This is a genomic window from Nocardioides sp. (assembly GCF_004803405.1).
Lineage (GTDB): Bacteria > Actinomycetota > Actinomycetes > Propionibacteriales > Nocardioidaceae > Nocardioides > Nocardioides vastitatis.
The window spans coordinates 1-57671 of sequence record NZ_SSXI01000197.1; the positions used below are offsets into that span (position 1 = coordinate 1).

The window sequence follows — 57671 nt, forward strand, 5'->3', positions numbered from 1 at the left end:
CCTCCTCCCCGGCTGCCCCGAACCGGCCGCCGACGCCGCGCAGGTCGCCCGCTGCACCGGCGAAGCCACGCGGATCCGGAGTGGGGCCGGCACGTCCGGCACCGAGCCGCGGACTGCTGCGTCTCGACGTACGTCGCCCTGCTGCGCCCCTGGCCACAGGGGAAGCCGCATCGGTCACCGGATCGATCGGACCGAACCGTCTCGACCGCCCGGTCAGGGTCACCCTGAAGGGTTCGGTCTCTCCGGGAATGATCTACCGCAACGTCCGGACTGACCCCGGCGGCGGGTGCCTGATCAAGAGACTGAGCTTCTCGTGCTCGGCGACGCTCGACCCGGGCATCAGGGCCCAGGTCCGGATCATCCTCGTCCCCGACAGGCTGACCTCTCCGGCGACCGCCGTGCAGCGGCTGCTCCTGACGTCGTCGTCGGGAGCTGCCAACGAGGTGACCTCCACCCTGCAGGTCGATAAGAACGGGCCCACTGACGTGCCCGACGCTGACAGCGAGTCGCTGGCGTCCCAGCTCTTGATCCTGCTTGCCCTACTCATGTTCGCACTGGCGGCGCGCGTGACCGAGCGCCGACTTCACGCACCAGGAGACTGATCGTGTCGAATACCTCCCCCGCCCCGGCTGCCACGGCCGAACGGTCCGACTCGACCGCCGAGGACGTCCACGCCGACCGCCGTCGCAACCCGGCACCCATGATCCTCCTGGTGACCATCGTCCTGCTGGGCGGCTACTACGCGATGCTGATGGCGACGGGCGCTCTCAACGCCTCGACGACCGTGCCGGTCGAGAACCAGGGACGCCCGGCCGCGCCGGACTACGTGACGCTCCAGATGAAGCTCGAGGACGTCAACCTCAGCACCCGCGTCGTCCGGGCGACCGTGCTCCCCGCACCCCATGGGACGCTGGTCGGACGCAGGCCCGGGGAGATGACTCGGAGCCTGCTGATCGAGATCGCCAGTGGCGGCCCCACCACCTCCGTGGTGACCTTCCCGGCCAAGTCGATCATCGACCCCACGTCGGTGGACCTCGCGGTCGATCGTGGGGACACCGCGTTCCCGTTCGACCGGCCCTTCGTGGACTTCAACATCAGCGTTCAGGACGAGCGCACGGGCGAGGCCGTGCCCTTCGCGCTCGACCTCGAGGACTCCGCCCACCCGTGGGTATTGACGGCCACCCGCGGCGAGGCCAGCGCGGACGGCAACCAGGTCGTGTACCCCGTCCAGCTCGATGGCCACCGCGACGGTCTCACCGTCACCCTCGTCCTCTTCTACGTCGTGGTCATCCTGCTGACCACGGGGATCGCCGTGGTCACGATCGGCAGCGCGCTCATCCGCCGGGTCCTGGAGTTCTCGAACGTGATCTGGCTCTCGGCCACGATGCTCTCCTTCCCCACGCTGCGCAGCGTGATGCCGGGCGCGCCGCCACTCGGGACCGCTTTGGACTACATCGTGTTCTTCCCGTGCGTCTGCGCCATCGCGGTGATGCTGCTCTGGACGGGCAGCCACCTGGTGTGGCGAGAGGGCGCCGTCCTGATGGGCCGCGCCGGACGCGGCCAGGAGATCGGTTGAGACAGCTCAGCCCGGCAGCACCACCTTCCCAGGGTTCATCAGCCCGCGTGGGTCCAGGGCCCGCTTGACCGCGCGCATCAACTCGAGCTCGACCGGATCGAGGTACGTCGCGGCGATGGCCCGCTTGGCGGTGCCGATCCCATGCTCCGCACTGATGCTGCCGCCCGCCGCGGCCACCGCGTCGTACACGACCTTCGACAGCCGGCCGCTGTGACCGAGGAACGCCGCGGGGTCCAGTCCGGGCGGGAGGCTGAGGTTGAAGTGGAGGTTGCCGTCGCCGACGTGCCCGTAGGTGACGAGCCGGACTCCCGGAAGCGCGTCGTCCAGCGCGCTGGCCGTGGCGGCGACGAACGCGGGAAGCCGTCGGATCGGGACGGTGACGTCGTGTTTGAGACTGGGGCCATGGAGGTTCTGGGCCTCGGAGATGCCCTCGCGCAGTGACCACAGCGCGGCGCGTTGTGCCGGACTGCCCGCGACCACCGCATCGAGGAGAAGGTCGCGCGCGAAGGCCTCGCTCAGCGCTGCCTCGAGCTCCGCGGTCAGGCCGACCGCGCCGTCCGGTCCGGCGAGCTCGACGAGTCCGTACCAGGGATGAGGCGCGGCGAGCGGGTTGCGTGCCTGCGACGCGGTCGCGAGGACCATCGACAGCGCTTCGTGCGACATCAGCTCCCAAGCCGTGACATTGCTGCCACCGTGCTCGCGGAGCACGCCCAGGACCGCGACCGCGGCGTCCACGTCCGGGAGCGCCACCCACGCGGTGACCCGGCGCGGGGTCGCCGGTACCAGGCGCAGCACCGCCGCGGTGATCACGCCCAGCGTGCCCTCGGCGCCGATGAACAGCTGCTTGAGGTCGTAGCCGGCGTTGTCCTTGCGCAGCGGGCGCAGACCGTCCCAGATCCGGCCGTCGGGCAGCACCACCTCCAGTCCGAGGGCCAGGTCGCGCACCATGCCGTACCGCAGCACCGCGGTGCCGCCCGCGTTGGTCGCGAGATTGCCGCCGATAGTGCAGCTGCCCTCGCTGCCCAGGCTGAGCGGGAAGAGCCGGCCGACAGCCGCGGCCGAGGCCTGGACGTCGCGCAGCACCGCCCCGGCCTCGACTGTGATGGTGTCCTCCACCGGGTCGACGTCTCGGATCCGACGCAGCCGGCCGAGCTGCAGCACGACCTGGTCGCCGGTCTCGTCCGGCGTCGCGCCGCCGCACAGACCCGTGTTGCCACCTTGCGGGACGACGGCGACTCCGGCCAGGTGGCAGCGCCGTACGACCTCTGCGACCTCGGCCGTCGAGGCGGGCCGCACCACTGCGGCCGCTCGACCGCGGTGCGCCCCCCGCCAGTCGGCGGTGTACGCGGGGAGGTCGCCAGGTGCGGTGAGCATGCCCATCGGTCCTACGACAGCGGCCAGGTCCTCGAGCAGTAGCGGGGAGATCGGTGGCATGGGTCCTCCGGGATCGTCAGCCGAGCAGGAGGGCGACCACCAGCGCAACCGGCAGGCTGCACAGGGTGGTCACCAGGATCGTCTCGCGGGCGACGTCCTCGCCCGTGCGGTAGCGGACGGCGTGCAGGAAGATGTTCTGTGCGGTCGGCAGCGCCGCGGTCATCACCACGCCGAGCAGGACCGTGCCCTGAAGGCCCAGCGCCGTGCCGACCAGCCAGGCGACCGTCGGCATGAGCGCGAGCTTCAGCACGGTCGCGGTGAGCATCTCGCGGTTGTGGCCGGTCCGGCCGACGGGCGGGCTGAGCCGCAGCGCCGCTCCGTACGACAGCAGCATCAGCGGGATGGCTGCGTCGGCGAGCAGCCGCAGCGGCGACTGGACGAGGGACGGGAGCGGCCAGCCGGTGACCGCGAGCAGCACGCCGAGCATCGCCGCGATCGTCAGTGGGTTGGTCACCAGTCTGCGCAGCACATTGCGGGCTCCCGCTCCCCTGCCCGTGTGCCGGTCGAGGACCACCAGCGCCAGCGGCTGCACGACGAGCATCTGCACCAGGAGGGTCGGCACCACCACGGTGATGTCGCCGACGACGTACGCCGCGATCGCGATCCCCAGGTTGCCCGCATTGACGTACGACGCCGTCAGCGACCCGATCACCACCGAGCCGGTGTCGAGGCGCCAGCGCCACCTGGCCAGGGCGGCGTACACCGCGAAGCTGATGCCGAGGGAGGCGGCCGAGGCGGCGAGATTCCCCGCTGCGCCGCTGATCCGGACCTCGCTGATCACGACGACCATGAGTGCCGGGGAGGCGACGAAGAACGCGATCTCCGCCAGGGCGCGTTGCGAGCGGACGTCGAGGACGCGGCCGTGCGCCAGCGCGGCGCCCGCGGCGATCACGACGAGGATGGTGAGGAAGCCGTTCAACAGCTCCACGCCTGCCCCCTCCGAGTCGCCCCGCGCATCGCGCCATGCCCGACCGGACGTGGACGGTCAGGGTCTCGGTGGCGAGGATGGCGGCCATGACCAGCCTCCCCGGCGGCCCACGAGTGGTCCGCGCCAGCGCGATGATGCCCGAGCTCGAGCGCGACCTGGTCGACCGCTATGCCGCGCCGTCGCTGGCCGAGCTGGACGGCGTGGTGCCCGGTGTCGAGGTGGCCGTGGTGGGCTTCGGCAACGGCGTCACGGCCGAGGTGATGGACCGGCTCCCCGACCTGAGGGCGATCGTCAACTTCGGCGTCGGTTATGACGCCAACGACGTCGACGAGGCGCGCCGACGCGGCATCCCGATCGCCAACACCCCGGATGTGCTCGACGACTGCGTAGCCGACGTCGCGGTCGGACTCGTCATCGACGTCATGCGAGGCCTGAGCGCTGCCGACCGCTTCGTCCGACGGGGCGAATGGGCCGGCGGCAGTCGCTTCCCGTTGACCCGGCGGGTCACCGGCGCCCGCGTGGGCATTCTCGGCCTGGGCCGGATCGGACTGGCGATAGCCCGTCGGCTCGAAGGGTTCGACACCGTCATCAGCTATCACTCGCGCAACCGGCGCGACGACGTGCAGTACGCCTACGCCACCTCTCCGATCGAGCTCGCCGCGAGCTGCGACGTGCTGATCGTGGTCACCCCCGGTGGGCCCGGCACCCAGGGGCTGGTCGACGCCCCGGTGCTGACAGCACTCGGCCCGGACGGGTTCCTGGTCAACGTCGCCCGGGGCTCTGTCGTCGACGAGGACGCCCTGGTCGCGGCGCTCGAGGACGGTCGGATCGCCGGTGCCGGGCTCGATGTCTACGCCCACGAGCCGCGGGTGCCCGAGGCCCTGACCGGCCGCGATGACGTCGTCCTCCTCCCCCACGTCGCCAGCGGGACGGTCGAGACCCGGAGGGCGATGGCCGATCTCGTGCTCGACAACGTCGAGCGCTTCCTGTCGCACGGCGTGCTCCTGACACCGGTGGACTGAACCATTGCGGCCATCGCGGCCGTCGCGGCGGTTGGTCACGGACGCAGCCGCACGTGCTCACCGGTGATCTCGCTGACGTCTGCGGCCCCCAGCAGACTCATCGCCCGGACCAGCTCGGAGACCAGGATGTGCAGCGCGGCGTCGACGCCCCGCTGGCCGCCGACCATCAACCCGTAGAGGTAGGGACGGCCGATCAGCACGGCTCGCGCCCCGAGCGCGACTGCGGCCAGCACGTCGCCGCCGCTGCGCACGCCGGAGTCGACGTAGACCTCCGCCCGGTCGCCCACGGCGCGGACGACGTCCGGCAGGAGCTCGAGCGGGACCGGTGCGCGGTCGAGCTGGCGGCCGCCGTGGTTGGACAGCACCACCGCGTCCGCGCCGGCGTCGACCGCGGCGACGGCGTCGGCCACGGAGAGCACGCCCTTGACCACCACCGGCCCCTGCCACTCCTCCTTGAGCCAGGCGATGTCCGCCGGTCGAAGTGACTGCTCCCGCACGGTGTTCGAGACGCCCCATCGACCGTACGGCGAACCCTCGGGGAAGGTCGCGAAGCGGAGCGGCTCGGTGGAGAGGATGTTCGCCAGCCAGCCGGGGTGGCGGGCCAGGCCGGCGAACGTGCGGGCGGTGAGCCGCGGCGGGATCGCGAACCCGTTGGCGACGTCCTTGCGCTTGAGTCCCGTCACGGTGGTGTCGATGGTGAGCATCGCGGTTTCGTACCCGCTTGCCCGGGCCTCGCGTAGGTGCTCCAGCGACACCGCACGGTCCTTCATCAAGTAGAGCTGGAACCAGTTGCGTCCGCCGGCCCCCGCCCGCGCGGTGTCGCCGATCGAGGTCGTCGCATAGGTCGAGAGGGTGTAGGGAAGTCCGGCGGCCGCGGCCGCCGCTGCGGCGGCCGCCTCGCCTGTGTGGTGGCTCAGCCGGGTGTAGCCGGTCGGCGCGAGCACGATCGGCGCCGCGGCCGGCCGGCCGAGGATGGTGGTCTCCGTCGAGGGGGCGGCGACCTGTCCGAAAGCGGTGGGACGGAGCTCGACCCCCTCGAACGCCTCGCGGTTGCGGTGCAGGGACAGCTCCGACTCCGACCCGCCGGCGACGTACTCCCACACCGCGGCCGGAACGCGCCGGCGGGCCGACCGCTCGAGGTCGTCGATGCTCAGGCAGCGGGCGAGGCGGCGGGCGGTGGGAGACGCCGGTATCTCCCGCGGGGAGAGGAACGGCGACACATCACGCCAGCGCGGCAGCCGGCGTCGGGGCCTTGGCGCTGGTGCCGACCAGCGTGGCCCCGGGGTCGACGCGGGCGCGGCGACCGCCGCGGTCGTGGCGGTCGCCACGGACCGTTCCGAGGGTGCAGTCCGGGACACGTCTGGCCTTTCCCTCGCTCATCCGATAAGTTCAGCACTCATCATACAAGTGCCTCGACCGATAAGGAACGCCCCATGGCCGCCGATGCGATCCGCACCCTCACGCTGTCCCACGTCGTCCTCCCCCTGGAGAACCCGGTCAGCGACGCGAAGGTCCTCACCGGCCGGCAGAAGCCGCTGACTGAGACCGTCCTGCTCTTCGTCGAGGTGGAGACCGAGCAGGGACACCGCGGCATGGGCTTCTCCTACTCCAAGCGCGCCGGAGGCAAGGCCCAGTACGCGCATCTGAAGGAGGTCGCCGAGGTCGCCCTCGGGCAGGACCCCGCCGACATCGACCGGATCTACCAGTCGCTGATGTGGGCCGGCGCCTCCGTGGGCCGCTCCGGGGTCGCCACCCAGGCGGTCGCCGCCCTCGACGTGGCCCTGTGGGACCTCAAGGCGCGGCGTGCTGGCCTGCCGCTGGCCAAGCTGCTGGGCGCCTACCGCGACTCCTGCCGGGTCTACAACACCTCCGGCGGTTTCCTCCAGGCCTCGGTCGCCGAGATCAAGGAGAAGGCCACCGCGTCGCTCGAGTCGGGCATCGGCGGGATCAAGATCAAGGTCGGGCAGCCCGACTGGCGCACCGACCTGGAGCGCGTGGCTGCCGTGCGCGAGCACCTGGGCGACAACCCGTTGATGGTCGACGCCAACCAGCAGTGGGACCGCGACCGGGCCCGCCGGATGTGCCGTGAGCTCGAGCAGTACGACCTGGTCTGGATCGAGGAGCCGCTCGACGCCTGGGACGCCGTCGGTCACGCCGACCTCTCCCGCACCTTCGACACCCCCATCGCCACCGGCGAGATGCTCACCTCGGTGCCCGAGCACATGGCGCTGGTCGACGCCGGCTACCGCGGCATCGTCCAGCCCGACGCTCCGCGGATCGGCGGCATCACGCCGTTCCTGCGGTTCGCCACCCTGGCCTCGCACGCCGGCCTCGCCCTGGCGCCGCACTATGCGATGGAGATCCACCTCCACCTCGCCGCGGCCTACCCGAGCGAGCCGTGGGTGGAGCACTTCGAGTGGCTCAACCCGCTGTTCGAGGAGCGCATCGACATCCACGACGGTCGGATGTGGGTGCCGGACCGCCCGGGCCTCGGGTTCACGCTCAGCGAGCGGATGCGGGCCCTCACCGTGGAGACCGCCACCTTCGGTCGGTCCTGATCCACCGGGCATGATGCGCCCATGACGACGACCCTGGCGCACCGCGTGGTGGCCGGCCTCAAGGACCGGATCCTCGCCGGCGAGCTGGCGCCCGGCACCCGCCTGCCCTCGGAGAACGAGCTGATCGAGGAGTACGGCGTCTCGCGCACCGTCGTGAGGGAGGCGGTCACCCGCCTGCGGGCGGAGGGCCTCGTGGAGACCTTCCAGGGCCGCGGCTCGTTCGTGCTGGCCGTGCCGGAGCCATCGTCGTTCAGGGTCGAGTCGTCGGCGATCCGCAGCCACCACGACGTCCTCGCGGTGGTCGACTTCCGGCTGGGTATCGAGTGCGAGTCCGCCGCGCTGGCGGCGCGGCACCGCACCGACGCCGACCAGACGGCGATCACCGCGGCGATGACGGCCTTCACCGACGCCGGCCGGGAAGGGGCGGTCGAAGCCGACTTCGCCTTCCACGTCGCGATCGCCCGCGCCACACACAACCGCTTCTACGTCGACCTGCTGGAGTCGCTCGGTCCGATGATGATCATGCTGCAGCGCACGCAGCTCGGCGCGGAGTTCTCGATGACCGACGCCGCGCATGTCGAGCGGGTGCAGCGCGAGCACGACAACGTCGCGGCCGCAGTCCTGGCGGGCGACTCCGACACCGCGCGCGCGGCGATGCGGGTGCACCTGGGCAACACCCGTCGGCGACTGGGCTGAACCGGTCGGACTACCAGCGGCCGGTGTTGGGCGTGAAGGACCGGTCGATCGACTGCATGTAGACGGTGTCCTCGCGACGTCGTACGCCGCAGGTCAGGTACTGCTCGTGCATCAGCGCGAGCGCGTCCCGGTCGAGCTCCACGCCCAGCCCGACTCCCGTCGGGACGGCGACCGAGCCGTCGACGAAGTCGAGCGAGCCTGGACGTACCAGGTCCTGCGTCTTCCACGGGTAGTGGGTGTCGCAGGCGTACGTCAGGTTGGGGGTCGCGGCGGCCAGGTGCACCATCGCGGCGAGCGAGACGCCGAGGTGGGAGTTGCTGTGCATCGACAGCCCCATGCCGAAGGTCTCCGTGATGCCGGCGAGCAGCGCGGTACGCCGCAGGCCGCCCCAGAGGTGGTGGTCGGAGAGCACCACCTGCACCGCGTTCGCGGCGACCGCCGGTGGCAGGTGCTCGAACGCGATGACGCACATGTTCGTCGCGAGCGTCAGTTCGGTGCCTGCCGAGACCCGTGCCATGCCCTCGATTCCGGGGGTCGGGTCCTCGAGGTACTCGACGACGCCGGCCAGTCGCTCGGCGACCTTCAGCGAGGTCTCCGGACTCCAGGCGCCGTTGGGATCGAGCCGCAGCGGCAGATCGGGGAACTCGGCGCGGAGCGCCTCGATCGCCGCACACTCGTCCTCCGGGGGCAGTACGCCGCCCTTGAGCTTGAGCGAGCCGAAGCCCCAGCCGTCGACCATCCGCCGGGCTTGGGCGACCACCTGGTCGGGCGTGAGCGCCTCGCCCCACTCGTCGAACTCCTCGCCGGGGTGACCGGCCCATTTGTAGAAGAGGTAGCCGCTGAACGGCACTCGGTCACGCACCATGCCGCCGAGCAGGTCGACCACAGGACGACCGCTCTCGCGCCCCTGCAGGTCCAGACAGGCCACCTCGAACGGGGAGAACACCGTGTCGACGGCGGAGGTGACGTCGAGCATCCCGCCGAAGCTCGCGCCGGCCCCTCCCGTCTCTCGCCCGAGCACGTCGGTGACGAGCCGGCGCAGACCGTGCAGGTCGTACGGGTCGTGGCCGCCCACGGCTGCCGCCACGGCTGCCAAGCGGGCGAGATGCGTCTCGTCGGCGTACGTCTCGGCGAGCCCGGTGAGGCCGGAGTCGGTGTGGATCTCGACGATCGCCCTCAACGCCCACGGCTGGTGGACGCCCACGACGTTGAGCAGCGGCGGGTCGCGAAAGGCCACGGGCGTGACCTCGACCCGCGAGATGCGGGAGCGGGTCACGGGCCGGGCTTGACGGCCAGGATCGGCACACTGAGCTCGAGCAGCAGCCGTTGGGCGTCGCTGCCCATGACGAGCTTGCCGACCGGCGAGCGCCGGCGCAGCCCGAGCACGACCAGTCGGGCGCCGCTGCGCTCGACCAGCGCCTCGAAGGTGTCGACGACGTCGGGGCCGTGGTCGGTCTGGTCGATCGTGGCGGCCACCCCCGCATCGCGGGCGCGGGCGAGCAGCGCGTCGGTGTCACCGACGAGGCTGGGGTCCACGGTGCTGCCGCGCCGCGGACTGTTGAGGATCACCACCTCGTCGCCGGACCGCCCGGCCTCGGCCAGACCGGCCGTGAGCGCGGCCTCGCCGGCGGGGGTGGGGACGTAGCCGATCAGGATGGTCATCGGGGTGCTCCTGTGCTCAGACGGTGGCGTCGGCGTCGTGGCGGTCGTGGGTGGGGGCGGAGCCGTGGGCAGGGCGCCGCAGCAGCTTCCTGGCCAGGGGCGTGAGGGCGACCAGAATGAAGAGGACCAGGATCGTGCCGGAGATCGGGCGGGTGAAGAACCCGGTCGGGTCGCCGTCGAAGATGATCAGCGACCGGCGCGTGCTCGCCTCGACGATCGACCCGAGGACGAAGGCGAGCACCAGCGGGCCGGGCTCGAAGCCTGTCTTCTTCATGAGGTACCCGATCACCCCGAACACGATCATCACGAAGATGTCGAACGTGGAGTTGTTGATCGTGTAGACGCCCAGGATCGTGATCAGCGCGGTGATCGGGGCCAGGATCGCCGGCCTCACCCGCAGGATCCGGACGAACAGCCCGACCAGGGGGATGCTCAGGATCAACAGGATCAGGTTGCCGATGTACATCGAGTTGATGACGCCCCAGAAGACGTCCGGGCGCTCCTCGACCAGCTGCGGCCCAGGGTTGATCCCGAGGATCAACAGGGCGCCGAAGAGCATCGCCATCGAGGCGTTGGCAGGGATGCCGATGGTCAGCAGTGGGATGAAGGAGGAGGTGGCGGCCGCGTTGTTGGCCGTCTCGGGCGCGGCCACGCCCTCGATCGCCCCACGGCCGAATCGTTCGGGATTCTTGGAGATCCGCTTCTCGGTGGCATACGCGGCGAGCGATGACATCACGGCGCCCCCGCCCGGAAGCACCCCGAGCACGAAGCCGATCACCGATCCTCGGCCGATCGCTCCGGAGGACTGCCTGATGTCGGCACGGGACGGCCACACGTTGCCGACCTCGGCGGGCACATGCGGCTTGCCGTGCCGCTGCTCGAGGTTGTAGAGGATCTCGCCGACGCCGAAGAGGCCCATCGCCACGACGACGAAGTCGATGCCGTCGGTGAGCTGCAGGTTGCCGAAGGTGAACCGCTCGGCGCCGGTGAAGCTGTCGCGGCCCACCGTGGCCAACAGCAGCCCGATGGCCGCGGCGACCAGCGCCTTGAGCATGTGGCCGCTGCCGATCGTCGCGACCAGGAGCACGCCGAGCAGCGCGAGGGCTGCGTACTCCGGCGGTCCGAAGTCCAGGGCGAAGCCGGCGACGACCGGGGCGAGCAGGGTGAGCCCGATGATCGAGACGGTGGCGCCGACGAACGAGCCGATCGCCGCGATGCCCAGCGCTGTGCCGGCCTTGCCCTGCTTGGCCAGGGCGAAGCCGTCGAAGACGGTGACCACCGAGGACGCCTCACCCGGGAGCCGCAGCAGCACCGAGGTGATCGTGCCGCCGTACTGGGCACCGTAGTAGATGCCGGCCAGCATGATGATGGCCGACACCGGGTCGATGGAGTACGTGATCGGCAGCAGGATCGCGATCGTGGCGGCCGGGCCGAGCCCGGGCAGGACCCCGATCAGCATCCCGACCAGGACACCGATCAGGCAGTAGAGAAGGTTCTGCGGCTGGGTGACGAGCGAGAAGCCGTCGAGGAAGGCGTTGACGTCCACGGTTGTCTACTCCCGATCAGAACAGGTGCGGCAGCGGAATGCGCAGGCCGTAGAGGAACAGGAAGTAGAACGCCGCGACGGTGGCGACCGACACCACCGCGGTGCTGCGCCAGGTCTCGCCGCCGAGGAAGCGCAGCCAGATGACGCATAGCAGCAGGGAGGGAATCTCGAAGCCGATGACCGGCATGAGGAGGCCGAGCACCACGAAGGTGAGGATCCCGACGACCGGCAGCACGCTGGCCCGGGTGAACGCCTCGGTGTCGTCAAGGTGCCTGCCTACGACGAGGGCCGCCAGCGCCATGCCGGTGATGACCACCGAGACGACGAAGGGCCACAGGCCCGGCCCCGGGCTGCGAAGCGAGCCCAGGCCGTATCCGAGCGAGAGCACCACGCCGCCGACGCCGACTGCGACGGCGACGAGCGCACCGACCACCTGGTAGGCCGGCCCGCCCGCAGGGGGACGCTCCTCGGCCAGGATCTCGGCCACCTCCGCCTCGAGCTCCTCGAGGATGTCGGTGCCCGGGGGCGGTGGGGTGCGCTCGTCGCTCATCGTCTGTCCTTCAGTGCAGGTGCAGTGGGTCAGCTGGCCGAGCCGAGCTCGATACCGTACTCCTCCACCAGGTCGGCGTAGCGCTGCTTGTCCTCTTCCAGCTGGGCCAGCATCTCGTCCCCGGAGAGCTCCATCGGAGTGAGGCTGTTCTGCGCGTTGAACTTCTGGTACTCCTCGGTCTCGAACGTCGCCTTCATCCCCTCGAGGATGGTCTCCTGCACGTCCTCCGGTGTGCCCTTCGGGACCGTCATGAAGCGGTACTGGTAGACCTCGACGTCGAGGCCCTGCTCCGCTGCGGTGGGCACCTCGGGAAGGTAGTCGATGCGCTCGGGGCTGAAGACCGACAGGGCCGTGAGCTTGCCGGACTCGATGTTCTCGATGGCCTCGCCGACCTGGAGGCAGGCGGTGTCGACCTGGTTGCCGAGCAGCGCCGTCAGCGCGGGGGCACCGCCGTCGAAGGGCACCGCCTCGGCGTCGATCTCACCGACCTCGTAGGTGAGCGCACACGAGAGCTGCGCGCCCGTGCCCACCCCGGTGGTGCCGTAGGTGATCTTCTTCCCGGCACCCTTCAGGTCGGCGATCGAGGACCAGTCGTTGTCGGAGTTCGTGACCAGGACGTAGTCGTCGCGGGAGACACCGCCGACGACGTCGAAGTCGTCGATGCTGGTGACCTGGTCCGCCGCCACCGCGAGCGGCGTGATGACGAAGAGGGAGGCGTTCTGGACCGAGATGACCGAGCCGTCGGCCTTCGCCGAGGCGACCTCTGCAGCGGCCAGCGCGCCGTTGGCGCCCTCGCGGTTGATCACCGGGAAGGAGGCGCCCAGGTCGTCGCTGAGACCCTTCGAGATCGCCCGGCTGATGAGATCACTGGAGCCGCCTGCCGAGGCACCGACGTACATCTCCACAGTGCCCGACGGGTACTCGCCTTGACCGTCCCCGGCGCCGGTGGAGGTCTCCACACCGCCGCAGGCGGTGAGGGCCAGCGCGCTGGCGACCGCCACTGCGCCAGTGCCGAGGTGCTTGCGCTTGGAAACTCGCATCGTCACTCCTTGTCGTCGCGCCGTCACGGGTCGGCGCTGTGTGACCACCGACACTAGGGAGGCCGACGATGCACGTCCAAGCCCATCTGAGCATTGAGTGATATACGGTCGGTATCGTGATCACTCTCGACCAAGTGCGGTCCTTCGTGGCCGTGGCGGAGGAACTGCACTTCGGCCGCGCCGCGGAGCGGCTGCAGATGACCCAGCCCCCGCTGTCGCGGCAGATCCAGAAGCTCGAGAAGGCGATCGGAGCCCAGCTCCTCGAGCGGGACAACCGGCGGGTCGCACTCACCGGTGCGGGCGCAGCCTTCCTCGGCGAGGCCTACCGACTGCTCAACCTCGTGGAGGGCGCCGGCGACCTCGCCCGCCGCGTCGACGCCGGCTCCGCGGGAGTGGTCCGACTGGGCTTCACCGCCGTCTCCGCGATCTCGATCCTCGGGCCGCTGCTGCGGCGCCTCACCGCGGCGCTCCCCGACGTGGAGGTGCTGCTCTCGGAGCGCGTCACCCTCGCTCAGGTCGACGGCATCCGGCGCGGTGAGCTCGACGTGGGCCTGGCCCGACCACCGTTCGACACTTCGCTGCTCGCATCGACGGTGATCCTCAGGGAGCCGCTGATGGCGGTCGTGCCCGCGAGCCATCCGCTGGCGTCGGCGGACGCCCCGCTCACTCCGGCCGACTTCGCCGGGCAGGCGGTGATCGGGTACCACCCGCAGCAGTCACGCTACTTCCACGAGCTGACTGTGCGCTTCCTCGCCAACGCCCATCCGCGCGTCGAGCAGAGGGTGCACCAGGTCCTGACAGCGATGCTGCTCGTGGCTGCCGAGCGGGGTCTCGCGCTGGCACCGGCCTCGGCCGCGTCGCTCGGCGTCGAGGGCGTCGTCTTCAAGCGGCTCGACCACGCCGGCGGGGACAGCCGCTTCGACGTCGACCCGGAACGCCCGGTCGAGCTGCACGCCATCTGGTCGCGCGAGGCAGTCAGTCCGGTCGTGCGCCGGGTGCTGGACATCGTCACACAGGTGGCGGAGTAGACACATCGCGGGCGCCTCGATGCAGTCGCGGCATCACCGGATACAAAAACGGGCTTGGACAAGCATCAGGCCCGCTCCTAGCGTGACGGGCACCGGAGACCCCGGAGCCCCACGAACGAAGGACGCAGCGTGACCGACTACACCCCCACCGACCTTGCCGCGCAGCTCAAGAGCGGCCTGCTGTCCTTCCCGGTCACGCACTTCACCGCCGACCTCCGCATCGACGAGGCGGGATATCGCAAGCATCTCGCGTGGCTGTCGGAGTACCCCGTCGCCGGACTGTTCGCCGCGGGCGGCACCGGCGAAGGGTTCAGCCTCACCTCCGAGGAGACCGACCAGGTCGTGCGCGCGGCGGTCGACGAGGTCGCCGGGGCGGTGCCGGTCCTCGCACCAGCCACCGGAAGCACGGCGAACGCGATCGCCCAGGCCAGGGCGGCCGAGGCCGCCGGCGCGGATGGCCTGCTGCTCATGCCCCCCTACCTCACCGAGGCCAGCCAGCGGGGGCTCATCGAGCACGTCAGCCAGGTCTGCCGGGCCACCGGGCTGGGCGTCGTGGTCTACAGCCGGGCCAACGCGATCCTCAGGGACGAGGCCGTCGCCATCCTCGCCGACCGGAACCGCACCTTCGTCGGCTTCAAGGACGGGGTCGGCAACATCGAGCAGATGACGCGCACCTACGCCCGGGTCGGTGACCGGCTCACCTACATCGGCGGCCTCCCCACCGCAGAGACCTTCGCGCTGCCTCTCCTGCAGCTCGGTGTCAGCACTTACTCCTCGGCGCTCTTCAACTTCCTGCCGCAGTGGGCGACGGAGTTCTACGACGCCGTCCGCGCCAAGGACACCGTCGAGGTCTACCGTCGACTGGACGAGTTCGTGATCCCCTACCTCGACATCCGCGACCGGACCCAGGGTTACGCAGTGTCGATCGTCAAAGCCGGGCTCACGGCTGTGGGCCGGCCCGCCGGTCCGGTCCGTCCGCCGCTCACCGACCTGGCAGACCCTGAGGTCGCCGAGCTGCGCGACCTCATCGACCGCATCTCCTGAGAGGACCTCCATGACTGACAGGCTCGTCACCACAAGGGCCCACTCGACCATCGCCGGCGTCGCTGTCGACGCTCCCGACGTCGAGGCTGCGACCACGGCAGCAGCCGCGGCGTTCCCGATCTACCGTGCCACCACGCCCCGGCAGCGCGGGGACTTCCTCGAGGCGGTCGCGGCTGAGATCGAGTCCGACGAGGACGCGATCATCGCGGCGGCCGTGGCCGAGAGCGGTCTGCCCCAGGGCCGGATCACCGGCGAGCTCGCGCGGACCACCGGCCAGCTGCGACTCTTCGCCGGCGTAGCGCGCCAAGGGGATCACCTCGGTGTCCGGCTCGACCCGCCGCTCCCGGACCGCACCCCGCTCCCCCGCCCCGACCTCAGGCAGCGGATGGTCCCGCTCGGCCCGGTCGCCGTCTTCGGTGCCAGCAACTTCCCGCTCGCGTTCTCCACGGCGGGCGGCGACACCGCCTCGGCGCTCGCTGCCGGCTGTCCGGTCGTCGTCAAGGGCCACCCCGCCCACCCGGTCACCGGCACTCTGGTCGCCACCGCCGTCAACCGCGCCGTCGAGAAGGCCGACCTGCCCGCCGGCGTGTTCTCCCACCTGCTGGCCGAGGGCTTCGAGCTGGGCCAGGCACTCGTCCGAGACCCGCGCATCGCCGCCGTCGGGTTCACCGGCTCCCGCGGCGGCGGGCTCGCGCTGGTGCGAGCCGCTGCCGAGCGGCCCGTGCCGATCCCCGTGTACGCCGAGATGTCGTCGATCAACCCCGTCGTCGTGCTGCCGGGCGCACTGGACCGAGCAGCGGGCGCCGACGTGGAGTCCCTCGCCACGGCATACGTCGGGTCCCTCACCCTCGGCGCCGGCCAGTTCTGCACCAACCCAGGCCTGATCTTCCTCCCGGCGGGCGAGGACGGAGACGCCTTCCTTCGCGCTGCGGGCCGGGCGGTGGCCGAGGCCACGGGCGGTCGAATGCTCACCGCCGGCATCGCCTCGGCCTACGCCGACGGCACCGCTCGCCTCCGCGGGACCGACGGCGTGCGCGTCGTCGCCTCCGGGCGGCCGGGTGAGGGCGAGCACGCGCCGGCCGCGATGCTGCTCGAGGCCCCAGCCGATCTTCTCGAGGACGTCTCCGACGAGGTGTTCGGTGCCTCCGGTGTGGCGATCCGGTTCGAGGATGTGGACGCCCTGATCAGCACTCTCGAACGTCTTGAGGGTCAGCTGACCGCTACGGTCCATGCGACCGAGGCGGATTGCGAGGCCGCCGCTCAGTTGCTGCCGGCTCTCGAGCTCCTGGCCGGCCGGATCCTGTTCAACGGCTGGCCCACCGGTGTCGAGGTCTGCCATGCGATGGTGCACGGCGGCCCGTTCCCGGCCACGTCCGACGGTCGGAGCACATCGGTGGGCTCCCTGGCGATCGAGCGCTTCCAGCGTCCCGTGTGCTACCAGGACGTACCTGCTGCTCTGCTGCCGGCAGCCGTCCGCGACGACAACCCGTGGGGGCTCGTCCGCCGCGTCGACGGTGAGCTCGAGAAGTGACGGCGACCATCGCGCGGATCGAGGTCGTCCCGGTCGCCGGTCACGACTCGATGCTGCTCAACCTCAGCGGCGCGCACGGACCGTTCTTCACACGCAACATCGCGATCGTGACCGACTCCGAGGGTCGGGAAGGGCTTGGCGAGGTACCCGGCGGTGAGGCCATCCGCGCGACCATCGAAGACGCCACCGAACTGCTCCTGGACCAGCCGGTCCTGCGCTACCGCTCGCTGCTGCGCGAGGTGGCCTCCCGGTTCGCCGGACGCGACGCCGGCGGTCGCGGGGTGCAGACCTTCGACCTGCGCACCACGGTCCACGCTGTGACCGCGCTCGAGTCGGCGCTCCTCGACCTGGCCGGCCAGGCACAGGGGGTGCCGGTCGCCGAGCTGCTCGGCGACGGACAGCAGCGTGCGCAGGTGCCGATGCTCGGCTACCTCTTCTATGTCGGCGAGGTCGACCGCACCGACCTGCCCTACCTCCGCGAGCCCCAGGGAGCGGACAGCTGGGAGCGGATGCGGCGCGAGGCCGCCCTGTCCCCCGAGGCGATCGTCGGTCTCGCCGAGGCGGCTCACCGCCGCTACGGGTTCAACGACTTCAAGCTCAAGGGTGGGGTGCTCGCCGGCGCCGAGGAGGTCAAGGCGGTCACCGCACTGCATGAGCGTTTCCCGGACGCGCGGATCACCCTCGATCCCAACGGCGCCTGGACCCTGGCCGACGCGATCGAGCTGTGCCGCGAGCTCGGCGACGTGCTCGCCTATGCCGAGGACCCGTGCGGCGCGGAAGGCGGCTACTCCGGCCGGGAGGTGATGGCTGAGTTCAAACGCGCCACCGGGCTGCGGACCGCCACCAACATGATCGCCACCGACTGGCGGCAGATGGCCCACGCCGTGCGCACGAACGCCGTCGACATCCCGCTCGCCGACCCGCACTTCTGGACCATGGCCGGATCCGTGCGAGTGGCACAGCTGTGCCACGAGTTCGGGCTGACCTGGGGCTCCCACTCGAACAACCACTTCGACGTCTCGCTCGCGATGTTCACCCACGTCGGCGCTGCCGCGCCCGGCGAGATCACCGCACTCGACACCCACTGGATCTGGCAGGACGGCCAGGGCCTGACGACTGCGCCGCTCGAGATCCGCGACGGTGCGATCGAGGTCCCCACGACGCCCGGCCTCGGAGTCACCCTCGACCGCGACCGCCTCGCCGAGGCCCACGATCTCTACCGCGAGCAGAGCCTGGGCGCGCGGGACGACTCGGTCGCGATGCAGTACCTGGTCCAGGACTGGACCTTCGACCCCAAGCGTCCGTGCCTCGTGCGCTAGGGCGGCGTCCGGCGTCCGGCGCGGCGATGACAGCATCGACGCGGTGAGTGCCGAGATCGTCTGGCTGCTGCTCGCGGGGGTCGGGGCCGGTCTGACCGGCTCGGTGGCCGGCCTCGCCTCTCTCGTCAGCTTCCCGGCACTCCTGGCCGCAGGACTGCCCCCGGTCGCGGCCAACGTCACCAACACGGTGGCGCTCTTCGGCGTCACCGGCGGCACCGTCGCGGGCTCCCAGCGCGAGCTGCGCGGTCAGGGCGACCGCATCCGCGTGCTGGTGTTGGTCTCCGCCGCCGGTGGAGCGGCCGGCGCCGCGTTGCTGCTGGCGACTCCTCACGAGGTCTTCGCGGCGGTCGTGCCCTGGCTGATCGGTGCCGGTTCGGTCCTGCTCATCATGCGCGACCGGCTGCGGACGTGGGCGGCCACTCGCAGTAGAGAGGTCCAGCGTGCGCCGCGCCCGGTCGGCCGAGCGCTCGGGTGGGGTGCGGCGGTCCTCGTGCTGGGCGTCTACGGCGGCTATTTCGGCGCCGGCGTCGGAATCATCGCGCTGGCCGCGCTCGCACTCGAGCGGGTGGAGCCGCTGGCGGTGACGAACGCCGTGAAGAACGTCGCCACCGGCAGTGCCAATGCCGCGGCCGCGATCGCCTACATCGTCTTCGCACCGGTCGACTGGAGCGCCGCGGTCGCCGTCGGCCTCGGCGCGCTGGTGGGCGGCTACCTGGGCCCGGCGATCGTCCGGGTGGCGCCGGAGAGGCCGCTGCGGTGGCTGGTCGCTACCGCGGGTCTCGTCCTCGCGGTACACCTGGCGATGAGCTAGCCGCAGCCATCGGAGGGGCCTCCGGTGTGAAGCGGCTCGAGGGCGGCGGGGTCCGTCAGCCGTGGGTCCGCGCGAGGCGGCGTCCGACCGCGACCACCTCGTCCTCCTGCACCAGCACCGCAGCCGCGGCGGGACCGAGCGGGACGAAGCTGTCGGCGCTCGCGACACGGGCCATCGGCACCCGGATGCCTGCCTCGACGAGGGCGGTGATGACGGCCTCGGCGACGCCACCTGCCGCGCGGGTCTCGTCGACGATGAGGACCGCGGCCGCGGCATGGGCGGCCTCGACCAGGGCTGCGGTGGGAAGCGGAGTCAGCCAGGTGAGGTCGAGGACGGTGCAGTCGATGCCCTCGCGGGTCAGCGTGAGCGCCGCCCGCCGACTCATGAAGACACCGTTCCCGAACGTCACCAGGAGGAGGTCCGCGCCGCTGCCGTACGTTGTGAGGTCGCCGAGCCTGCGGGAGGTCGACTCGTCGAACTCCGCCAGCCAGGCCCGGTCCTCGCCGATCAGGTCCTTGGTGTGATATCTGGCGATGGGCTCGAGGTAGACGCACACCCGACCGTCGTCGCGCGCGAGGTCGAGACAGCCGCGCAACAGCCCGGGGGCGACGGCGGGGTGGCTCGGAACCGCGAGCACCAGGCCGGGTATGTCGCGGAGGACCGCCACGGAGTTGTCGTTGTGGAAGTGCCCGCCGAAGCCCTTCTGGTAGGCCAGGCCGGGGATCCTGACGACCATTCCGTTGCGGTACTGCCCGTTGGAGAAGAACCGCAGCGAAGCGGCCTCGCCGCGCAGCTGGTCCTCGGCGTTGTGCAGGTAGGCGAGGTACTGGATCTCGGGAATGGGGAGGAACCCTGCGAGACCGGCGCCGAGCGCCGTACCGAGGATCGTCTGCTCGTCCAACAGGGTGTCGAACACCCGGACCGAGCCGAAGCGACGGTGCAGCCCCCGGGTCACGCCGTACACGCCGCCTTTGACGGCGACGTCCTCGCCGAAGACCAGGACACCCGGGTCGGCCTCCAGCTCCTGGGCCAGGGTGGCGTTGATCGCCTGGGCGAGCGTGACGAGCTTCCCCGTCGGGGCCTCGGACCGCCTCGGCGTCCGGCTCGGCGTCCGGCTCGGGTGCGCGGCGCGCCTCGCGGCGCCGTAGGTCAGCGGAGCGACGACCTCGTCGCGACGGGAGAGTCGCGGTTCGGCACACACGCTGCGCGCGACCTCGCCGACGTGCTGGCGGATCTCCTCGTAGCGCGCCAGGACGTGGTCCCCGGTCCACGCCCCGTTCTCGACCAGCGCCCGCGCGGTGGCGAGCAGCGGGTCGTCGTCGTAGTCCGCCTCGATGGCACGCGGGGAGCGATAGGCACTCTCCACGTCGGATCCGGCGTGTGCCATGAAGCGGACCATGTCCAGGTGCAGGATCGCCGGGCTCCGGCGTCCACGCACGGTCGCGAGCGCTTCCTCCGTCGCGGTGAGCAGAGCGACCGGGTCATGGCCTGCGGCGGAGAAGTACGGAACGCCCGGCTGGTGACGCAGCGTGGAGGCGACCCAGCCACGGGGAGAGCGGGTGCTGATCCCGATCCCGTTGTCCTCGCAGACGAGCAGGATCGGACAGGCCTTGTGTCGATGCGTCAGGTACGCGGCGGCGTTGAGTGCCCCGGTCGCGGTCGAGTGGTTCACCGAGGCGTCGCCGAAGCTGCAGATCACGACCGCGTCGTGCGGCCAGGGGGTGGAACGCTCCAGCAACGACGCCTTGCCGAGCGCGTACGCCAGGCCCACGGCTCGTGGCAGATGCGAGGCGATCGTCGAGGTCTGCGGAATGATGCTCAGCTCCCGGTGACCGATGACCTTGTGCCGGCCACCGGAGATCGGGTCCTGCGACGAGCTGGTCAGGCTGCGCAGCGTCTCCCGCACCGGGTCCACCGCTCCTGACAGGGCAGCCCGCGCGGCGTAGAACCCGCCCGATCTGTAGTGCAGGAGCGCCGGATCGGAGACTCGGGAGAGCAGGCCCAGCGCAGCGTTGGACTCATGTCCCGCCGATCCGATGGTGTAGAAGCACTCCCCCGACCTCTGGAGAGTACGAGCGGCGAAGTCGAGATGCCGGCTCGTCGCCTGCGCGTCGAACATTGCCGTCAGGCGAGGAACCGTCCCCTCGTCAGCGGCCGAGGACGTGGGTGATCCGGATGCGCGCAGGACCTCGACAGCACTGACGAAGTGCTGGTCGACAGGTTCCATGTCGGCACACTAGTAGCGCCTGCCCGCCGAGCCGTGACGTTCTCCGCGAGGCGATGGCCCGGTGCTGTCGACCCGGTGCTGACGACCCGGTGTACCGGCGGCCCGGCACACTTGCGGAGTGCTCCACCGTCACCCCCTCCTCAGCCTGGCCTCCGGCGCCTACCTTCTGTTCGTCGGCTGGCTGACCCTGACGCCGCAACCGATCGACGCGGACCACCAGGACCTCATCCTTCGCGCGCTCGACGCGCTGCACCGGCGCGGATACGCCGAGTCGATCGACTACACGCGACTGGAGTTCCTCGCCAACATCGCCCTGTTCGTGCCGATCGGGGTGTTCCTGCTGCTCCTGTTCGGCGCGGGCGGGTGGTGGGTGGCTGCGATCGGCTCCTTCGCAATGACGGCGATCATCGAGACGATGCAGCGGCAGATCCCCGGCCGGGTGCCGGACGACCGCGACCTGGTCGCCAACTCGGTCGGCGCGCTGATCGGGATCGCGATCGCCCTGGTGCTGACGCTGCCGGCGACCCTGAGACGGCGACGCCGGCGGCAGCACGCCCGGGCGCAAGCGGTGCGCCGCCCGATCCAGCACCAGCCCTGACCGGTGCGGCAGCACGCCCGCGTCAGCCCTTGCGCTTGCGCAGCTCCTCGTTGATCGCGGGCACGATCTCGTGCAGGTCGCCGATCACGGCGTAGTGCGCCTTGGCCACCATCGGCGCCTCCGCGTCGGTGTTGATCGCCAGGATCGTCTTGGCGCTCGAGCAACCGGCCCAGTGCTGGATCGCGCCGGAGATGCCGCAGGCGACGTAGAGGTCGGGCGAGATCCGGCTGCCCGTCTGACCGACCTGCTCGTGGTGCGGTCGCCAGCCGAGGCTGGTCACCACCCGGGAGACTCCGAGCGAGGCGTCCAGCAGGTCCCTGAGCTCGAGCAGGTCGCCGAACCCCTCGGCGCTGCCCGCGCCCCGACCGGCACCCACCACCACGCGGGCGGTCTTGAGCCCGCCGGACAGGTCGGCCTGCGGCGGCTCGGACGAGACCACCCTCGCGATCAGGTCCGCCTCCGCCACCTCCGGGCTGGACGGGACGAGCCGCCCGGCGCCCGGCGTCTGCGCCGGCACAGCCTCGACGGCGTGTCCGGCGACGGTGAAGACGGCCGGCCGCTCGTCGAGCACCATCTCCTCGAGCACCGAGCCGCTCACGACCTGCCGAGTCACCGTGAACGGGGCGAGTCCCTCGAAGGAGACGACGTTGGCCGCCATCGCGACGCCGATGCGCGCCGTGAGGTGGGCGAGCACCTCCATGCCTCGCGGGGTGCCGGCCGCCGTCACCACGACCGCACCGGTCGAGTCGCGCACCGCCTGCACCGCGCTCGCCCAGGACGCGCCGCCGTAGGCGCTGAACGCCTCCCCCGTGGCGTGGTGCACGTCGCGCACGCCGTACGACGCCAGCTGCTGCGCGAGCTCCTCGGCCGTACCCGGGAGCTCGCCGACGACCACCGCGTCGACAGGTACCCCGCCGCCCGCAGCCGAGAGGTCGCGAGCGAACGTGATCGTCTCCCGCGAGACCTCGATCGCGCCCGTGGCGTCGGTCTCCACCAGTACCAGGATCATCGCGACACCACTCCCAGTCGCTCGAAGAGGTCGACCACGGCCGGCGCGGCCTCGGGGCCCTCGCCGAGGATCTGGACCTCGCTGGGCTGCGGAGGCGGCAGCTTCAGCCGGCGCCGCTTCGGACCGCTCGGCTCGCTCACCGGCGTCCGGCGTTCGATCTCCACCTTCTTGGCCTTCATCCGGCCCGGCACTGTCGGATACCGCGGCTCGACGCCGCCCTCCAGCACGGTCACCACGGCCGGCAGCGGGACGCGGTACGTCTCGTGCCCGTCGGGCCCGCTGACCCCCGCCACCACGGCGCCGTCCTCGACGGCGATCGTGGCGGCACCGTTGATCACCGGCCGGCCGAGCTCGTAGGCCAGCCGGATGCCGACCTGGAAGTCGCCGCTGTCGGCCGCGTCGTTGCCGAGGAGCACCAGATCGTGCGGTCGGCCCGCCGCCTCGTGGTCACGGACGACGGCGGCGATCTCGCGCGCCACGTCGGCCGGACCGAAGACCGTGGGATCGGCCTCGACGTGGGTCGCGGCCGTGCAGCCCACCGCGAGCGCCGAACGGAGCTGCTCCACGGCCGCGGGGTCGCCGAGGGTGACCACCGAGGCCGCGCCGCCCACGGCCGCGGCGGTCTGCACCGCCAGCTCGATCGCGCACTCCTCGTGGTTGCTGACCGTGAAGCCGGCGTACCGCCCGTCGACGGCCTGCTCGTCGTCGGAGAGCACGACCTCGCCGGAGGAGTCGACCACCCGCTTCACGCAGACGAGGACGTCGAGGCTCATCGGATGCGCTCGTTCTGCGGGTCGAGCAGGGGTGTGGCGTCCACCGAGGCGACGGTCACCGGATAGAGCTCCTCCATGTACGACACGGCCAGCTCGTTGCCGAGCACCGCCTGCTCAGGCGGCAGGTAGGCCATCAGCAGGTGCTTGCCGAGCGACGGCGCAGAGCCGGCGGTCGTGACGTACGGGTGCCGGCCGTGTCCGTCCGTCAGCGTGCCGCCGTCCCGGGTCAGGATCGGCTCCCCGCCGAGCATGTACCGCTTCCTGCCCGACGCCGACGTGTGGTCGTCGACCGTCATCGTGCACAGCACGGTGGCCGGTGCCTGCTCGCGCTGGGCCAGGTACGCCTCCTTGCCGACGAAGTCGGCGGCCTTCACCTTCGGTCGCTGCATCCCGGCCTCGACGATGGTCCGCTCGGCGTCGAGCTCGAACCCGAAGGCGCGGTAGCCCTTCTCGACGCGACCCGTCGTGCCGTAGACGCCGATGCCCACCGGAACCGCGCCATGCCGCTCACCGGCCTCGAGCAGGGCGTCCCAGACCTTGGCCGCGTCGCGCATCGGCACGTAGAGCTCCCAGCCCAGCTCGCCGACGTAGGAGATCCGGGAGGCCAGCACGGTCACGTCGCCCAGAGGGATCTCACGGCAGCTGAGGAACCCGAACCCCTCGTCCGAGACGTCGTCGGACGTGAGCGAGGAGAGGATGTCGCGGGCCCGTGGTCCCCAGAGGCCGATCGTCGACACCTCGTCGGTGACGTCGGTCAGCGTCGTCCCGTCGCCGGGAAGCTGGTCGCTGAACGTCTTCCGGTCGGCCATGCCGTGCGCGGCCCCGGTGACCACCCGGAAGTGGTCCTCACCCAGGCGCATCACGGTCAGGTCGGAGACGAAGCCGCCCGCGGCGTTGAGCACCGGGGTGTAGATGACCTTGCCGACCTTCACGTCGCACTGCGCGACACAGGTCCGCTGCACCGTGTCCAGGGCGCCGGGTCCCTCGATGTCGAAGACCGCGAAGGCCGTCAGGTCCACCACGCCGGCCGCCTCGCGCATCCGCAGGTGCTCGGCGTTGATGATCGGGCTCCACCAGCGCGCGTCCCACTCGTGCTCACGCGGCATCACCCGGTCGCCGTACTCCTCGAGGAGGCTGGCGTTCGACTCGTACCAGTGGGGACGCTCCCAGCCGCCGGTCTCGAAGAAGAACGCACCGAGCTTCTTCTGCGACTCGTGCATGGGCGCCAGCCGCTGGTTCCGGTCGGACTCGTACTGCTCGGCGGGGTGGATGATCCCGTAGGTCTTGATGAACGACTCGGTGGTGCGCAGCCGGGTGTGCTCGCGGCGCATCTGGTGGGGGTGGAAGCGGGCGATGTCGCTGTGCTGGATGTCGATCTCGGAGTAGCCGTGGGTCATCCACTCCGCGACCGCCCGACCGACGCCGGGGCCCTCCTTGATCCACACCGCCGAGGCGGTCCAGAGGCCCTTGACGTGGCTCTCCCCCAGGATCGGCGCCCCGTCACAGGTCAGGGACAGCAGGCCGTTGATCGCGTAGCGCATCTCGGCGCCCTCGGCGCCGAGCAGCTCGGGCATCAGCTCGTAGGCCTGCTCGAGCTGCGGGTCGAAGTCGTCGGAGGTGAACGGGAGCTCGGTCGGCGACAGCTTGGCCTGCTCGATCGAGGGGATGTCCTCGGGCTCGTGCAGGATCGCGCGGTGGGCGTAGGAGCCGACCTCCATGTCGGCGCCGTGCTGGCGCTCGTAGCAGAACGTGTCCATGTCGCGCACGATCGGGAACGAGATCTCGCCCTCCTGCTCGGCGAGCTGGGGGCAGGGGCCGACGCTGATCATCTGGTGCACCGCGGGCGTCAGCGGGATGCTGACGCCGGCCATGTCGCCGAGCTTGGGGCTCCACACGCCGGCGGCGATCACCACGACCTCGGCCTCGATGTCGCCGCCATCGGTCCGAACCCGGCGGATCCGACCTCCCTCAACGTCCATCCCCACGACCTCGACGTTGGGTACGACCGTCAGCTGGCCCGTCGCCAGTGCGCTCTCGCGCATGATGGTGCCGGCCCGCAGCGAGTCGACGACGCCGACGCTGGGGGTCCAGAACGCGCCGATGAACTGGTCGGTCTCGATGAAGGGCACCTTCTCCTTCACGAACTCCGGGGAGACGAGCTCGGCCTCGATCCCCCACGCCTTGGCGCTGGACATCCGCCGGCGGAGCTCCTCCATCCGCTCCTCGGTGCGGGCGAGCTCGAAGCCGCCGGACTGGGTGAAGACGTCCATCTCCTGGTACTGCCGGACCGAGTCGAGGGTCAGGTCCGTGATCTCGCGGGAGTGGTCGACGGGGAAGATGAAGTTCGACGCGTGGCCGGTCGAGCCGCCCGGGTTGGGCAGCGCCCCCTTGTCGATCTGCACGATGTCGCGCCAGCCCAGGCGCGCCAGGTGGTGCACCAGGCTGTTGCCGACGATGCCGGCGCCGATGACGACGACGCCTGCGGAGGTGGGGACGGTGGCCACGGGCACTCCCAGTTGATCGGTTGCGTGATGTGCAGTTCGTGCTGTGCGAGACGAAGAAGGACGGTCCGGGCCCGGCCGGGTGTCGATGCCCGGCCGGGCGCGGTGAGGCCTCAGGTCACTGAGGCAGCCAGGCGTCCACCTTGTCCTGGTTGTCCTCGACCCACTTGGCGGCGGCGTCCTCCGGGGACATGCCGTCCTGGGAGATGTACTTGGCGACCGTGTTCTGGTCGTCGTTGGTCCACTCGAAGTTCTGGACCAGCTCCACACCGGGGCCGCCCTCGTCCACCCACGAGGTCGAGAGGATCTTCTTCAGCACGGTCTCGGGGTAGTCGCAGTCGACCTTGGCGGGGTCGGCCTGGCAGCCCTCCTCGTAGGGCGGCAGCGCCACCTTCTCCAAGGGCAGCTCGGCGAAGAGCCACTGCGGCTCGTAGAAGTAGCCGATCAGGAACTCCTTGTTCTCCTCGGCCCGCTGGAAGGCGGTGATGCTCGCCGCCTCGCTGCCGGAGAAGACCACCTCGAAGTCGAGACCGAGGTTGCTGATGATCGCCTCGTCGAACTGAACGTAGGACGGGTCAGCGCCGAGGAACTGGCCCTTGTCCCCGGTCTCGGAGGTGGCGAACTCCTCCGCGTACTTGTTGAGGTTCTCGGCCTGCAGGATGTCGGGGTGCTCCTCGGCGAGCCACGGCGGGACGTACCAGCCGATGATGCCGACGTTCCCGTTCGGGCCGCCGTCCATCGCGCTGCCGTCGCCCTGGTCGGCGAAGAACTTCTTCTCGAGGTCCGGGTGGCCCCAGTCCTCGATGACGACGTCGACCTCACCGGTGCCGAAGCCCTGCCAGGAGACGTCCTCCTTCAGGTCCTTGTAGTTGACGGTGCAGCCGAGCGTCTCCTGTGCGACGTGGCCGACGACATAGGCGCTCGCCTCGTAGCCGACCCACGGGTTGACGGCCATGTTGATCTCGCCGCAGTCCCCCAGCTCGGCAGCACGCTTCTCGTTCTCGCTCTGCTCCGCCTCGATCGAGCTCTCCCCACATGCGCTGAGGATGAGCGCCGCGCACGCCGCGACCGAGACCAGGCCCGCCGCCCTCTTTCTGGTGTGTTGCACTGTGTTCTCCTTGGTTGTTGTGTCGCGAGTGCGTACTACGAGTGCGTACTACCGAGATCCTGTCGGCTTCAGGTCACGCCGTCGCGCTTTTACGCCGATGTCTGTAGCGCGGTCGGTGCTGGCGGCCGCCCGGGTGATCCGGTCGACCATGATCCCGAGCAGCACGATGCTGAGTCCGGCCAGCGCGCTCCTGCCCCACTCCTCCGAGCGGGAGATCCCGAGCACGACGTCGTAGCCCAGCGCTCCGCCGCCGACCAGGCCGCCGATGACCACCATCGCGAGCACGTAGAGCAACCCCTGGTTGGTGGCGAGAACCAGGGAGCTGCGGGCCATCGGGAGCTGGACCTTGGTGATCTCCTGCCAGGTGGTGCACCCGGTCGAGCGGGAGGCCTCCACGGTCTGCTCCGGGACGCTCTTGACCCCGTCGGCGACCAGCTTGATGGCGGCGGGCGCGGCATAGATGATGGCGGCCACGATCGCGGTGAACTTCCCGTTCCCGAAGAGCGCGAGAACGGGGAGCAGATAGACGAACGGCGGGATGGTCTGGCCGGCATCGAGCAACGGCCGCAGCACCACGTCGACCCGACGGCTGCGGGCCATCCAGACCCCGAGGACCACGGCCAGGGCCATGACCATCAGGGTGGCGACCAGCGTCATGCTCAGGGTGACCATCGAGTTGTTCCAGTAGTCGAGAAGGCGCAGCCCGGCAAGGCACACCACCGTCGGAACCAGCGCCCTGACGCCCCCGATGACGAACGCCAGGAGGACGATGGCCAGCGCCGCGACGTACCACGGCGACTCTGACAGCAGGGACTCCAGGGGATTGAGCAGGCCGATGGTGATGCCGTCCTTGACGGCCCCCGTGATGCCGCCGAACGTGTCGACCATCCAGCCGGTGAAGGAGTTCACCTGGTCCGCGACGCGGCGGCCCGACTCGTTCTCCGGGAAGTCCGCCGCCCATGCGTAGTAGCGCGACAGGTAGATGGCCACGGCCGTCGCCAACGTCGCGACTCCGATGACTGCGAGTCGCTGTCGACGGCTCTCGCCGTGGCCCCTGGCCACCCGGTCGCTGCGCAGGCTCGCCGCCGTAGCGGCGCGGTCGAGCATGATCGCCATCACCACGATCAGCGCTCCGGGCACGAAGCCGGCACCGATGTTGAGCGTGCGCAGCGCCTGCAGTACGTCCTTGCCGAGACCCGGGCCGTTCACGTAGGCAGCGATCGTCGCCATCGCCAGCGCGGCCATGATGGTCTGGCTGAGACCCACGACGATGGTTGCCCGGGCCATCGGCAGCTGAACCTTGACCAGGCGCTGCCAGAACGTCTGACCTGCCGAGTTCGTCGCCTCGATCGTGGTGGGCGAGACGTGGCGAATGCCGTGCCCAGCGATCCGGATGATCGGCGGTAGCGCGTAGATCAGCGTGCAGACCACGGCCGCCGAGGCGCCGATGCCGAAGAACAGCACCACCGGCACCAGGTAGACGAAGGTCGGCATGGTCTGCATCAGGTCCAGGAGAACCGTCACCGCGCGGTCGGCCCTCTTGCTGCTAGCGATCCAGATGGCCACCGGCATCCCGACCAGCACGGCGACCGCTACCGCGACGAACGTGACGATCAGCAGGTCCATGGCGCTCGACCAGTAGCCGAACAACCCGAACGAGACGAACGACGCTCCGACAAGAACGGCGATCCGCCAGTTGGCAATGACCAGTGCGATGCCGACCGCGGCGACCGTGACGCCCAGCCATCCGATCTCGGGCACCGGACGAGGAAGGTTCGCGATCGAAATCAACCGCTGCAGCCAGTCGACCGCGTCCACGAAGGTGCTGCCGACCCCGTAGGTGAACTGGATGATCGGGTTCGTGTCGCGGCTGGCGAGCACATCGTTGTTGAAGCCGGTCAGCCGGTCTGTCAGGCCCGTGCGCACCCGCACCGGGCGCCCCAGCGTGTCGGTGCCCTTCATCAGCGCCCACACGACGATCCATCCTGCGACGACGACAAGGCCCCAGGCCCAGCGCGGGATCGTCATTCGCCCCAGGAACGAGGGCGCCTCAACAGCGGCCGGCTCCTTCCTTGGCGCTTCGAGCGTGGTGCTCATGCCGGCGCGTCCTCCTCCGCCACGACCACGCGCAGGATCGCGTCGTCGTCGACGATGCCGACCAGCCTGTCGCCTTCGACCACCCGCACGGGGTGCTCGGATGCGAGCGCCGCCTTCGCCGCCTGCCGGACGATCGTGCCGGACGACATCACCGGACCGTCCATCGAGTCGTCGGGACGCGGCTCACGCATCACCCACTTGAGGGTGAGCACGTGCGAGCGCGGCACCTCCGAGACGAAGTCGCGGACGTAGTCGTCCACCGGGGCTCCCACCACCTCGTCCGGCGCGCCGATCTGGACGATCTCGCCGTCGCGCATGATCAGGATCCGGTCGCCGAGCTTGAGCGCCTCCTGGAGGTCGTGGGTGATGAAGACCATGGTCTTGCCGAGGTCCCGGTGGAGCCGGATCACCTCGTTCTGCATGTCTCGGCGGATCAGCGGGTCGAGCGCCGAGAACGGCTCGTCGAACAGCAGGATGCTGGGATCACCCGCGAGCGCGCGGGCGAGGCCGACGCGCTGCTGCATGCCACCGGAGAGCTGGTCGGGATAGGAGTGGGAGAAGCCCTCCAGCCCGACCAGGGACACGACCTCCTCGGCCTTGGCCCGTCGTTCCTTCTTCTTCATGCCGCGGATCTCGAGCCCGTAGGCGATGTTGTCGATCACCTGCCGGTGCGGGAGCAGGCCGAAGTGCTGGAACACCATCGACACCCGGTTGCGCCGCAGGTCGCGGAGCTGGGCCTCGGTGGCGTTGGTGACGTCGATCCCGTCGATCTCGATCGATCCGGCGGTGGGCTCGATGAGGCGGGTCAGGCAGCGGACCAGCGTGGACTTGCCGGAGCCGGAGAGGCCCATCACCACGAACACCTCGCCCGGAGCCACCTCGAACGAGACGTCCTTCACGCCGGCCACGCAGCCGGTCCTCCGCTTGAGCTCGGCACGCGGGAGGTCGGCGTCCGGCGTGCCGATGATCTTGTCGGCTCGGGGGCCGAAGACCTTCCAGAGGTTGCGCACCGACAGCGCACTGTCACCCGTCGCGGCCGCGGCCTCGGCGTCCTTCTTCTCCGTTGCGACGCTCATGCTGGCTCCTCGTGGTTGCGGCGGTCGCCGGGTGGGTGCAGCGGGGTTCCGTCCCGGTAGCGGTAGTAGGGCACATCGGCGGGAGGAAGGGGCGTGTCCCCGGCGATCAGGTCGGCGGCCTTCTCGGCCACCATCATCACCGGCGCGTAGATGTTGCCGTTGGTGACGTAGGGAAAGACCGACGCATCGACCACGCGGAGCCCCTCGGTGCCGTGCACCTTCATGGTGGCCGGGTCGACGACCGACATCTCGTCGATGCCCATCTTCGCGGTGCACGACGGGTGCAGCGCCGTCTCCGCGTCGGCCCGGACCCAGTCGAGGATCTCCTCATCGGTCTGGACCGACGGGCCGGGCGAGAGCTCACCGTCGTTGTACGGCTCGAACGCCGGCTGGTTGAGGATGTCGCGCGCGACTCGGATCGCCTCGACCCATTCCTTGCGGTCGGTGGCGGTCGAGAGGTAGTTGAAGCGCATCGACGGGTGCTGGCGGGGGTCCTTCGACTTGATCCGGACCCAGCCGCGGGTGTCGGCGTACATCGGCCCGATGTGGACCTGGTAGCCGTGGCCCTTGGTCGGGGCCGATCCGTCGTACCGGATGGCGACGGGAAGGAAGTGGAACATCAGGTTGGGATAGTCGACGTCCTCGTTGCTGCGGGCGAAGCCGCCACCCTCGAAGTGGTTGGTGGCGCCGAGCCCGCTGCGGTGGAACAGCCAGTCGTAGGCGATCTTGGGCCGCATCCGCCAGCGCAGGCCCGGCGCGATCGAGACCGGCTGCTTCGAGGCGTACTGGATGTAGACCTCGAGGTGGTCCTGGAGGTTCTCGCCGACGCCGGGCAGGTGGTGGACGACGTCGATGCCGTGCTTGGAGAGCAGCGCCTGGTCCCCCACCCCGGAGAGCTGCAGCAGCTGCGGGGTGTTGATCGCCCCGCCGCAGAGAATCACCTCACCCGCTTCGACGCTGTGGCGGCGACGACCGCGCTCGTAGTCGACGCCGACGGCGCGGGTGCCGTCGAACCGCACGCCGGTGACGAAGGCCAGCGTCTTTACGGTGAGGTTCTTCCGGTCGCGGACCGGGTGCAGGTACGCGCGTGCCGCCGACAGCCGGCGGCCGCGGTAGACGTTGCGGTCGAACTTCGCGAACCCCTCCTGGCGGTAGCCGTTGACGTCGTCGGTGAGGGGGTAGCCGGCCTGGGTGGCGGCCTGGAAGAAGGCGTCGAAGAGCGGGTTGGTCGCCGGGCCCCGCTCGAGCTTGAGGGGACCGTCGCCGCCGCGCCAGTCGTCGGCGCCGGCGAGGCAGTTCTCCATCTTCTTGAAGTACGGCAGGCAGTGGAGGTAGTCCCAGTCCTCCAGGCCCGGCTCGCGCGCCCAGCGCTCGTAGTCGAGCGGGTTGCCGCGCTGGAAGATCATCCCGTTGATGCTGCTGGACCCGCCCAGCACCTTGCCCCGGGCGTGGAAGACCCGGCGGTTCTTGAGGTCCGGCTCCGGGTCGGTCTCGTACTTCCAGTCGTAGAGCCGGCTGCCGATCGGGAACGGCAGCGCGGCGGGCATGTGGATGAAGGGGTCGATCTTGTAGTCGGATCGACCGGCCTCGAGGACGAGCACGCTCGTGCTCGGGTCGGCGGACAGCCGGTTGGCGAGCGCACACCCTGCGGACCCACCGCCCACGATGACGATGTCGTACCGCTCCGAACTCATACCGCTCCTCGTCTCTAGCCGGCGAACCAGCGCTGCTGGGCCGGTCGAATGTTGTGCCACACGTGCTTTGTCTCGCGGTACTCGTCCAGCCCGGCCAGGCCGAGCTCGCGGCCGATCCCGGACTGCTTGAACCCGCCCCACTCGGCCTGCGGCACATAGGGGTGGTAGTCGTTGATCCAGACCGTGCCCATCCGGAGCCGGGCCGCGATCCGCTGCCCCTTGCCGGCGTCCCGGGTCCAGACCGCGCCCGCCAGCCCGTAGATGCTGTCGTTGGCGATCGCGACGGCCTCGTCCTCGCCCACGAAGGTCTCCACGGTCAGCACGGGACCGAAGGACTCCTCCTGCGTGACCGTCATGTCCGTGCGGCACCGGTCGAGGACCGTCGGGAGGTAGTAGTAGCCGTCGGCCAGGGCGGGATCGTCGGGGCGCGTGCCGCCACAGCGGAGTACGGCGCCCTCGGCCAGCCCGGCGGCGACGTACTTCTCGACCTTGTCCCGGTGCGCCTCGCTGGTGAGCGGCCCGGTCTCGGCCTTGTCGTCGAACGGTCCGCCGAGCCGGATCCGCCCGGCCCGCTCAACCAGGGCGTCGACGAACTCGTCGTGGATCGACTCCTCGACCAACAGCCGGGCTCCTGCGGAGCAGACCTGACCGGAGTGCAGGAAGACCGCGGTCAGCGCGAAGTCGAGGGCGACCTCGAGGTCGGCGTCGGCGAAGACGATGTTCGGGTTCTTGCCGCCGAGCTCGAGGGCGACCTTCTTCACAGTGCCGGCGGCGGCCGCCATGATCCGCTTGCCGGTGGCCAGTCCCCCGGTGAACGAGACGAGGTCGACCCGCGGGTCCTCCGAGAGCGGCGCGCCTGCGTCAGGCCCGGCGCCGAGCACGAGGTTGCCGACGCCCGGCGGCAGGCCGGCCTCCGCGAGTAGCCTCATCAGGTGGATCGAGGTGTGAGGGGTCAGCTCGCTCGGCTTCAGCACGAACGTGTTGCCCGCCGCCAGGCACGGGGCGACCTTCCACGAGACCTGGAGCAGCGGGTAGTTCCACGGGGCGATCAGTCCGCACACGCCGATCGGCTCGTGGACGACCCGGCTCACGACGTCGGGGTTGCCGGTGTCGACCATTCGGCCGGCGTCCTCAGCGGCGATCCGCCCGTAGTGGCGGAAGACCCCGATGATGTCGTCGATGTCGTACTCGGACTCCACCAGGCGCTTGCCCGTGTCGAGCGACTCCATCCGGGCCAGGGCGTCCTTGTCGCGCTGGAGCAGGTCGGCCACCCGCAGCAGCAGGTCTCCCCGCTCGCGCGCCGAGGTGCGCGGCCACGGGCCCTCGTGGAAGGCCCGGTGCGCGGCGTCGATCGCCGCACGGGTGTCCTCCGCGGCGGCCTCGTCGACCTCGGCCACCAGGGTGCCGTCGGCGGGGCACCGGATCTCCCGCCGTCCACCCCCGGCTGCGGCGCGCCACTCACCGTCGACGTAAAGGTCCGGCACGCCCCACTCCGCTCGTTCGCTGTTGTTACGCATTGCGCACTGTGCTGCTTGTGACGCAACACACACTGAGAATGCTGCTATCTGGCCGCCGCGTCAAGCACCAGTTCTGTTGTCCGACATCCAGGGACCACCCACCACCCGGGTGGTAACGGGATCCTCTGGCAGCCTCGCACCTCGAGCACCTCTCCAGGTCACCGGAAGACGACAGTGCGGTTTCCGTTCAGCAGCACTCGTGACTCCGAGTGCCAGCGGACCGCCCGCGAGAGGACCTGCGCCTCGACGTCGCGACCAGCCGTCACCAGCTGCTCCTGGGTGAAGCCGTGGTCGACCCGAACCACGTCCTGCTCGATGATCGGCCCCTCGTCGAGGTCCGCCGTCACGTAGTGGGCGGTGGCCCCGACCAGCTTCACGCCGCGGTCGAACGCCTGGTGGTAGGGCTTGGCGCCCTTGAAGCTCGGCAGGAACGAGTGGTGGATGTTGATCGCGCGGCCGGAGAGGTCGGCGCACAGGCTGTCGGAGAGCACCTGCATGTACCGCGCCAGCACGACCAGGTGGATGTTGTGCTTCTCGACCAGCTCGCGCAGCTGGTCCTCGGCCTGGGGCTTGGTCTCCGGCGTCACCGGGATGTGCACGAAGTCGAGTCCGTGCGCCCTGACCAGCGGCTCGGCGTCGAGGTGGTTGGAGACGACCGCGGGGATCTCGATCTGGAGCGATCCGGAGCTGTACCGGAAGAGCAGGTCGTTGAGGCAGTGCAGGTGCCTGGAGACCATGATCAGCGTCCGGTACGGCGCGTGGGCGTCCCACAGCTCGAAGGTCATGTCGAACTCGGCCGCGACGTCGGCGAAGTCGCGCCGCAGCTGCTCGGCACTCACCTGGTCCGCGCCAGGCCCCTGCACGAGGAAGTCCAGGCGCATGAAGAACCGGCCGGTGAGGCGGTCGCCGAACTGCTGGCTCTCGAGGATGTTGCCGCCGTGGCGGACCAGGAAGCCGGAGACGGCGTGCACCACGCCGGGGCGGTCCGGGCAGGTCAGGACGAGCACGAAGTCGCCCGACGGGGCGCTGGCGCGGGGCGTGTCCTCGGTGGTCACGAAGGTCATGGCCTGCGTCCTCCTCGTCCTAGTCGCCCAGCTCGGCACGCCGACGTACGACGTACTCCCGGAGCTCTTCCTCGATGGCGGCATCGAGGGGCGGCGCCTCGTACTCCTCGAGCTTCTTCCGGTAGATCTCCTCGGCCCGGGTGTTGGCGTCCTTGCCGCCGTTGCGCATCCACCGCTCGTAGTTGTCCGAGGAGGAGAGCAGGGGTCGGTAGAAGCAGGTGCGGAAGCGCTCCATGGTGTGCATCGCACCGAGGAAGTGGCCACCGTGGCCGACCTCCTCGTGCGCGCCGAACGCCATGGACTCCTCGTCGATCTCCAGCGGCGTGAACTCGGCGCGCATCATCTGCAGCAGCTCGATGTCGACGATGAACTTCTCGTAACCGGCGACCAGCCCGCCCTCGAGCCAGCCGGCGGAGTGCATCACCCAGTTGGCGCCGGCGAGGAACGTCGGCATCAGCGTCATCAGCGCTTCGTACCCGGCTTGTGCATCGGCGGTCTGGGACGACGTCAGCCCGCCGCCGGTACGGAACGGAAGCCCGAAGTGGCGGGCGATCTGCCCGGTGCAGAGCAACCCGAGGCCGGACTCGGGGGTGCCGAAGGTCGGCGAGCCGGACTGCATGTCGATGTTGGAGAGGAAGGACCCGAAGATCACCGGCGTGCCGGGACGGATCAGCTGCGACAGCGCGATGCCGGACAGTGCCTCGACGATCTGCTGGACGAGCGCGGCCGGGATGGTCACCGGTGACATCGCGCCCATCAGGATGAACGGCGTCAGCACCACGGGCTGCCCCGCGCCCGAGTACTCGAACTGGGCCTCGAGCATCCGGTCGTCCCAGCGCAGCGGGGAGTTGCAGTTGATCAGCGAGATGGTCGCCGGGGTCTCCTCGATCGCCTCGCGGGACCCGAACAGGATCGAGGTCATCGCCAGGGTGTCGGCGGCGTTGACGCCGGAGACCACGTTGCCCATGTAGACCTTGTCGGTCAACGTCTGCAGGGCGAGCGTCATGTCGAGGTGGCGGCTGTCGAGCGGGGTGTCGTTGGGCTCGCAGATGACGCCACCGGCCGAGTCCAGGACCGGGAAGGACTGGGCCAGCTTCGTGAAGTTCCTGAAGTCGTCCATCGTGGCGTCCCGGCGCACCTCGCCCTGGCGCACGAACGGCGGCCCGTAGACGGCGCCGAACGCCATCGACTCGCCGCCGATATGGATGTTGTGCTCGGGGTTCCGCGCCTGGACGTCGAACTCCCGCGGCGCCTTGGCTACCTGCTCGAGCACGAAGTCGGGGTCCAGGAAGACCGTGTGCCCCTCGACCCGCTGGCCGGCCTTGCGGAACAGCTCGAGCGCTCGGTCGTCCATGAACTCGACGCCGATCTCGGTCATCAGCTTTCGCCAGCCCTTGTCGAGGGTGGCCATCGCCTCGTCGGAGAGGACGTCGTAGCGGGGCATCCGGTTCTGGAACATCGAGCCTCCTGGGGGCGTGCGGGCCGGTCGCGTGATGGGACGGTGCTTGACCCACCTCGTTCCGCATCCTAGCCTCATGTTATGGGAGTGGAGTTCCACATCATGGAACTCTTCGAGGATGAACGGAATCCAGCAGTGAGCACCCGATGACGACGCCGCCCACCACGGGCACGCAAGCGGTCGACCGCGCCGCGCTGCTCGTCGCCACGGTCGTCCGCGCGGACGAGCCGCTGACGTTCGCCGACCTCCAGGCCGCGTGCGGCCTGCCGAAGTCGACGACCTCGCGGATGCTCACCGCCCTCGAGCGCTCCGAGCTGCTCGAGCGCAACGACTCGGGCTCCTACGTCGCCGGTCCCCTGTTCTGGCTCTACGCCACCCGCCACGACCCGTGGGAGGAGCTGGTCCGGCTGGCCCGGCCCACCATGGACAGGGTCGGCCAGGACACCGGCGAGACCGTGAACCTGTCGGTGTGCCGCGGCGACCGGGTCGTCCAGGTCGCCCAGGTCGACTCCACCTACCTGCTCGGGACGCGTGACTGGACCGCGGTCGACGTGCCTGCTCACTCCTCGGCGCTGGGCAAGGTGCTGCTCGGGTACGGCGTGGTCGACCTTCCCAAGGGCGAGCTGGAGCAGCTGACGCCCTACACCATCACCGATCGCGAGGCGCTCCGCCGCGAGCTCGCCCAGGCGGTACGCCGCGGCTGGGCCAGCACCGCGGACGAGCTCGAGATCGGCCTCTCCGGCATCGCCGCACCGGTGCGCGGCAGCGGAGGTGAGGTGGTCGCCGCCCTGGGCATCTCCGGCCCCAGTCCGCGACTGCAGGACCGGCGCGAGGAGATCGGCCGGAAGCTGAGCGACCGAGCGGAGCAGCTATCCGGGCTGCTCCGTCGGAATACGCGCAAGGAGGGCGTGGCATGACCCCAGAAGAGATCCTTCAAGGCCTGTACGACGAGACGCTGGTGGGCAACGCCCCGCGCGTCCTCGAGCTCACCGATGAGGGGCTCGCACTCGACATGGAGCCGCAGACGCTGCTCTTCGACGCGCTCATCCCCTCGCTCGAGGAGGTCGGCGCCCGCTTCGAGCGCGGCGACTTCTTCGTGCCCGAGATGCTGATCGCCGGCCGCGCGATGGCCGGTGCGATGGAGCGGCTGCGGCCGCTGCTCGCCGAGACCGGCGTGCAGACGATCGGCAAGTTCCTGATGGGCACGGTCAAGGGCGACGTCCACGACATCGGCAAGAACCTCGTCAACATCATGCTCGAGGGTGCCGGCTTCGAGGTGATCGACCTCGGCGTGCAGGTCCCGCCGGAGAAGTTCGTGTCCGCGATCGAGGAGCACCAGCCCGACATCGTCGGCTTCTCGGCGTTCCTCACCACCACGATGCCGATGTTCAAGGCGAACATGAACGCCCTGGAGAAGGCCGGCATCCGCAACGACGTGATCGTCATGGTCGGCGGGGCCCCGGTCACCCAGGAGTACGCCGACGCGGTCGGCGCCGACGGCTACGCGGCCGACGCGTCCCAGACGGTCAAGCGCGCCAAGGCGCTGCTCGACGAGAAGCGCACGAAGGTGCCCGCATGACCGCCCCTCGGCTCGAGACCGTCCTCCGGTCGGCGACCCAGCAGGTCGTGATCGGTCACGACACCCGGTTCTGCCTGATCGGCGAGCGGATCAACCCGACCGGCCGACGGATCTTCCAGGAGCAGCTGCGCGCCGGCGACCTGTCCGCGATCGAGCGCGACGTGAAGTCGCAGGTCGAGGGCGGCGCCGACGTGCTCGACATCAACATGGGCGTGCCGCTCACCGACGAGGCCGACCTGCTCGCCAAGGCGATCACCATGGTCCAGTCGCTGACCGACAAGCCGATCTGCATCGACTCCTCCGTGGTCGAGGCGCTCGAGGCCGGGCTGTCGGTCTACCAGGGCCGCGCGCTGGTCAACTCGATCACCGCCGAGGACGAGCGGATGGAGCAGATCCTCCCGCTGGTGAAGAAGTACGACGCCGCGATCATCGCCCTGCCCAACGACGAGGACGAGATCCCGATGGAGGTGGAGAAGCGAGTGACGCTGACCCGCAAGATCATCGAGGTGGCGACCAAGGAGTACGGCATCGCGGCGGCGGACATCGTGATCGACCCGTTGGCGATGCCGATCGGCGCCGACCAGACCGTGGTCGTGACCGTGCTCGAGACGATGCGCCGGATCCGCGACGAGTTCGGCGTCAACATGACCTGCGGCGCGTCCAACGTCTCCTTCGGCATGCCCTCGCGGCACGCGATCGGGGCCGCGTTCCTGCCGATGGCGATGCAGGCCGGTCTCACCTCGGCGATCATGGACACCCGGACGCCGCAGATCGTCGAGGCCGTCAAGGCCGCCGACCTGCTCCTGGGGCACGACGAGTGGGGCGGTTCCTGGATCGCCGCGCACCGCGCCCGACAGGCTGCCCCGGCATGATCGCTGCACCGAGTCGTGGCCCTCGTCCGCTTCGCCGCACCGGCCGACGGTTCCGCGGGGACCCGGCGTGACCCTCGACCCCGCTGACAAGCCCGGCGCGGACGGATTCTCGCTCGACGACGTCCGCCGCGAAGGGCTGATGGCCAGCCCCGGCACGGAGCCCGTCGCGCACGACGGGACCGGCCGCGTCGAGCTGGCGTTCACGGTCGAGGACGCGACAGGCGCGGCACCGGCGCGACGTACCGTCCGGGTGCCGCCGGGGGTGACTGTCTTCGATTCCGCGTCGTGGAACGGCATCGCGATCGACTCCACCTGCGGCGGCCACGGCACCTGCCACAAGTGCAAGGTGCGGGTCGAGGGATCCACCCCCATCTCGCGGCACGACGTCCGGACCTTCAGCCGTGAGCAGCTGGACGACGGCTGGCGGTTGGCCTGCCTGGTGCAGGCCACGCGCGACCTCGCCGTCGACGTTCCTCCCCTGACGACGCGACCGAAGGCCGCCACCGTGGGCGTCGGACGGCAGGTGATCCTGCGTCCCGCCGTCCAGAAGCGGTACGTCGAGCTCGACGAGCCCAACCTGGCCGACCAGCGCCCGGACCTCGCGCGGCTGCTCGAGGCGATCGACGACCTCGCCCCCAAGCCGGACCTGCACGCGCTGCGGCGGCTGCCACATGTGCTGCGGGCAGCGGACTACAAGGTGACGGCGGTGATCGTCGACGAGTCGCTGGTCGACGTCGAGCCGGGCGACACCACGGACCAGCGGTACGCGATCGCCTACGACCTGGGGACCACCACGGTCGTGGCGACGCTGCTGGACGTGGCGCTGGGGACGCCGGTCGCGGTCGCGTCAATGCTCAACAAGCAGCAGCCGTACGGCGGCGACGTGATCACCCGGATCAGCGCCACCATGATGGATCCGGAGACACTCCCCCGCCTGCAGCAGGCAGCCTCGGCCACCCTCGTGGAGCTGGCGGAGCAGGTCTGCCGTGAGGGCGGCGTCGACCCGAAGCAGGTCTACGAGGTCGCGGTCGCCGGCAACGCCACGATGACCGCGCTCGTCCTGGGCATCGACCCGGAGCCGCTCGGCGTCGCGCCGTTCGTGATGTCGACCTCGCAGCCGCCCACCGTGCTCGCCGCCGACGTGGGCCTCGAGCTGCACCCGCGCGCCCAGGTCTTCTTCTTCCCGGCGCTCGGCGCGTACGTCGGCGGGGACATCGTCGCCGGCATGCTCGCCACCGGCATGGACCGGGACAAGCGGGTCCGGCTGTTCATCGACGTCGGCACCAACTGCGAGCTGGTGATCAGCGACGGCGACCGGATCCTGTCCACCGCTGCACCTGCGGGGCCGGCGTTCGAGGGCGGGGCCATCAAGTGCGGCATGCGCGCGGCGGACGGCGCGATCGAGGTGATCCGCCTCCACGCGAAGCTCGACCCGCCGTCGGCCGAGGAGGTTGCCCAGTCCACCCCGCCGTCGGTCGAGGAGGTTGCGCAGCAACCGTCACGAGACCCCAACCCGGTCGAGCTCGGCGTCATCGGCGACGTCGAGCCCAGGGGCCTGTGCGGATCCGGCCTCGTCGACGCCGTCGCGGAGCTGGTGCGTGTCGGCCTGCTGGACGCCTCGGGCCGGTTCATCCCGGAGGACCAGGCGCCGACCGTCGCGCCTGCGCTCGCCGACCGGCTGACGAAGATCGGCGAGGAGCGGGTGTTCGTGCTGCACCGCCCGCATCCGGAGGCCGCGCCCGAGGACTGCGTGGTGCTCTCGCAGCGCGACGTCCGCGAGCTCCAGTTCGCGAAGGCCGCGATCTCCACCGGGTGGACGCTGCTGCTGGAGGAGCTCGGCCTGGAGCACCGGGACGTGCAGCAGGTGCTGATGGCGGGCTCGTTCGGCAGCTACATCTCCCCCGCGGCGGCGGTACGGATCGGCCTGGTGCCCAAGCTGCCGGTGCTGCGGATCGTCTCGGCTGGAAACGTCGCCGGTGAGGGCGCGAAGATGGCACTGCTCTCGGTCCGCGAACGCGCTGGGGCCGAGGCGCTGCTGCAGGAGGTGACCTATGTCGAGCTCTCCGATCGCCCCGACTTCAACGATCGGTTCGTCGACCAGCTCGGGTTCTGACCGCCTGTCCCTGATCGCCTGCGGCGCGCTCGCCCAGCCCGCGGCCGAGATCGCCGAGCGCCGCGGCTGGCCGGTCGTCGTACATCCCCTGCCGCCGCTGCTGCACAACCAGCCGCACCTGATCGCCGGTGAGGTGCGTACGCTCGCCGAGCGGCTGCTCGCGCAGGGCGACCGGGTCGCGATCGGCTACGCCGACTGCGGGACGTACGGCGCGCTCGACGAGGTCTGCCAGGAGCTCGGGATCGAGCGGCTCCCCGGCCTGCACTGCTACGACGTCTTCGCCGGACCCGACCGCCTCGCGGCGTTCTTCGAGGAGCAGGCGGGCACCTACGTGCTGACCGACTTCCTGGTCCGGTCCTTCGCGCGCACCGTCATCCGCGAGCTCGGGCTCGACCGGTTCCCCGAGCTGCGCGACGACTACTTCAAGTCCTACACGCGGGTGGTCTGGCTCGCCCAGGAGCCCGACGACGAGCTCCGGCGGCTCGCCGAGCAGGCGGCGGGCGCGATCGGCCTGCCGCTGACTGTCGTCGAGACGGGCCACACCGGGCTGGAGGCGGCGCTCGAGGACCTCGTCGGCCACACCGGTGGCTGAGATGTCGCGACAGATGCGCGGGCAGTGCCTCTGCGGAGGCATCCGGTACGCCGTTCGCGGCGCCCTGAGGGACGTCGTCAACTGCCACTGCGCACGCTGCCGCAGGTTCACCGGGCACCACATGGCAGCCACCGCCGCCGCACGGGACGACGTCGTCGTCGATGACGAGGACCGACTGCTGCGCTGGTACTCACCCGTCCCGGACGCGAGCTACGCGTTCTGCTCCCGTTGCGGCTCCTCCCTGTTCTGGCAGGCGTCGTCGGCGCCCGCCCGGCTGTCCATCTGTGCGGGAACGCTGGACCCACCCACCGGGCTGCGGACGATCGAGGCGTGGTGGGTCAGCCAGGCCAGCGACTACCACCTCCGCCCGGAGCTACCCGAATTCGCCACCGAGTGACGCGGAGGGCACTCCGGATCACCCCTGCAGGCGACTCAGCCAGTCCTGGCGCCATGCCTCGGTCTCGGCGACCTGGTTGAACGTGTAGAGGTGCAGCCCGGTCACGTTCGCCTCGGCCTCCCCCACGGTGGCCGCGCACTTGCTCAGGAACGACTCGCCGGTGAACCCTCCGGGCGCCACGAGCCGCGCCATCAGGCCCTTCTGCTTGGCCAGGAACCGGGTGGAGTCGCCGACCCCGATCTTGGTCGCCATCCCCAGCAGCTTGGCGCGGTCGACCGGCCCAGGGATGCCGAGCAGGACCGGGAGCGTCACGCCACGCAGCCTCAGGCGGTGGATCCAGTCCTTGATCACGGCCGGGTCGAAGGTCAGGTTGCTGACGATGTACGTCGCGTGCCGGCGCTTGTCCCACATCGACTGGACCGTGAGGTCGTCGTGGATCATCGGGTGGCTCTCGGGGTACCCCGTCACCCCTACCTGCGCGAACGGCCTTCCGATCTCGGTCAGGTCCTCGAGCATCGACAGGGCGTCGACGTAGTCCCCCACCGCCTCCGCGTCGCCGCCGGGCACGAACACGTTCGTGACGCCGGCCGCCTGGAGCCGACCCACGAGCTCCTCCAGCTCGGAGCGTCCGGAGACCATCCGCGCGGCGAGGTGCGGCACCACGGTGTAACCCTGCGCCGCGAGCCGCTCCGCCGTCGCGATGGTGCGCTCGAGCCCCATGGACGGTGACGCGGTGACCGTGAGCGGGACCGAGGTCGGCACGGCGTCGAGCACCTTGGCCTCGATCGTCGCGGTCGGGAGGATCTCGTACCGCGCGTGGGTCAGCAGCCGCAGGACGGCAGGCCGGTCAGTGTTGCGCATGAGGGCACTCTTTTCGTAATACGCACCGTTGCAATCAGGGTAGACCTCGAAGGCTGCGGGGAACAGAGCCCGACCGGCGAAAGTTCCAGGCCTCCGATCTTCTCGCGCCCATGCGGATCAGGCTGTGCGATGGACCAACGAGGGGACGCACGTCGGCGCCCCACCCACTGGCGGCGCCTTCACCATCGGCGGCATCGACATCTACCGCGTCGAGAACGGCCTGCTGCGTGAGCACTGGCACCAGCTCGACCAGCTCTCGATACTCGGCCAACTGGGCCTGCTGCCGACCGGCTAGTGGCCTCCGAGGCCGACACTGCTGGACCGAAGCGCCCGTCAGGTTCGGGGCCGGCTGGCCCGGTGGCGGGCCACCGCGTCGTAGTTCCCGCACCGCGCGCTGCAGTAGCGCCGACGGCCGTTCCGTGAGGTGTCGACGAACACGAGGCGACAGCCGTCCCGGTCACAGATCCCTAGCCGGGTGCCCCCGGTCCAGGCCGTGAGGAAGGCGAGCCCACCGGCGGTGACGGCCTTGACCCGGGCGACCACGTCCTTCTCGTCGGCGACCAGGTGCAGGTGAGGGTCCAGGCCGTCATGTGTGGTCAGGTGGAGGCGTCCTGCAGCCTCGTCGAGCAGCCGGTTGATCACCGCACAGCGCTCATCGGGCTCCGCAGTCTCGAAGGCGGCGCGCAGCGCGTCGGACCAGCTGCGGAGGACTGCGACGCCCTGCGCGTCGAGGCGGGGCCATCGGATGGCGTGATCGCGCAGGATCGCCTCCAGGTCTGCCTCGGGCTCGGCGTTGACCAGGGCGACCGCCAGTTCCGGGCCGACCCGGTTGTCATGGTTGAAGTGCACTGATTCATTACATCACCCTGTGCGGGTGACAACCGTCCTCGACGCCATCGTCCCCGTGGCCCTTCTGATCAGCCTCGGCTGGGTACTGCGCCGGCGCGAGATCCTCGGCGGGCGGGCCTTCTGGGACCAGCTGGAACACCTCACGTACGTGGTGCTCGCTCCCGCACTGTTCGTGTCGTCGATCGCCCGGGCCGACCTAGCCGTCGTCGACCCCGTGCCCATGGGGGGTGTTCTTCTGGGCTCCACTCTCCTGGTCACTGCGGCGCTCCTGGGGTTGCGCCGCAACCTGTCCATGGACGGGCCCGCCTTCACCTCCGTCGTCCAGGGCGGCGTGCGGCTCAACACCTATGTCGGCCTCATCGTCGCCGGCAGCCTGCACGGGACGCCCGGTATCGCCATCTTCGCCCTGGCCACGGCCATCCTCGTGCCCGCGGTCAACGTGATCTGCGTGGCGGTACTGGTCCGGCACGGCAGCCAGGGCATCCGGTTGCGGACGCTGCCTCGCCAGCTCGCCACCAACCCGCTGATCCTCGGCTGCATGGCCGGGCTCGGCATCAACCTCGGCGGCCTCGGAGTGCCGCCGGCTCTCCTCGACACCGCCGCGATCCTCGGCCATGCCGCCCTGGCGACCGGCATGCTGTGTGTCGGCGCTGCGCTGACCTGGCAGAGCCATCCCCTCGCCGGGCGAGCGCTGGCCGTATCGACGACCGTCAAACTGGTGGCACTCCCACTCGTCGCCGCCGCCCTGTGCCACCTGGTTGGCGTCACCGGAGCAGCGGCGACCGTCGTGATCTTGATCCAAGGTCTGCCCACGGCAGCCTCGGCCTACGTGTTGGCGCGTCGGATGGGCGGGGACGCCTCGCTGATGTCGACCATCACCGCGGGCCAGACGGCGGCCGCACTGGTCACGTTGCCGCTGATCCTCCAGCTCGCCTGACCCAGCACGGACCGGGCTCCGCGCTGCCGTCGCGTACAGGTCGCGGGTCAGCGACCAGGCCCGAAGAGCGCGTCGACCTTCGGAAGCCCTTGGAACCGGGACACGGTGCCCGACTCCGCGAGCTCCTGCGCCGCGGCGAGGACGCCGGCCCACGCGACGCCCGCAAGCGCGCCGCCGACGCTGATCCGCCGCACGCCCACCTCCGCCGCCTCGGCGACGGTGATGAACGGGGCGTTGATCAGCAGGTTCACCGGCGTGGGGGCGACCGTCGCGACGACGGCCCGGACCTGCTCGACCGACCCGATCCCCGGGGCGTAGAGGCAGTCGGCGCCGGCCTCGCCGTACGCCCGGAGCCTCAGGATCGTCTCGTCGATGTCCGGCCGACCGGCCACGAACCCCTCAGACCGTGCGGTGAGCAGGACTCCGCTGCCGGTCTCGTCGATCGCCTGACGCGCGGCGCGCACGCGCTCCACCGCGAGCTGGAGATCGAACAGCGGCTCGTCCTCGACACCCGAGGAGTCCTCGATCGAGAGCCCCGCGATCCCGGTCGCCACTGCGAGCCTCACGTTCTCCGCGACCCCCGCCGGCTCGACCGCGAAGCCGCCCTCGAAGTCGGCGCTCACCGGCACCGAGACGGCGCCGACGATCGCGCGCAGGTGCTCGAGCGCTTGGTCGAGAGTCAGGGCGTTGTCAGCCAGCCCGAGGGTCCAGGCCGCCCCCGAGCTCGTCGTCGCCAACGCCGGGAACCCCATCTGCTCCAGCGCCCGCGCACTCCCGACGTCCCAGGGGTTCGGCATCACGAAGCACCCTGAGGCGTGCAGCTCGCGGAAGGCGGCGGTCCGATCGTTGATGTCCATGGGCACCTCATCTTCAGGACGGGACTCGGACTCTAGTCCGCCGGTGAGCCTCTTCCGGTCAGCCGCGGTGGATACGCGCGAATCAGCGATAGGGACGACGTACCGTCTCGTGCTCGCTCGGCCCGGGGGCCCAGGGCGCGATCCACGGGCCGGTGCCCTCCGACTGGTCGAGCACGCCGTCCTCGAGCCAGGTGAAGTCCCCGTCGAGCACGTGGTCCGCGATGCGCCGGTCCGTGTCGTCGGTGTTGGCCCACAGGCGCTCGAACAGGTGGTCCGCCCGCAGGCGGGCCTGCTCACAGAAGGCGTCGGCGAGGGCGAACGCCGCCTCCGCCTGCGCTGGATCGTCGGCGCGGATCATGGCCGCGCGCGAGCACACCGCCGTGATCGCGAACAGCTCCGCGCCGATGTCGACGATGCGTCCGAGGAAGCCCTGCTTGTACTGGAGCTTCGCCTGCCAGCGCGACATCCCGTAGAACGTCTGGCGGGCGAGCTTGCGCGAGGACCGCTCGGCGTACCTCAGGTGCCGGGCGAGTGGACCGAACTCCGGGTACGCCGTCGGGACGGTGCCCTTGCCGACGGCGAGCTGCGGCAGCCACTTCGCGTAGAAGCCGCTCGCGTGTGCTGCGGCCCTCACCTTGCGACCGACGTCCGCGTCGACGACGGCCAGGTCGCCGGCGGCGGAGAGGTGGGCGTCGACCGCCTCACGGGCGATCATCAGGTGCATGATCTCGGTGGAGCCCTCGAAGATCCGGTTGATCCGCAGGTCGCGCAGCACCTGCTCGGCGTTCACCGCCCGCTCTCCGCGGGCCGCCAGCGAGGCGGCCGTCTCATAGCCCCGGCCACCGCGGATCTGGACCAGCTCGTCGACCACCAGCCACGCCATCTCACTGGACCAGAGCTTGGCCAGTGCGGCCTCGATCCGGATGTCCTTGGACCCCGCGTCCGCGAGCTGCGCAGACAGGTCGAGCACCGCCTCCAGGGCGAAGGTCGTCGCGGCGATGAAGGAGATCTTCTCCGCGACCGCACCGTGCTGACCGATCGGCCGTCCCCATTGGACGCGTTCGGCGGACCACTCACGGGCTATCTTGAGCGACCACTTGCCCGCAGCCGCGCACAGCGCCGGGATTGAGAGCCTGCCGGTGTTGAGGGTGGTCAGTGCGATCTTGAGACCCTCGCCCTCCCGACCCAGCCGGTTCTCGACGGGCACCTGTACCCGGTGGAACCGGGTCACGCCGTTCTCGAGGCCCTTGAGACCCATGAAGGCGTTGCGTCGCTCGACGATGATCCCCTCGGACGCGGTGTCGACGACGAACGCGCTGATCCCGCCGGGCCCGCCCTCGTGCTGGGGCACGCGGGCCATCACCACGACGAGCTCGGCGATGACACCGTTGGTCGTCCACAGCTTGACGCCGTCGAGCAGGTAGGTCTGGCCGTCGTCGCTGAGCGTGGCGGTCGAGGACATCCGGGCCGGGTCGGACCCGACGTCGGGCTCGGTCAGCAGGAACGCGGTGATCGCGCCGTTGGCGCACCGGGGAAGGAACCGCTGCTTCTGCTCGTCGCTGCCGAACATCCTCACCGGCTCGGGCACGCCGATGGACTGGTGCGCCGACACGAGGGCGCCCATGCTCGGGTGCACCGAGCCGACCATCATCAGCGCCCTGCCGTAGTAGGCCATGGTGAGGCCGAGGCCGCCGTACTCCCTCGGGATCTTCATGCCGAAGGCGCCGATCTCGGAGAGTGCGGCGAGGTACTCGTCCGGGATCCGGTCCTCGCGCTCGATCCGCTGACCGTCCAGCCCCTCGCACACGGTCCGCAGCCGGGCGAGGAACGCGTCGCCGCGCTGGGCGTCCTCGGGCGCGCCGCGGGGGTGCGGGTGCACCAGGGAGAGGTCGAAGCGGCCCAGATAGAGGCCCCTGGCGAAGCTCGGTCGATGCCACTCGGCCTCGCGCGCGGCCTCGGCGAGCTCGCGGGCCTCCGCCTCGGTGGCGTGCACGCGGGTGCCCGTGGGCTCCTTCGCGGTGTCGGACACGTCCTGGGTCATGGTGCCTCCGCTTCGTCGACTGCCAGTGTTACCGAGAAGTAGGGACGGAGGGAAGGGCTCGGGATGGGTTGCGCCGTTCCGCTCTCCCTCCCCCGTCCCCCGCTCCCCGATCCATGGCCAGACCGTCAGGTCACGGGTAGCGTCTGATGGATGAGCGAACCGGGCCAGCCCCAGACGCCACGCGCGGGCGAGGAGCCGGAGTGGCCTACGCACTGTGAGTTCTGCGGGACCGAGCTCGAGTCGGCCGTGGTGGATGTGACGCCGGACTCGGACTCCGAGCACCGACAGACTGGCTCACCGGGGACCGTCGTCGCCCAGGACTTCTGTCCGAATCCGGACTGCCCGGGAAAGGACGTCGACCGGTCGAGCTCCTGAGCGACCGGCGTACCTCAGCGGGCGCGGACCGTGGTGACGGCAGAGCTCGGAGCGGCCCATCGCGTTCCGCCGTAGGACGCGACGATCCGGTGCCGGCCGCGGTCCTTCACCGTCAGGTACGTGCGGGCGACACCGCCGGCCAGGCGCACGGTCCTCACGACCTTGCCGTCCAGCCGGATCTTCACCACACCCGTCGGGACGACTCCGGTCGCCCGGACCTCGACGACCACGCGAACCCGGTCCCGCGCCTTGACCTTCCTCGGTGCGGCCCGAAGCGACGTGGCGGTGGCGGCCCGCGCGACCGACGCGGTCGGGACCGAGGTCGCCGTGCCGGGCACGCGACCAGGTGCCGTCGCCGTCACCCGCACGGAGAGTCGCCTGCCGACGTCGGCGGCCCGCACGACGTACGCCGGGTTCGTCGCACCTGGCACCGGAACCCCACCCGAGAGCCACTGGACCGTTGTGCTGACCCCGGCCACGTCCCACCTCCCGGTCGTCGCCGTCAGCCGACGACCGACCATCGGCGTACCGGTCACAATGGGCGGCGAGGTGGCGACCGGGGCGGCCGGCACCTCCACGTCCTCGACGGTGACGGTCGCGGTCACCACGTTGTCGATGCCCGTGGAGCTGGTCAGCGGGACGCCGGCGCCGGTCGAGTCGTTGAGGTTGTTGCCGATGGACCGGACCTGGCCCTCGACGGTGAACTCGCCGGGCGTCTCGTACTCACTCGGCTCGACCTCGTCCCACACGATCGGTGCGGTGGTCTCCTCGCCGTCGTTGAGCACGACCTCGGCAGCTGCCGGAAGCTCGGGGGGCACGTCCTCGTCGGTCGTGACCTCGACCTCCTGGGTGACCAGCTGGTCCAGGTCGCTCAGGCGCACGGTGTCGTACTGCGCCTTGGTGAGGGAGACGATGCCGCCGTGCTTGGTGCTCGGCGCCATGGTGAAGCCGGTGGCGCCGGTGTCGAGCCGGGTGAACCCGGCGTCGAGGTCGGCGGTCTCATAGGGCCGGTAGCCGGTGCTCGGGATGACGTCGACGTAGAGGTACCAGTGGTCGCGGCCGTGGTCCTTGAAGATCGCGGGACCCTCGACGGCACCGTAGTCGGCCTGCCCGATGTTGGTCTGGATCTGCGTCCAGCTCGTGCTCGGGAGCCACCAGTCGGGCGCCGTGGTCTTCTCGTAGTAGATGCCGCGACCGCCGCCGTTGTCCTTCGTGAGCCGGTACGTCGTGCCGCGATCCTGGACGACCGTGGCGTCGATGACGTCGGCTCCGGTGTCGATCATGACGCCCTGGTACTCGTAGTCGGTCTTGAAGTCGGAGGTCGTGCCGTACACGATCCGGCTGTAGGTGGCACCGGTGTGCTGGGGGTCGTTCTCGGCGAACAGGGTGGATGACCAGTAGACGACGAACTTGCCGAGCGCGGGCGACCAGGTCGCCTCGGGCGCCCACGACATCCCCGCCGTCGGCGGCGAGACCTCGAGCTGACGCAGCGGACCCCACTCGACCAGGTCCTTCGACTCCCACACGTTGAGATGGAGGCTGCCGCGGCGCGACCAGCTCCCCCAGCCGGCGTTGTCGCCGCCGAAGACCCGTAGGTCCGTGGCGATGATGTACCAGGTCTTCGTCTCTGGGTTGAACGTGAGATACGGGTCCCGGACTCCGGTCGTGCCGAGGTTGGACGCCAGGATCGGCCTGCCGTCGTTGAGCGGCTTCCAGTGCGTCGGGTCGTCGTCGCGGGACACGTCGAGGTAGATCTTCTCGGCGTAGCCCCGGGAGTCCTCGATGAAGTGGACCATCAGGTAGCCGTACGGGTCCTCGGGCGCTGCCTCCGGCACGACCGTGACCTCGATGGTCTTGCTGGCGGACGCGCCCCGGACGGAGGCATGGGCGGTCAGCTCGACCATGACCGGCTCGGAGCCCCGGGGTGGTTGCGTGACCTCGCCGTCCGCGGTGACCACCGCAGGGTTTCCCGATGTCCAGCTGACCGCGCCGTTGGCCGTCGACAGGGTGGTGTCACCGTTCACCGTGCGATCCCGGAAGCCCTCGAGGAGCGCCTGAGCGGCCGCTGCCAGCTCGTCGGCGTGCTCGACCGCGTCGGCGTCCGAGAGCGTGGCGACCTCACCACTGCTGAGCACCCGGTCATAGACCCGGAAGGCGCCCACCCGTCCCTTGAACAACGGGTCCGGCCACGGAGCGCGGCCGATCGCGTTGAGGCTCTGATCGGTGATCTCGGCCGGACTCCACGGCATGGCTCCGCTGGCGACGCGCTCGCCGTCCACGAAGACCTGTGCGGTGTCGGAGATCCCGTCGACCGTCACGGTCAGGTTCGTCCAGCGCTGCGCGGCCGTGGCGCAGGTCGGCGCTTGGACCAGCGCCTCGGTGCCGTTCTTCAGACCGACCAGCGTGCGTCGGTCGCCGGCACAGTTGAGCGAGGAGAAGAAGTAGCTGTTGGTCGCGTCGTTGCCGATGTTCCACAGGAAGTGGAAGCCCGCGAGCATCGCCGGGTCGGCCCACAGCTCGGTCGAGATGGTCGCCTGCTGCCGACCGGCCAGGAGGTCGTCGGGCAGCTCGACCCAGCTGCCGGACGCCTTCGTACCCCCGGTGAAGCCGAGCGATCCATCGCCCCACAGGGCGTCGCCTCCCTGGCGAAGGGTCGCGTCCAGGGCATCCCCGTCGGAGGCCGAGCCGTCTGCCGTGTTGTGGACGACAGTGCCGGCGGTCTCGTCGAGGAGGTACTCGGCGACCAGACCGTCACGGGGAGCGGCCGGATCGTCGGCCGAGTCGGCCGCGTCGGCCGACACCGGGGCAACGGCGGCGGCCAGCGTGCCGCCGAGCAGGGCGGCTGCCGCGAGAGCCGCGATGCCACGCCGTGGGGTTCTCGTCATCGTCTTGCGCCGTTCTCTGGATGCTGGATCGGACGGTTCGGGGGTCAGCGGCGCCGGACGACCACGACGACCTTCTTCGTCGTCTGGTTGCCGGCCCGGTCACCCGCCCGGACTCGGACCACGTGCCGGCCCGGCGTACTGACCACGACCTTCCCCGAGTACCTGCGCCACGCCTTGCCGTCGACGCTGTACTGGACGATGGCGAGGCCGGACACGCGGTCGCGGGCACTGGCGGTGACCGTGACCCTGCGGGTGCCGTTCCTCGCTCGGGACACGTTCAAGACGGGCGCCGCCGGATCGAGCCGGACCGTCGTGGACCGGACCGCCGACGGGTTGCCGGCCGTGTCCGTGACGCGGTACCGCACCGTGGTGGTGCCGACCGGGAGGGTCACCGGAGCGGTCGCGGGGCGCCACGCACCGGAGCCGAGGCGGACCTCTGCAACGGCCACACCCGAGCCATCGTCGTCGGTCCCGGTCACCGTCAGCCGCAGCGGCCGGCTCGTGAACCAACCCGCCCTGCCGTCGGGTCGTGCCGGCGTGGTGGATGCCGTCGCGACCGGGGCGGTGCTGTCTCGGCGGATCGTCCGGCTCACCGGCTCGGAGGTGTTGCCCGCCTGGTCCATCGCCCGGAAGTCCACGTCGGTGACGCCCTCGGGCATCGCCACGGCACCGTCGTACCCGGTCCAGGGACCGTCGGCCAGCCGGAACTCGAGGTCGGCGCTGCCGCTGTCGTCGGTCGCCGTCGCGCTGACCGAGACCTCACCTCTGTACCAGCCCGAGGGTCCCGGGTCGGCGGGCTCGATGGCCACGGTCACCTCGGGCGCGGTGGTGTCGGCCTCCGAGCTCTCGGTGACCGTCACGGTGGTGCTGACGGCGCGGTTCGCCGGGGCGACCTCCTCGTCCTTCGACATGTCGAGGATCGGCATGCCGTCGGCCGCCCAGTGGACCCGCCGGATCGCGGCGTCGCGCGAGCCGCCGTTGTTGCGGGCGTGGTAGACGAGGACCAGGTTGCCGTCCGCGTCGGTCGCGAACATGCTGTGCCCCGGACCGAGCTGGCCGGTCGCGGTGTCCGACTTCAGCAGCGGATAGCTGGTCTTGGTCCAGGTCCCCGCGTCCAGCAGGTCCGTGCCCGACTCGGCCGTGAGCAGCCCGACCGCGTAGGTGTTGTCGGTGGCGGAGCCCGAGTACGTCAGATACACCTTGCCGTCGTGGTGGACGACGTACGGCGCCTCGACGACGGGCGTCGTGTTGTGGTCCCAGCCCAGGTCCGGGGAGGCGAACATGACCGGTTCGCTGGTGAGGCGAGCGGGGTTCTCAGGGTCGACCGTGGCGATCCAGAGCTGGGCATCGCCGGTGACGCCGCCCGCGATGTAGCGCTGCGACCAGGCGACGTAGGAGATCGTCTCGCCGTCCCGCTCGTCCTCGAAGTAGGTCATGTCGAGCGAGATGCCCGGATGTGCCGCGTCGAGCTGAAGGCGGGTGCCGTCCTCCTTGAGCACCAGGCGCGGAGCTCCCCAGTCAGTGGCGTCGGTTGGGTCGTCCCCGACCAGCTCCATCACGTGGGCCTGGACGTTGCACCAGCACAAACGCTCCACACCCGAGGCGAAGAACAGGTAGAGCTTGCCGTCGACCACCTGGAACTCCGGCGCCCACAGCGGTCCCGGCAGGGACGACGACTGGGTCAGGATCGTGCGGTCAGGCGCCGAGCGCAGGCCGTTCAACGTGTCCGCCGAGCGCAGCAGGAGCGTGCTCTGGCCGGCTTCGTTGGTCGCGATGAACAGGAACCGGCCCTGCCACCTGATGACTGCCGGGTCGGCGCGGCCGGCGATGAACGGGAACATGTGGTCGGTCTGACGGACGGTGCCGGTCACGGTGTACGTGCCGGGCTTGCTGGTGTCGACCGCGTCCAGGCTCGCCTCGTCCCAGTCGATCTTGCGGCTCGCCGCGGATCCGTCGTCATAGGTGAGCTCGGCGTCCACATCGCCGAGGTCCAGCTCGCCGTCGAGGGGCACCGAGACCGGGTCGACCTCGACGTCGGTGTTCTTGATCCGGCCGAAGCGGACCCGCAGGGCGGCCGCGGTGGCGGGGTCGACGACGATGGTGTTGGCCGGCACCGCGCCGGCCGCGGTCGTGGTCGCCTGCGCCGTGGTGGTGACCACCTGGCCTCCGCGCGGGTCGCTGTACGACGCGGGGTCGGTGACGTCCTCGGCAGTGCTGATCATGGGCGTCCCGCTGGCCGTCGTCCACGCGACGACGTACCGGTCGGCGGCGGAGTCCCAGTGAACGCTCGGCCGGCGGACCCCGCGGCCCTCCGGGTCCACCTCGACCAGGCCGACCTCGGTGAAGTCGCGAAGGTCCGGCGAGGAGAACAGCAGCATGTTGGATGCCGCGCTGTCGTCCGGCGTGCCGCCGCTGAGGGTGCGGGTGGCCACGACGCCGTAGCCGCCGTCCGCCAGCCGGAAGATGAAGGGGTCCACCAGGGTGCGGATCTGGTTGACCTCCGCGGTTGCGGTCGGCACCGCCTTCGCGAACCCGATGCCGTAGTTCTCGTTGAGAGCGGCGACGCCGTCGCGGTCGGGACCGAGCGCCAGGTGCAGGCTGTGCGCGACGTTCGGGCCGTAGGTCTGCGTGGCCAGCGGTGTCCGGGTGTAGCCGAGGACGAACCGCGCTTGGTCGGCCGGCAGGACCGTCACCTGGAAGCTCTTGGTGATCGTGTCCGCGTCCGGCGCCGAGATCGACGCCGTGACCGTGCCCGTGACCCGTTCCGTGCTCGTGAGCTTCCGGTCGGAGACCGTGAGCCCGGCGCTGGTGGTGCTCCACGCCGTGGTGACTCCGTCGACGTCCACCGAGGGCAGGGTGTCACCCGAGGCCAGGACGGTGGGCAGCACCAGCAGGTCGGCGAGCGCCGTCACCACGTCCGCCCGGGCCGGGACGGTGATGGTGAAGTCCTTCGTCACGCTGCGACCGTCGCGGGTCAGGGTGGCGGTCAGGACCGCGGACCCGCTGTCGGCGGCCACGGTGACGGCGCCCTCGGCGGTCACGACCGACGCGTCGCTGGTGGCCCAGCTGACGCTCACCTCGTCGCCCATGGTCGCGGGCAGGGTCAGATCGGTCGCCACAGCCGAGGTGTCGCCCAGTGAGAGCCGCTCCCGGGCCGACGCAAGGACGAAGGCGTCGTCGGCAGCGACGTCCTGCACCTGAGCGTCGCTGAGCGCCTCGCGGTGGATGGTGAGCTCGCGGAACGCGCCCTTGAAGGCCTGGTCGGCGGTGTAGCCGGACCGGCCGAGGTAGCCCAGCAGGGTGTCGGTCGCCGCGAACTGCGCGAAGGTGCGTGTCTTCGCGACCGTGCCGACCTTCACCCCGTCGACGTAGGAGGTCAGGGTCCCGGAGGTGAACACCGTCGTGTAGTTCACCCAGGTCCCGCGCTTGCCGGTGGTGTTCGGCCCGGAGACCTGGACCTCCGTGGTCCAGGGCTGTGTGGCGTTGACGCTGTTGGTGATCACCGACCGAGCGTTGCCGTTCGGTGCGGTCGGGTTCAGCAGCCAGTAGTTGGTCGGCAGGTTGTTGACCGGCGGTGTGCCGAAGGACAGGGCGGCGCCGTTGCGCGCCGGGCTGTCGCTCTTGACCCACACCGAGACCGTGAGGTCCTCACCGAGGCCGCTCACGAGGTTGTCGGGCAGGGCGACGTAGTTGGTCGAGGAGTTCGCTCCCCCGGGGAGCGCGAGCGCACCGTCGGTGAAGCTCACCGAGCCCACCGCCCTGGCGTCCTGGTCCCCGACCGTCTCCTCGAGGTTCGTGGCGAGCGGGTAGTGGATGTCCGGCGCGGGGACCATCGTCGTGGTGAGCTGCACCGGCGCCGTCGCCGGGCCGTACCCGGCGCTGTTGCGAGCGGCGACGGTGACGGTGTACGTCGTGCCGGGCTGCAGGCCGGTCACCGACGCCGACGTGCCCGTGACCTCCATCTCCGTCACCTGCTCGTCGTCCTTGAGGACGCGCACGCGGTAGCCCGCGATGTCGGCGCCGCCGTCGTCCTCCGGCGCGGTCCACGTGACGAGCGCGCCTGCGCTGGACCGCTGGCTGACCACCGGCGCACCCGGTGCGCCGGGCGGCTCGACCGGCTCCGCTTGGACATGCACGGTCACGGTCACGTCGCGCTCGGCGGGCAGCTCCTCCTCCGCGGTCAGGTTGAGCACCGGAGCGCCCGTGGCGTCGAAGTGCACGGTCCGGACCCGGGCATGACGGCTCGGGTCGGTGAGACCGCCGTCGGTCGTGTCCGCGGTGGTGCGTGAGTGGTACGCGATGACCGGGTTGCCAAGCTCGTCGACGCTGAAGGAGTTGTGGCCCGGGCCGGTCTGTCCGGCGGGCAGGTCCGCAGTCGACAGCAGGGGGTGGTTCGTCTTCTTCCACGACGAGGGGTCGAGCAGGTCGGCGTTCGCGTCGGCGGTGAGCAGGCCCACGGCGTACTTGTCGTCGACGGTGGCGCCCGAGTAGGTCACGTAGAACCTGTCGCCGCGCTTGATGACGGCGGCACCTTCATCGATCTGCTGGTTGGTGCTGGTGTTGCCCTCCCACGCCAGGTCCGGGTAGGCGATGATCCGCGCGTTCGAGATCAGCTGCCGCGGGTTGGCGGGGTCGATCTCGGCCATCAGCAAGGCGGAGGACGGAGCGGCCTGCGCCCAGATGACGTAGTAGCGGCCCTCGTGCTCGAAGGAGGTCATGTCGAGCGAGAAGCTGGCGAAAGCGAGGCTGTCACCGGCCTTGGGCAGCATCGCCCCGACCTCGACCCAGTTGGCCGGGTTCATCAGGTCACCGCCGGTGTGGCGAAGCATCATCGGCCGGATGTCGAAGACGTTGCTGCTGCGGGACGCGGTGAAGAGGATGTACCAGCCGCCGTTGATCTTGGCGAGCTCGGGCGCCCAGACATACCGCTGAAGCGCCGAGTTCTCCTCGTCCCAGAGGACGACCTCGGGAGCGTCGGTCAGGCCGTCGATGGTGCTGGCGCGACGGAGCACGACCCGGTCGTAGCCCTCGGGGTTGCTGCCGACCTGCGGGTAGGACGCGGTCAGGTAGTAGTTGCCGTCGTCTCCCTTGGTGAGGTCGGGGTCGGCTCGCTGGTGCGCGAGCTTCTCGGGGTACGACGTGCGGCCGACCGTGCCGCGCACGACGTACTCGCCTGGTGTGTCGGTGTCGACGGCGGCCACGTCGGCAGGGTCCCAGGTGACCGGCTGGACGATGTCGGCACCGCCGTTGCTGTAGGTGACGCTCGCTCCCTTGGGCAGCTTCAGACTGCCGCCGACCGGCACCGTGACGTCCTCGACCGGTCGGACGCCGGTGGCGCGCATCCGGGTGTAGGCACGACGCACGCTCGCGAGCTCGCTCGCGGTGACGCCGATGCTGGAGGCCTCCAGCGCCCCGGCAGGGAACGTGCCGACGGCGGGCGCCGGCAGCGGGTCGACCTCGACTGGCGCGGAGAAGGTCGAGAAGTTCGCGGTGCGGACCTGGTAGGTCTTGCCGTCGCCCAGGGCGACGAACGTCAGGCGGTAGGCGGCGATCCCGTTGTCGTAGGCGACGTGAACCGACCTCGCGTTGAGGCCCTGGCTGTTGAACGACACGAGCCGCTGGTTGGTGAACGTGGCGAGGTCGGCCGAGTCGTAGACGAAGACCGTCGAGCTGTTGCTGTCGGAGGTCGCCACCACGCCGAAGCTGCCGTCGGGCTTGCGGAACGGCGTGGGCGACCCGAGCTTCTGGGTGAAGCTGTCCGGGTAGCGGACCGGGCGCCCGTTGTGGAGCGCGGTGTACGACGTGCTCGCGCCGTCCGTATGGGCCAGGTGGATCGCGTCGGTGCGGTTGGTGTTGCCGGACTGGATGTAGGTGCCGATCCGGCCGGCATCGGCCGGCAGCACGTGCAGGTCGAAGGCGCGGGTCGCGCTGTGGCCGTCGCGAGAGAAGGTCGCGGTCAGGGTCACCGGCGTCCGGGCCTCCGGTCGGTTGACGGAGCCGTCGGCGGCCAGCACCTCCGGCGCGGAGGACGACCACGCCACGTCGACGCCGTCGACCTGGCCCTTCAGGACGATGTCGTGCACCACCTCGCTGATCGCGACGTCGTATGCGGCCGATACCCGGGCGACATCGGCGGCGGGGTCGTCGGCGAGGACGGTGACGGTGAACTGGCGGGTGACCTGCTTACCGCCCTTGCTGAGGACTGCGGTCAGGGTGACCTGGACGTCGTCGCCGCTCGGACGGGTGACCGTCCCGTCCGGATCCACGACCGCCGGAGCCGAGCTGGTCCAGCGGACCTGTGACCCGCTGGACCCGACGGTCGGGAGCGAGAGGTCGGACGCCGTCTCCTCCGGGACACTGAGCGCCGCGGCATCCGAGGCGACCTGCTCGTAGGCGTACTGGGCGGCGACCGTGGCGTCGCTGAGGCCCTTGGTGTAGACGCGGACGTCACGCACGCCGCCCTTGTAGAAGGCGTCGGGATAGGAGGAGCGCCCGATGTAGCCGGCCAGGTTGCTGCCGAAGCTGCTCAACGGGGTGCTGTGGGAGACGGACCCGACCTTGGCGCCGTTGTAGTAGCCCGTGATCTTGGTCGGCTCGATGACCGTCGTGAAGAGACTCCACACACCGGCCGCCGTGATCGGGCCGGCGATGCCGCGGCTCGCCGTGGTGGGCGAGATGCCGGTCTCGGTGCCCCAGGGTGCCGTGGAGCTGACGGTCCCCGTGGTCATGACGGTCTTCAGGCGGCCGCCGGGGTTCCTGGGGTTGAGCAACCAGTAGCGCGAGGGCGGGTTCTGGGTGGTCCCGAAGAACATCGCGGCGTAGTTGCCGGCGGCGGTCTCGTTCTTGAGCCAGGCCGAGATCGTGACCGTGTCCTGGCCGTTCAGCAGGCCGGTCGGCAGTTCGACGTACGCCGCTCCGGAGCCGTTCGCTCCGCCCGGCAGGTTCAGCGACTCACCCGACACCGTGGCACCCGCACCCCGAATGGTGGCGGCGTGACCGTTGCCCGACACGTCGGGGACCGTGCTTCCGGCCGCCGTGGCGACGCCGGAGAACTGCCACGAGGCGAGCAGGTCCAGGTCGACGGTGACCGCGTCGGAGGGCGCAGAGGTCGTGGCGCCGTCGGCTCCGAGTGCCGTGACGGTCGCGGTGTACGTGCCGTCGTCGAGGCCCGCGAAGGTGTGCGTCAGGACCCCGGGAGCCACTTCGTACGACGCGACGACCGACTCCCCGGCGCGCAGCTCGACGAGGTAGCCGGTGACCGGGTCGCCGGCGGGAGCCGTCCACGTCACCGACACCGACTCACCGTCGGTGGTGACCCCCGGCTCGGCCGGTGCCTCAGGCGCCGCCGAGGCCGAGGTCGGGCTGACCAGACCGACGAGCAGGAGGGCGAGGACTGTCATCGCCACCAGGAGCGGAGCGAGACCGGCTCGTCGGGATGCGGGGAT

The 57671-nt window shown here is 70.4% G+C and carries 45 protein-coding genes (1 of these 45 running past the window's edge); 19 read left to right on the top strand and 26 right to left on the bottom strand.

Features of this window, described 5'->3' with window-relative positions; translation table 11 throughout:
- The first annotated feature begins 248 nt into the window (after nt 1–248).
- Together E7Z54_RS13655 and E7Z54_RS13660 are read left to right on the top strand one after the other, a co-directional pair.
- Nucleotides 249–602 (top strand): hypothetical protein, encoded by a 354-nt coding sequence (locus E7Z54_RS13655; RefSeq protein WP_136434572.1) that lies wholly within the window; start codon nt 249–251, stop codon nt 600–602.
- A 2-nt stretch (nt 603–604) separates the two neighbouring features.
- Nucleotides 605–1576, top strand: coding sequence for a DUF4436 family protein (locus E7Z54_RS13660; protein WP_136434573.1), 972 nt, complete (start codon nt 605–607; stop codon nt 1574–1576).
- A 6-nt stretch (nt 1577–1582) separates the two neighbouring features.
- On the opposite strand, the gene E7Z54_RS13665 is transcribed toward E7Z54_RS13660, so the two are convergent.
- Both E7Z54_RS13665 and E7Z54_RS13670 read right to left on the bottom strand, forming a co-directional pair.
- Nucleotides 1583–3010 carry an FAD-binding oxidoreductase gene (locus tag E7Z54_RS13665; RefSeq protein WP_136434575.1) on the bottom strand — a complete coding sequence of 476 codons (1428 nt, stop codon included), beginning with the start codon at nt 3008–3010 and terminating at the stop codon, nt 1583–1585.
- Between the two features lie 16 nt (nt 3011–3026).
- Nucleotides 3027–3938: an AEC family transporter gene (locus E7Z54_RS13670; RefSeq protein ID WP_136434577.1), complete on the bottom strand. Its 912-nt coding sequence runs from the start codon at nt 3936–3938 to the stop codon at nt 3027–3029.
- An 86-nt stretch (nt 3939–4024) separates the two neighbouring features.
- Here E7Z54_RS13670 and E7Z54_RS13675 point away from each other — a divergent pair, with 86 nt between their 5' ends.
- Nucleotides 4025–4960 (top strand): 2-hydroxyacid dehydrogenase, encoded by a 936-nt coding sequence (locus E7Z54_RS13675; RefSeq protein WP_136434579.1) that lies wholly within the window; start codon nt 4025–4027, stop codon nt 4958–4960.
- Between the two features lie 35 nt (nt 4961–4995).
- On the opposite strand, the gene E7Z54_RS13680 is transcribed toward E7Z54_RS13675, so the two are convergent.
- Entirely contained in the window at nt 4996–6180 is a 1185-nt protein-coding gene (locus E7Z54_RS13680) for an alpha-hydroxy acid oxidase (protein WP_240769677.1), read from the bottom strand.
- 1 nt (nt 6181) lies between these two features.
- Entirely contained in the window at nt 6182–6340 is a 159-nt protein-coding gene (locus tag E7Z54_RS24055; RefSeq protein ID WP_168798325.1) for a hypothetical protein, read from the bottom strand.
- 53 nt (nt 6341–6393) lie between these two features.
- On the opposite strand from E7Z54_RS24055, the gene E7Z54_RS13685 reads away from it, so the two are divergent.
- Together E7Z54_RS13685 and E7Z54_RS13690 are read left to right on the top strand one after the other, a co-directional pair.
- The gene (locus tag E7Z54_RS13685; RefSeq protein WP_136434581.1) at nt 6394–7518 is read left to right on the top strand and encodes an L-talarate/galactarate dehydratase; all 1125 of its coding nucleotides are present in this window, start codon (nt 6394–6396) and stop codon (nt 7516–7518) included.
- Nucleotides 7519–7539: 21 nt separating this feature from the next.
- On the top strand, nt 7540–8214 hold the full coding sequence (locus tag E7Z54_RS13690; protein ID WP_136434583.1) for a FadR/GntR family transcriptional regulator: 675 nt from the start codon (nt 7540–7542) through the stop codon (nt 8212–8214).
- 10 nt (nt 8215–8224) lie between these two features.
- Here the strand turns inward: E7Z54_RS13690 and E7Z54_RS13695 are convergent, their stop codons facing one another.
- From E7Z54_RS13695 to E7Z54_RS13715, 5 genes are read right to left on the bottom strand one after another with little or no spacing between them, the layout of a single operon-like run.
- Nucleotides 8225–9490: an enolase C-terminal domain-like protein gene (locus E7Z54_RS13695; protein WP_136434585.1), complete on the bottom strand. Its 1266-nt coding sequence runs from the start codon at nt 9488–9490 to the stop codon at nt 8225–8227.
- Nucleotides 9487–9876, bottom strand: coding sequence for a universal stress protein (locus tag E7Z54_RS13700; protein ID WP_136434586.1), 390 nt, complete (start codon nt 9874–9876; stop codon nt 9487–9489). Before E7Z54_RS13700 ends, E7Z54_RS13695 begins: the two co-directional genes overlap by 4 nt.
- 16 nt (nt 9877–9892) lie before the next feature.
- Nucleotides 9893–11422, bottom strand: a complete 1530-nt coding sequence (locus E7Z54_RS13705; protein WP_136434588.1) for a tripartite tricarboxylate transporter permease — start codon at nt 11420–11422, stop codon at nt 9893–9895.
- 16 nt (nt 11423–11438) lie between these two features.
- On the bottom strand, nt 11439–11972 hold the full coding sequence (locus E7Z54_RS13710; protein WP_136434590.1) for a tripartite tricarboxylate transporter TctB family protein: 534 nt from the start codon (nt 11970–11972) through the stop codon (nt 11439–11441).
- 29 nt (nt 11973–12001) lie between these two features.
- Entirely contained in the window at nt 12002–13012 is a 1011-nt protein-coding gene (locus E7Z54_RS13715) for a Bug family tripartite tricarboxylate transporter substrate binding protein (RefSeq protein ID WP_136434592.1), read from the bottom strand.
- A 116-nt stretch (nt 13013–13128) separates the two neighbouring features.
- Between E7Z54_RS13715 and E7Z54_RS13720 the strand changes: the two genes are divergently transcribed.
- From E7Z54_RS13720 to E7Z54_RS13740, 5 genes are all read left to right on the top strand, one after another.
- On the top strand, nt 13129–14040 hold the full coding sequence (locus tag E7Z54_RS13720; RefSeq protein WP_136434594.1) for a LysR family transcriptional regulator: 912 nt from the start codon (nt 13129–13131) through the stop codon (nt 14038–14040).
- A gap of 129 nt (nt 14041–14169) precedes the next feature.
- Nucleotides 14170–15084: a 5-dehydro-4-deoxyglucarate dehydratase gene (gene kdgD / locus E7Z54_RS13725; protein WP_136434596.1), complete on the top strand. Its 915-nt coding sequence runs from the start codon at nt 14170–14172 to the stop codon at nt 15082–15084.
- Between the two features lie 10 nt (nt 15085–15094).
- Nucleotides 15095–16615 carry an aldehyde dehydrogenase (NADP(+)) gene (locus tag E7Z54_RS13730; RefSeq protein WP_136434597.1) on the top strand — a complete coding sequence of 507 codons (1521 nt, stop codon included), beginning with the start codon at nt 15095–15097 and terminating at the stop codon, nt 16613–16615.
- The gene (locus tag E7Z54_RS13735; protein WP_240769678.1) at nt 16612–17934 is read left to right on the top strand and encodes an enolase C-terminal domain-like protein; all 1323 of its coding nucleotides are present in this window, start codon (nt 16612–16614) and stop codon (nt 17932–17934) included. Before E7Z54_RS13730 ends, E7Z54_RS13735 begins: the two co-directional genes overlap by 4 nt.
- Before the next feature lie 43 nt (nt 17935–17977).
- Entirely contained in the window at nt 17978–18745 is a 768-nt protein-coding gene (locus E7Z54_RS13740) for a sulfite exporter TauE/SafE family protein (protein WP_136434599.1), read from the top strand.
- Between the two features lie 55 nt (nt 18746–18800).
- Here the strand turns inward: E7Z54_RS13740 and E7Z54_RS13745 are convergent, their stop codons facing one another.
- A complete protein-coding gene (locus E7Z54_RS13745) occupies nt 18801–20972 on the bottom strand; it encodes a thiamine pyrophosphate-dependent enzyme (RefSeq protein ID WP_136434601.1) in 2172 nt (723 codons plus the stop codon).
- Between the two features lie 118 nt (nt 20973–21090).
- Between E7Z54_RS13745 and E7Z54_RS13750 the strand changes: the two genes are divergently transcribed.
- Entirely contained in the window at nt 21091–21570 is a 480-nt protein-coding gene (locus tag E7Z54_RS13750; protein ID WP_136434603.1) for a VanZ family protein, read from the top strand.
- 22 nt (nt 21571–21592) lie between these two features.
- Here the strand turns inward: E7Z54_RS13750 and E7Z54_RS13755 are convergent, their stop codons facing one another.
- From E7Z54_RS13755 to E7Z54_RS13800, 10 genes are all read right to left on the bottom strand, one after another.
- Nucleotides 21593–22579 (bottom strand): electron transfer flavoprotein subunit alpha/FixB family protein, encoded by a 987-nt coding sequence (locus E7Z54_RS13755; RefSeq protein WP_136434605.1) that lies wholly within the window; start codon nt 22577–22579, stop codon nt 21593–21595.
- A complete protein-coding gene (locus E7Z54_RS13760) occupies nt 22576–23352 on the bottom strand; it encodes an electron transfer flavoprotein subunit beta/FixA family protein (protein WP_136434607.1) in 777 nt (258 codons plus the stop codon). The genes E7Z54_RS13755 and E7Z54_RS13760 overlap by 4 nt, the downstream gene beginning before the upstream one ends.
- Nucleotides 23349–25856 carry a GcvT family protein gene (locus E7Z54_RS13765; protein WP_136434609.1) on the bottom strand — a complete coding sequence of 836 codons (2508 nt, stop codon included), beginning with the start codon at nt 25854–25856 and terminating at the stop codon, nt 23349–23351. Before E7Z54_RS13765 ends, E7Z54_RS13760 begins: the two co-directional genes overlap by 4 nt.
- Nucleotides 25857–25971: 115 nt before the next feature.
- Nucleotides 25972–26961 carry an ABC transporter substrate-binding protein gene (locus E7Z54_RS13770; protein ID WP_136434610.1) on the bottom strand — a complete coding sequence of 330 codons (990 nt, stop codon included), beginning with the start codon at nt 26959–26961 and terminating at the stop codon, nt 25972–25974.
- A gap of 48 nt (nt 26962–27009) precedes the next feature.
- Nucleotides 27010–29058, bottom strand: coding sequence for an ABC transporter permease (locus E7Z54_RS13775; protein ID WP_136434612.1), 2049 nt, complete (start codon nt 29056–29058; stop codon nt 27010–27012).
- On the bottom strand, nt 29055–30134 hold the full coding sequence (locus tag E7Z54_RS13780; RefSeq protein ID WP_136434614.1) for a quaternary amine ABC transporter ATP-binding protein: 1080 nt from the start codon (nt 30132–30134) through the stop codon (nt 29055–29057). Before E7Z54_RS13780 ends, E7Z54_RS13775 begins: the two co-directional genes overlap by 4 nt.
- Entirely contained in the window at nt 30131–31828 is a 1698-nt protein-coding gene (gene betA / locus E7Z54_RS13785) for a choline dehydrogenase (RefSeq protein ID WP_136434616.1), read from the bottom strand. The genes E7Z54_RS13780 and betA overlap by 4 nt, the downstream gene beginning before the upstream one ends.
- A gap of 14 nt (nt 31829–31842) precedes the next feature.
- On the bottom strand, nt 31843–33345 hold the full coding sequence (locus E7Z54_RS13790) for an aldehyde dehydrogenase family protein (RefSeq protein WP_240769679.1): 1503 nt from the start codon (nt 33343–33345) through the stop codon (nt 31843–31845).
- 158 nt (nt 33346–33503) lie between these two features.
- Nucleotides 33504–34409, bottom strand: a complete 906-nt coding sequence (gene purU / locus E7Z54_RS13795) for a formyltetrahydrofolate deformylase (RefSeq protein ID WP_136434617.1) — start codon at nt 34407–34409, stop codon at nt 33504–33506.
- 19 nt (nt 34410–34428) lie between these two features.
- The gene (locus E7Z54_RS13800) at nt 34429–35868 is read right to left on the bottom strand and encodes a trimethylamine methyltransferase family protein (protein ID WP_136434619.1); all 1440 of its coding nucleotides are present in this window, start codon (nt 35866–35868) and stop codon (nt 34429–34431) included.
- A 146-nt stretch (nt 35869–36014) separates the two neighbouring features.
- Here E7Z54_RS13800 and E7Z54_RS13805 point away from each other — a divergent pair, with 146 nt between their 5' ends.
- From E7Z54_RS13805 to E7Z54_RS13830, 6 genes are all read left to right on the top strand, one after another.
- On the top strand, nt 36015–36785 hold the full coding sequence (locus E7Z54_RS13805; protein WP_136434620.1) for an IclR family transcriptional regulator: 771 nt from the start codon (nt 36015–36017) through the stop codon (nt 36783–36785).
- A complete protein-coding gene (locus E7Z54_RS13810; RefSeq protein WP_136434622.1) occupies nt 36782–37447 on the top strand; it encodes a corrinoid protein in 666 nt (221 codons plus the stop codon). The genes E7Z54_RS13805 and E7Z54_RS13810 overlap by 4 nt, the downstream gene beginning before the upstream one ends.
- Complete coding sequence (locus tag E7Z54_RS13815) at nt 37444–38319, top strand: dihydropteroate synthase (protein WP_136434624.1); 876 nt, start codon at nt 37444–37446, stop codon at nt 38317–38319. The genes E7Z54_RS13810 and E7Z54_RS13815 overlap by 4 nt, the downstream gene beginning before the upstream one ends.
- 67 nt (nt 38320–38386) lie before the next feature.
- Complete coding sequence (locus E7Z54_RS13820; protein WP_206056204.1) at nt 38387–40432, top strand: ASKHA domain-containing protein; 2046 nt, start codon at nt 38387–38389, stop codon at nt 40430–40432.
- Nucleotides 40371–41024, top strand: a complete 654-nt coding sequence (locus tag E7Z54_RS13825; RefSeq protein WP_136434626.1) for a DUF1638 domain-containing protein — start codon at nt 40371–40373, stop codon at nt 41022–41024. Before E7Z54_RS13820 ends, E7Z54_RS13825 begins: the two co-directional genes overlap by 62 nt.
- A gap of 13 nt (nt 41025–41037) precedes the next feature.
- Nucleotides 41038–41421, top strand: coding sequence for a GFA family protein (locus tag E7Z54_RS13830; protein ID WP_276606231.1), 384 nt, complete (start codon nt 41038–41040; stop codon nt 41419–41421).
- Between the two features lie 18 nt (nt 41422–41439).
- On the opposite strand, the gene E7Z54_RS13835 is transcribed toward E7Z54_RS13830, so the two are convergent.
- A complete protein-coding gene (locus tag E7Z54_RS13835) occupies nt 41440–42282 on the bottom strand; it encodes a methylenetetrahydrofolate reductase (protein WP_136434629.1) in 843 nt (280 codons plus the stop codon).
- A 124-nt stretch (nt 42283–42406) separates the two neighbouring features.
- Between E7Z54_RS13835 and E7Z54_RS13840 the strand changes: the two genes are divergently transcribed.
- Nucleotides 42407–42577 (top strand): ester cyclase, encoded by a 171-nt coding sequence (locus E7Z54_RS13840; RefSeq protein WP_136434631.1) that lies wholly within the window; start codon nt 42407–42409, stop codon nt 42575–42577.
- A gap of 38 nt (nt 42578–42615) precedes the next feature.
- Here the strand turns inward: E7Z54_RS13840 and E7Z54_RS13845 are convergent, their stop codons facing one another.
- On the bottom strand, nt 42616–43131 hold the full coding sequence (locus E7Z54_RS13845) for a CGNR zinc finger domain-containing protein (protein WP_136434633.1): 516 nt from the start codon (nt 43129–43131) through the stop codon (nt 42616–42618).
- 25 nt (nt 43132–43156) lie between these two features.
- Here E7Z54_RS13845 and E7Z54_RS13850 point away from each other — a divergent pair, with 25 nt between their 5' ends.
- Nucleotides 43157–44068 (top strand): AEC family transporter, encoded by a 912-nt coding sequence (locus E7Z54_RS13850; protein ID WP_136434635.1) that lies wholly within the window; start codon nt 43157–43159, stop codon nt 44066–44068.
- 47 nt (nt 44069–44115) lie between these two features.
- Here E7Z54_RS13850 and E7Z54_RS13855 read toward each other — a convergent pair whose 3' ends face one another.
- The 4 genes from E7Z54_RS13855 to E7Z54_RS13870 form a co-directional block, all read right to left on the bottom strand.
- Nucleotides 44116–44925 carry an isocitrate lyase/PEP mutase family protein gene (locus E7Z54_RS13855; protein ID WP_136434636.1) on the bottom strand — a complete coding sequence of 270 codons (810 nt, stop codon included), beginning with the start codon at nt 44923–44925 and terminating at the stop codon, nt 44116–44118.
- A gap of 82 nt (nt 44926–45007) precedes the next feature.
- Nucleotides 45008–46966, bottom strand: a complete 1959-nt coding sequence (locus E7Z54_RS13860) for an acyl-CoA dehydrogenase family protein (protein WP_136434638.1) — start codon at nt 46964–46966, stop codon at nt 45008–45010.
- Nucleotides 46967–47355: 389 nt separating this feature from the next.
- Nucleotides 47356–50226 (bottom strand): LamG-like jellyroll fold domain-containing protein, encoded by a 2871-nt coding sequence (locus E7Z54_RS13865; RefSeq protein WP_136434640.1) that lies wholly within the window; start codon nt 50224–50226, stop codon nt 47356–47358.
- Nucleotides 50227–50270: 44 nt separating this feature from the next.
- Nucleotides 50271–57671: the 3' portion of a family 43 glycosylhydrolase gene (locus E7Z54_RS13870; RefSeq protein WP_136434641.1), read on the bottom strand. The gene runs 6 nt beyond the window's last position; 7401 of the gene's 7407 nt are visible here — the last part of the coding sequence; its start codon lies beyond the right edge, outside the window; its stop codon occupies nt 50271–50273.

Excerpts from the sequence above, each read along its gene's own strand:
- E7Z54_RS13690 (WP_136434583.1), top strand. The coding sequence starts at position 7,540 with ATGACGACGACCCTGGCGCACCGCGTGGTGGCCGGCCTCAAGGACCGG.
- purU (WP_136434617.1), bottom strand. The coding sequence starts at position 34,409 with ATGACCTTCGTGACCACCGAGGACACGCCCCGCGCCAGCGCCCCGTCG.
- E7Z54_RS13830 (WP_276606231.1), top strand. The coding sequence starts at position 41,038 with ATGCGCGGGCAGTGCCTCTGCGGAGGCATCCGGTACGCCGTTCGCGGC.
- E7Z54_RS13805 (WP_136434620.1), top strand. The coding sequence starts at position 36,015 with ATGACGACGCCGCCCACCACGGGCACGCAAGCGGTCGACCGCGCCGCG.
- E7Z54_RS13855 (WP_136434636.1), bottom strand. The coding sequence starts at position 44,925 with ATGGACATCAACGATCGGACCGCCGCCTTCCGCGAGCTGCACGCCTCA.
- E7Z54_RS13790 (WP_240769679.1), bottom strand. The coding sequence starts at position 33,345 with ATGCGTAACAACAGCGAACGAGCGGAGTGGGGCGTGCCGGACCTTTAC.
- E7Z54_RS13760 (WP_136434607.1), bottom strand. The coding sequence starts at position 23,352 with ATGAGCCTCGACGTCCTCGTCTGCGTGAAGCGGGTGGTCGACTCCTCC.
- betA (WP_136434616.1), bottom strand. The coding sequence starts at position 31,828 with ATGAGTTCGGAGCGGTACGACATCGTCATCGTGGGCGGTGGGTCCGCA.
- E7Z54_RS13775 (WP_136434612.1), bottom strand. The coding sequence starts at position 29,058 with ATGAGCACCACGCTCGAAGCGCCAAGGAAGGAGCCGGCCGCTGTTGAG.
- E7Z54_RS13715 (WP_136434592.1), bottom strand. The coding sequence starts at position 13,012 with ATGCGAGTTTCCAAGCGCAAGCACCTCGGCACTGGCGCAGTGGCGGTC.
- E7Z54_RS13810 (WP_136434622.1), top strand. The coding sequence starts at position 36,782 with ATGACCCCAGAAGAGATCCTTCAAGGCCTGTACGACGAGACGCTGGTG.
- E7Z54_RS13815 (WP_136434624.1), top strand. The coding sequence starts at position 37,444 with ATGACCGCCCCTCGGCTCGAGACCGTCCTCCGGTCGGCGACCCAGCAG.
- E7Z54_RS13835 (WP_136434629.1), bottom strand. The coding sequence starts at position 42,282 with ATGCGCAACACTGACCGGCCTGCCGTCCTGCGGCTGCTGACCCACGCG.
- E7Z54_RS13665 (WP_136434575.1), bottom strand. The coding sequence starts at position 3,010 with ATGCCACCGATCTCCCCGCTACTGCTCGAGGACCTGGCCGCTGTCGTA.
- E7Z54_RS13825 (WP_136434626.1), top strand. The coding sequence starts at position 40,371 with ATGTCGAGCTCTCCGATCGCCCCGACTTCAACGATCGGTTCGTCGACC.
- E7Z54_RS13730 (WP_136434597.1), top strand. The coding sequence starts at position 15,095 with ATGACTGACAGGCTCGTCACCACAAGGGCCCACTCGACCATCGCCGGC.
- E7Z54_RS13800 (WP_136434619.1), bottom strand. The coding sequence starts at position 35,868 with ATGTTCCAGAACCGGATGCCCCGCTACGACGTCCTCTCCGACGAGGCG.
- E7Z54_RS13685 (WP_136434581.1), top strand. The coding sequence starts at position 6,394 with ATGGCCGCCGATGCGATCCGCACCCTCACGCTGTCCCACGTCGTCCTC.
- E7Z54_RS13865 (WP_136434640.1), bottom strand. The coding sequence starts at position 50,226 with ATGACGAGAACCCCACGGCGTGGCATCGCGGCTCTCGCGGCAGCCGCC.
- E7Z54_RS13755 (WP_136434605.1), bottom strand. The coding sequence starts at position 22,579 with ATGATCCTGGTACTGGTGGAGACCGACGCCACGGGCGCGATCGAGGTC.
- E7Z54_RS13745 (WP_136434601.1), bottom strand. The coding sequence starts at position 20,972 with ATGGAACCTGTCGACCAGCACTTCGTCAGTGCTGTCGAGGTCCTGCGC.
- E7Z54_RS24055 (WP_168798325.1), bottom strand. The coding sequence starts at position 6,340 with ATGAGCGAGGGAAAGGCCAGACGTGTCCCGGACTGCACCCTCGGAACG.
- E7Z54_RS13860 (WP_136434638.1), bottom strand. The coding sequence starts at position 46,966 with ATGACCCAGGACGTGTCCGACACCGCGAAGGAGCCCACGGGCACCCGC.
- E7Z54_RS13675 (WP_136434579.1), top strand. The coding sequence starts at position 4,025 with ATGACCAGCCTCCCCGGCGGCCCACGAGTGGTCCGCGCCAGCGCGATG.
- E7Z54_RS13710 (WP_136434590.1), bottom strand. The coding sequence starts at position 11,972 with ATGAGCGACGAGCGCACCCCACCGCCCCCGGGCACCGACATCCTCGAG.
- E7Z54_RS13780 (WP_136434614.1), bottom strand. The coding sequence starts at position 30,134 with ATGAGCGTCGCAACGGAGAAGAAGGACGCCGAGGCCGCGGCCGCGACG.
- E7Z54_RS13655 (WP_136434572.1), top strand. The coding sequence starts at position 249 with ATGATCTACCGCAACGTCCGGACTGACCCCGGCGGCGGGTGCCTGATC.
- E7Z54_RS13700 (WP_136434586.1), bottom strand. The coding sequence starts at position 9,876 with ATGACCATCCTGATCGGCTACGTCCCCACCCCCGCCGGCGAGGCCGCG.